The organism is Streptomyces sp. NPDC001220 (genome assembly GCF_053597895.1).
Window position 1 is genome coordinate 56,725 of the sequence record NZ_JBSFJE010000004.1, and the last position, 57,671, is coordinate 114,395.

Here is a 57,671-nt window from a genome sequence, read left to right on the forward strand (position 1 = left end):
GACGGCACCGCGCACCTCGCCGCGATGATCCACGGCATGGTGGCCGCCGGCGGCTGGCAGGACCGGCGCGGCGCCAACCTGCTGGACGGCGGCTGCCCGTACTACGGCACCTACGAGACCGCCGACGGCGGACACATGGCGGTCGGCGCCCTGGAGCCGCAGTTCTACGCCGAGTTCCTCCGGCTGCTGGGCGGCCTGGACGACCTGGCCGACGCCCGTAAGGACTGGACCCGCTGGGGCGAGCTGCGCGAGCGCGTCGCCGCCCGCTTCAAGGCCCGTACCCGTGACGAGTGGACGGCCGTCTTCGAGGGCTCCGACGCCTGTGTGGCCCCCGTGCTCTCCCTGCGCGAGGCCCCGCACCACCCCCACCTGGCGGCCCGCGGCACCTTCACCGACCACGGCGGCATCACCCAGCCGGCCCCCGCCCCCCGCTTCTCCGTGACCCCCACGGCCGTGCGCACCGCCCCCGCGCGGCCGGGCGGGGACACCACCGAGGTGGCCCGCGACTGGGCCGTGCCCGCCCTGCTCGACGACGACAAGGACACCACCTGATGGAGCTCTCGACCTTCCTCGACTACGCGGGCGACCCGCGCACCGCGGCGGACCGGGCGGCCGCGCTGGAGTCGGCGGGCCTCGACACGGTCTGGGTCGCGGAGGCCTACGGCTTCGACTCGCCCACCATCATGGGGTACCTGGCCGCCCGCACCGAGCGGATGAAGATCGGCTCCGCGATCCTCAACGTCTACTCCCGCACCCCCGCCCTCATCGCCCAGACGGCCGCCGGCCTCGACGCGATCTCCGGCGGACGGGCGGTCATCGGGCTCGGCGCCTCCGGCCCGCAGGTGGTCGAGGGCTGGCACGGCAAGGCCTACGACAAGCCCCTCGGGCGCACCCGCGAGACCATCGAACTGACCCGGCGGATCCTGCGCCGCGAGACCATCGACCACCACGGCATCACCGACATGCCCCGCCCCGGCGGTCTCGGCAAGCCCCTGAAGATCCTCACCAGGCCGGTCCGTGCCGAGGTCCCGCTCTACGTCGCCTCCCTGGGCCCCGCCAACGTCCGGATGACCGCCGAGATCGCCGACGGCTGGCTGCCCACCCTGTTCATCCCCGAGAAGGCACAGGACGTCTGGGGGACCCCGCTGGCGGAGGGCGCCGCCCGCCGCGACCCGGCCCTCGGACCGCTGGGGATCGTCGCCGGCGGCCTGCTCGCCATCGGCGAGGACGCCGCCGCCGCGCGCGACCTGGCCCGCCCCAGGATCGCCCTCTACGTGGGCGGCATGGGCGCACCGGGCAAGAACTTCTACAACGACCTCGCCGTCGCCTACGGCTACGAGAAGGAGGCCCGGCTCATCCAGGAGCTGTACCTGGCCGGCCGCCACCGGGACGCGGCGGCCGCCGTACCGGACGAGTTCTGCGAGCTCATATCCCTGTGCGGCCCGGAGGGCTACGTCCGTGACCGCGTCGCCGCCTTCCGCGAGGCGGGCGTGACCACCCTCGACATCACCCCTGTCGGCCCGGACCCGGCCCGCCTGGTCGAGACCGTCAAGAGCTGGCTCTGACCCCCACCGCCCCAAACCCTCGTTGAAAGGCTTGTCAGTGAGCACCGAAGCGTATGTGTACGACGCGATCCGCACCCCGCGCGGCCGCGGCAAGGCGAACGGCGCCCTGCACGGCACGAAGCCCATCGACCTGGTCGTCGGTCTGATCCACGAGATCCAGGACCGCTTCCCGGGCCTCGACCCGGCCGCGATCGACGACATCGTCCTCGGTGTCGTCGGCCCGGTCGGCGACCAGGGCTCCGACATCGCGCGGATCGCCGCGATCGCCGCCGGACTGCCCGACACGGTGGCCGGCGTGCAGGAGAACCGCTTCTGCGCTTCGGGCCTGGAAGCCGTGAACATGGCCGCCGCCAAGGTCCGTTCGGGCTTCGAGGACCTCGTCCTCGCGGGCGGCGTCGAGTCCATGTCCCGGGTGCCGATGGCCTCCGACGGCGGCGCCTGGTTCAACGACCCGATGACCAACCTGGCCACCAACTTCGTGCCGCAGGGCATCGGCGCCGACCTGATCGCCACCATCGAGGGCTTCTCCCGGCGGGACGTCGACGAGTACGCGGCGCTCTCCCAGGAGCGGGCGGCGACGGCCGTGAAGGAGGGCCGTTTCGAGCGTTCCGTGGTCCCCGTCAAGGACCGCGCGGGCCTGGTCGTCCTCGACCACGACGAGCACCTGCGCCCCGGCACCACCGCCGACTCCCTCGCCAAGCTCAAGCCCTCCTTCGCCGACATCGGCGAACTGGGCGGCTTCGACGCGGTCGCGCTGCAGAAGTACCACTGGGTCGAGCAGATCGACCACGTCCACCACGCAGGCAACTCCTCCGGCATCGTCGACGGCGCCTCCCTGGTCGCCATCGGCTCGAAGGAGATCGGTGAGCGCTACGGCCTCACCCCGCGCGCCCGGATCATCGCGGCCGCCGTCTCCGGCTCCGAGCCGACCATCATGCTCACCGGCCCGGCCCCCGCCACCCGCAAGGCGCTCGCCAAGGCCGGCCTCACCATCGACGACATCGACCTGGTCGAGATCAACGAGGCGTTCGCGGCGGTCGTGCTGCGCTTCGTGAAGGACATGGGCCTGTCCCTGGACAAGGTCAACGTCAACGGCGGCGCCATCGCGCTCGGCCACCCGCTCGGCGCCACCGGCGCGATGATCCTCGGCTCCCTCGTCGACGAACTGGAGCGCCAGGACAAGCGCTACGGCCTCGCCACCCTGTGTGTGGGCGGCGGCATGGGCATCGCCACGATCGTCGAGCGCGTCTGAAAACCCCGGCGGAACCAAGAGACCTCACGGAGACCCTCACATGACCGAGAGCACCACCATCCGCTGGGAACAGGACGACACCGGCGTCGTCACCCTGGTCCTGGACGACCCCAACCAGTCCGCCAACACCATGAACGCGGCCTTCGTCGAGTCCCTCGCCGCGGTCGCCGACCGCCTGGAGGCCGAGCAGGACTCGATCCGGGGCATCGTCTTCACCTCCGCCAAGAAGACCTTCTTCGCCGGCGGCGACCTGCGCGACCTCATCCGGGTCACCCCCGAGACCGCCCAGGACCTCTTCGACGGCGGCCTCGCCATCAAGCGCAACCTGCGGCGTATCGAGACCCTCGGCAAGCCGGTCGTCGCCGCGATCAACGGCGCGGCCCTGGGCGGCGGTTTCGAACTCGCCCTGGCCTGCCACCACCGCGTCGCCCTCGACACCCCCGGTACCAAGATCGGCTGCCCCGAGGTCACCCTCGGCCTGCTCCCGGGCGGCGGCGGAGTCGTCCGTACCGTGCGCCTGCTCGGCATCGCCGACGCGCTGCTGAAGGTCCTCCTCCAGGGCACCCAGTACAACGCCCGCCGGGCCCAGGAGAACGGCCTGATCCACGAGGTGGCAAAGACGCCGGAGGAGCTGCTGGCCAAGGCCCGCGCCTTCATCGACGCCAACCCCGAGTCCCGGCAGCCCTGGGACACGCCGGGCTACCGGATCCCCGGCGGCACGCCCGCCAACCCGAAGTTCGCGGCCAACCTGCCCGCCTTCCCGGCGAGCCTGCGCAAGCAGACCAGCAACGCCCCCTATCCGGCGCCGCGCCGCATCCTCGCAGCCGCCGTCGAGGGCAGCCAGGTCGACTTCGACAACGCCCAGGTCATCGAGGCCCGTTACTTCGTGGAGCTGGCCGCCGGGCAGATCTCGAAGAACATGATCCAGGCGTTCTTCTTCGACCTCCAGGCCGTCAACTCCGGTGCCAACCGGCCGAAGGGCGTGGAGCCCCGCAAGGTCACGAAGGTGGCCGTCCTCGGCGCGGGCATGATGGGCGCCGGCATCGCCTACTCCTGTGCCCGCGCGGGCATCGACGTCGTCCTCAAGGACGTCTCCGCCGAGGCCGCGCAGAAGGGCAAGGCCTACTCCGAGAAGCTGTGCGCCAAGGCCGTCGCCAAGGGCCGTACCAGCCAGGAGAAGGCGGACGCGCTGCTGGCCCGGATCACCCCCACCGCGGACCCGCAGGACCTCGCCGGCTGCGACGCGGTCATCGAGGCGGTCTTCGAGGACACCTCGCTCAAGCACAAGGTGTTCCAGGAGATCGAGGCGGTCGTCGCGCCCGACGCCCTGCTCTGCTCCAACACCTCCACGCTCCCCATCACCGCCCTCGCCGAGGGGGTGGAGCGCCAGGAGGACTTCATCGGCCTGCACTTCTTCTCGCCCGTCGACAAGATGCCGCTCGTCGAGATCATCAAGGGCGCGCGCACCGGCGACGAGGCCCTGGCGCGCGCCTTCGACCTGGTCCGGCAGATCAACAAGACGCCGATCGTCGTCAATGACTCGCGCGGCTTCTTCACCTCCCGGGTGATCGGCCACTTCATCAACGAGGGCGTCGCCATGGTCGGCGAGGGCATCGAGCCCGCCTCCGTCGAGCAGGCCGCGGCCCAGGCCGGCTACCCGGCCAAGGTGCTCTCCCTGATGGACGAGCTGACCCTCACCCTGCCGCAGAAGATCCGCCGCGAGTCGAAGCTGGCCGTCGAGGAGGCCGGCGGCACCTGGACCGCGCACCCCGCCGAGGCCGTCATCGACCGCATGGTCGACGAGTTCGGCCGCCCCGGCCGCAGCGGCGGCGCCGGCTTCTACGACTACGCCGAGGACGGCAAGCGCGCCGGGCTCTGGCCGGGCCTGCGCGAGCACTTCACCCGGCCGGACCGTGAGATCCCGTTCCGGGACATGCAGGAGCGGATGCTCTTCTCGGAGGCCCTCGACACCGTCCGCCTCCTGGAGGAGGGCGTCCTGACCTCGGTCGCGGACGCCAACATCGGATCGCTCTTCGGCATCGGCTTCCCGGGCTGGACCGGCGGTGTCCTCCAGTACATCAACGGTTACGACGGCGGCCTGCGGGGCTTCGTGGCCCGCGCGCGCGAACTCGCCGAGACCTACGGCGAGCGGTTCACGCCGCCCGCACTGCTCGTGGCGAAGGCGGACAAGGGGGAGACCTTCACCGACGCCCGCTGACCGGTCCGCCCCGCTCGACGGCACCAGGCCGGACGCCCCCCGGGCGTCCGGCCTGGTGCCGTCCTCAGGAGGGCGGGCCCTCCTCCGAGCCGGCGAGCCACTGGTGCACCTCTTGCCTGAGCGAGCGCTGGAACGTCGTCAGGAGCGCCTGCACCACCAGCGGCTGCATGTGGGCGGACAGGGACTTCACGTCCTGCTCGGTCCGCTCCGCCACCTCCTCCCGGAAGAGCTGCGACAGCGCGTGGGCGGCCGCGCGCGAGTGCTCGGTCAGCACCGTGCGCGCGGCCAGGATCGCCTTCTCGGACAGCGGTACGTCCAGGAGCTGCACGGCGAGCCGGAACAGGCCCGGGTCGATGCGGTAGGCGTCACCGTCGGGCCGTACGACATCCATCGCGACGAGCCGCTCGACGTCCCCCTCGTCCAGTCGGCGCCCGGCCCGCCGCCGTAGCTCCCCGGCGCTCACCGTCTCCTCGGCGTCCGGGGACCAGGAGGCCACCACGGCCCGGTGGACGGCCAGCTCGTGATGGCTCAGCCCGGGCGGCAACCGGTGCACATAGCGCTCGATCGCCGCGAGTGTCATGCCCTGGTGCTGAAGCTCCTCGATGAGCGCCAGCCGGGCCAGGTGCTCGGGCCCGTACCGGCCCACCCGGCGGGCACCGATCACCGGGGGCGGAAGCAGCCCCTTCGTGCCGTAGAACCGGACCGTGCGGACCGTGGTGCCGGCTCGGGCGGCCAGCTCGTCGATCGTGAGCGCCGGCTCGGACTCGCCGTCGGTGTCGGTCGTCATGCGTAGCAGTATCGCTGTCACAGCGGCACTGTGACACCGAAAGGTGCGCGGGCCGCGCGATCACCAGTTCGGCAGATATTCATCCGAATGTCATGATCGCAATCTTGTGAGAAGCACCGCTCTGTGATGTGCGCCATCGCATACGCCCAGGTGGCCGGGGGAAGGTGGCACCTTGGTCTGTGCCCACCACCGAGCGCGCGGACCGACTACGTCCGGACACCCGAGCGCGACCCGCTCGGGCGCACCAGAGAGTGGACCCACCTGTGAGCAAGAACGCCGTGGACACGGCACAGGCCGTAGCCACCCGGACCGACGCGGCCCAGACGCCCGCGGACGCGGGCGACGCCGGCTACAGCAAGGACCTCAAGGCCCGCCACGTCAACATGATCGCCATCGGCGGCGCGATCGGCACCGGCCTCTTCCTCGGCGCCGGCGGACGCCTCCACAACGCGGGTCCGGCGCTCGCCCTCGCCTACCTGGTCTGCGGAATCTTCGCCTTCTTCGTCGTCCGCGCCCTCGGCGAGCTGGTCCTGTACCGGCCGTCGTCCGGATCCTTCGTGTCGTACGCGCGTGAGTTCCTCGGCGAGAAGGGCGCCTACGTCGCCGGCTGGATGTACTTCCTGAACTGGTCGACGACCGGAATCGCCGACATCACCGCCATCGCGCTGTACACGCACTACTGGAGCATGTTCACCAGCATCCCGCAGTGGACGCTCGCGCTGATCGCCCTGGCCGTGGTCCTGGCGGTGAACCTCATCTCGGTGAAGATCTTCGGCGAGATGGAGTTCTGGTTCGCGATCATCAAGGTCGCGACCCTGGTCGGCTTCATGCTGATCGGCATCTTCCTGCTGGCCACCCAGCACAAGGTCGACGGCCGGACCCCGGGCCTGAGCGTCATCGGCGACCACGGCGGTGTCCTCCCGCACGGCCTGATGCCGGTCGTCCTGGTCATGCAGGGCGTGATCTTCGCGTACGCGGCCCTGGAGCTGGTCGGCGTCGCGGCGGGCGAGACCGCCGAGCCGGAGAAGGTCGTCCCGCGCGCCGTGAACTCGATCATGTGGCGCGTCGGCATCTTCTACGTCGGCTCGGTCGTCCTGCTGGCCCTGCTCCTGCCCGGCTCGGTGTACTCGGCCGACCAGAGCCCCTTCGTGACGGTCCTCTCCAAGATCGGCGTCTCGGGCGCCGGCGACGTCATGAACCTGGTGGTCCTGACCGCGGCGATGTCCTCCCTCAACTCCGGCCTGTACTCCACCGGCCGCATCCTGCGCTCCATGGCGGTGGCCGGCTCGGCCCCGAAGTTCACGGCCCGCATGAACCGCAGCCAGGTCCCCTACGGCGGCATCCTGCTGACCTGCGCGGTCTGCGTGCTCGGCGTCGGCCTGAACTACCTGGTGCCCAGCCAGGCCTTCGAGATCGTGCTGAACGTCGCCTCCCTCGGCATCATCAGCACCTGGGTGATCATCATGCTCTGCCACCTGATCTTCGTCCGCCGTGCGAAGGCCGGCCTGCTCGACCGCCCCTCGTTCCGCCTGCGCTTCAGCCCCGTCACCGAGATCGCCACGATCGCCTTCCTGCTGGTCTGCCTCGGCATGATGTGGAAGGACCCGGAGGTCGGCCGCAAGACCCTCCTGCTCATCCCGGTCATCGCCGCACTGCTGGTGGCGGGCTGGTTCGGGGTCCGTCGCAGGGTCTTCCAGACCGCCGACAAGGAATTGTCGCAGCTCACGAAGTAGCAGCTCAGCGCCATTGTCAGTGGCATCGCCTACGGTGGCGTCATGTCGGAGATCACTTACATCCGGGGTGACGCCACCGCGCCGTCGGGCAAGGGCGTCAAGGTGATCGCCCATGTCTGCAACGACCTGGGGGGTTGGGGGAAGGGCTTCGTCCTGGCGCTCTCACGCCGCTGGCCGGAGCCGGAGAAGGCGTACCGCACCTGGCACCGCGACCGGGCCGCCAACGACTTCGGCCTGGGCGCGGTGCAACTGGTCCGCGTCGAGCGGTACATCTGGGTCGCCAACATGATCGGCCAACGGGGGACGAAGACGGGCAGCAAGGGCGCACCGGTCCGGTACGAGGCGATAGACACGGCGCTGGCCAAGCTCGCCGACGAGGCGATCGAACTCGGCGCGTCCGTGCACATGCCCCGCATAGGCTGCGGCCTGGCGGGCGGCAAGTGGCCCCGCGTCGAGCCGCTGATAAACGAGCGGCTGGTGACCCGCCGAATCCCGGTCACCGTGTACGACTACGGCGAGGACACGGCCCCGTAAGGGGCGCGGGGAACTGCGCGACCAGCCACAAACGGCCCGCAGGCCCCCACTCACCGCACCCGGCACCCCCTCAGTGCACGTCGTTCGTCGCCGCGATCTTCTTCCAGGACCGTGGCTGAACGGGCACGCCCGCGGCCCTGAGCGCAGGCGCCGCCGGCTTCACCGGCTCGAACAGCCACGCGTCGAACAACCCCGACAGCGACTTCCCCGACACCTTCTCCGCGTACCCCTCGAAGTCGGCCACCGACGCGTTCCCGTACGCGTGCTCCTTCGGCCACCCCTTGAGAATCGCGAAGAACGCGTCGTCCCCGACCGCGTTCCGCAACGCCTGGACCGCCAGCGCCCCCCGGTCGTAGACGGCGATGTCGAACTGGTCGTCGGGACCCGGATCCCCCGGCTTCACCGTCCAGAACGCGTCGTCGGCCGGATGCGAGGCGTACACGTAGTCGGCGAGTTCCTGCGTCGTGCCCTCACCCTCGTGCTCGGACCACAGCCACTGCGCGTAGCGGGCGAAGCCCTCGTTGAGCCAGATGTCCTTCCAGCCCTTGAGGGAGACGTCGTCGCCGTACCACTGGTGCGCCAGCTCGTGCACGACCACGGAGGTGTTGGAGCCGTTCGCGAACTGCTTCGGGCTGTAGTAAACGCGGGTCTGCGTCTCCAGCGCGTACCCGGTCGTCGTGTTCGGCACGTACCCGCCGGCCGAACTGAAGGGGTAGGGCCCGAAGTAGCCGGAGAGCCAGTCGACGAGTTCCCCGGTGCGCTCCACGCTCGCCCGCGCCGCCCCGTCGTTGTCGCCGAGGTCCTTGCTGTAGGCGTTGACGACCGGCACCCCACCCTCGGAGGTGCTCGTCGTGATGTCGAACTTCCCGACAGCCAGCGTGGTCAGATAGGTCGCCTGCGGCTTGTTCTGCCGCCAGTTGTAGCGGGTCCAGCCGCGCTGTGAACTCGACGACTGGAGCAGGCCGTTGGAGATGACCTGGGTGCCGTCGGGGACGGCGACCGAGACGTCGTAGGTCGCCTTGTCCAGGGGGTGGTCGTTGCTCGGGTACCACCACCAGGCGGACTCGGGCTCATCCGCCGCGACCGCCCCGTCGGGCGTACGGTGCCAGGTGCTGAAGCCGTACGCGCTCTTCGTCGACGGCATCCCGCTGTAGCGGACCACGACGGTGACCTGCGTGCCCTTCGCCAACGGCGACTTCGGGGTGACGACCAGCTCGTGCTGACCGGAAGTGGCGAAGTCGGCTTTCGCGCCGTTGACCCGCACCTCGCTCACGTCCAGGAGGAAGTCCAGATCGAAGCTGGACAGGTCCTGCGTGGTCCGCGCCAGGATCGTCGCCGTACCGGCCAGCTCGTCGGTGGCCGGCTGGTACTGCAGACGCAGATCGTAGTGGGAGACGTCGTAACCGCCGTTGCCGTAGTACGGGTAGTAGGGGTCGCCGATGCCCGGCGCGCCGGGGCTGTAGCTCGCGGCCGATGCCGGGATCGCCAGCAGCAGGGAGGCCGCCGCGAGTGCGCCCGGCGCGATGATTCTGCGGTGCACGAGAACTCCAGGTCGGTAGGGGGCCGAGGCGCCCGCCACGCCCGGGCGGGAACGCCAGGTCGATGGAGCACGGAACTGTTCGGAGCCTATTGAGTCCCTGTGACCCCTGGGCTGTCCACGGCCCCTGCTGTCACACGATCGCCATTCGGCCGCAATCAGTCCTGCCGGTCCCTCAGGTGCCCTCTTCTGTGCAGGAGTTGACCGGGGTAGCGTCCGCCGCATGCCGAAACGCACGCGCTTCACGATCTGGAGACCGTTCGTCATCGCGGCCGTCGCAGCCCTGACGGCCGCCTTCCTCAGCCCGGTCGCGGCCCAGGCGGCCGGCGCGACCCCGCGCGAGAGCCAACCGGTCTACTCCTACGCCCACGCCATTCGCGAGGCCGTCTGGGTGGACACCGGCCTCGACTCCGACGGCGACGGGAAGACCGACCGGGTCGCCGCCGACATCGTCCGGCCCGCCGAACCCGCCGCGCAGGGCCGCAAGGTGCCGGTCATCATGGACGCCAGCCCGTACTACTCCTGCTGCGGACGCGGCAACGAGAGCCAGCTCAAGACGTACGACGCCAACGGGAACGTCGTCCAGATGCCGCTGTTCTACGACAACTTCTTCGTGCCCCGCGGCTACGCCGTCGTCGGCGTCGATCTGGCCGGTACCAACCGCTCCGACGGCTGCGTGGACGTCGGCGGCCGCTCGGACATCCAGTCCGCGAAGGCCGTCGTCGACTGGCTGAACGGCCGTGCCAAGGCCTACAGCAGCCGCACCGGCACCACCGCCGTCAAGGCCGGCTGGACCAACGGCAGGACGGGCATGATCGGCAAGAGCTGGGACGGCACCATCGCCAACGGCGTCGCCGCCACCGGCGTCAAGGGCCTCAAGACGATCGTCCCGATCAGCTCCATCTCCTCCTGGTACGACTACTACTTCGCCCAGGGCGCCCCGCTCTACGACTCCGGGCCCGACTGGCTGGCCGGCGCGGTGGAGAGCGACGCGGCCTACGCCAGGTGCGGTGCCGTACAGCAGAAGCTGGTCGACGGCGCACCGCGCACCGGCGACTGGACCGGCCTGTGGACCGAGCGGAACTACGTCAAGGACGCCGCCAAGGTGCGTGCCAGCGTGTTCCTCGTGCACGGCATGCAGGACCTCAACGTCCGCACCAAGAACTTCGGCCAGTGGTGGGACGCGCTCGCCAAGAACGGCGTCGAGCGCAAGATCTGGCTCTCCCAGACCGGGCACGTCGACCCCTTCGACTACCGGCGCGGCGCCTGGGTCGACACCCTGCACCGCTGGTTCGACCACGAACTCCTCGGCTACCGCAACGGCATCGACCGCGAGCCGATGGCGGACGTCGAACGCCACCCCGACCAGTGGGTGACCTCCGCCGTCTGGCCGCCGCGCGGCACCGCGGCCACCACCCTGCGCCCCGCCACCGGCACCCAGGAGGGGGTGGGCACCCTCGGCCTGGGCCGGAGCTCCGGCACCGAGACGTTCACGGACGACCCGCAGCGGAGCGAGACCGACTGGGCCGCACAGATCGCCACCCCGACCTCCGACAAGGCCGGCTTCCTCACCGCGCCGCTCACCCACGACCTGCGGCTGTCCGGCTCCTCCGAGGTCACGGTCACCGCCACCCCGACCACCTCGACGGCCCACCTGACCGCCGTCCTGGTCGACCTCGGCCCGGACACCATCCGGGACTACGCCGACGCCGCCGAGGGCATCACCACCCTCACCGACCGCACCTGCTGGGGGGAGAGCACGGCCGGCGACAGCGCCTGCTTCCTGAAGACCGCCGCCAGGACCAAGGCCGTCGACTACACGGTCTTCAGCCGCGGCTGGGCCGACCTCGGCACCTACGCCGACCCCGGCAAGGGCGTCCCGCTCACCCCGGGCAGGAAGTACACGATCACCCTCGACCTGGCGGCCACCGACCACGTCGTACCCAAGGGGCACCGGCTGGCGCTGATCGTCGCGGGTACGGACAAGGACCTCATCGATCCGCCGTCCAGCACCCCGACGCTCACCGTGGACCTGTCGCGCACCTCGGCCAGGGTCCCGCTCGTCGGGGGAGCGGCCGCGTTCGCCCGCGCGACCTCCGCGCGCTGGACCGCTCCGGAGGCGGGCGCCCTGACCGGCGTGCGCGTCCCGCGCACCGTGCAGCGCGTCCCCGCGGGCTGACCGCTCAGGCGGCCGGGCCCGGCTCCACCAGCCCGGCCGCCTCACGGGCACAACCCCAGGCCACCGTGACCCCGGCCCCGCCGTGCCCGTAGTTGTGCACCAGCACCCGCCCGTCCGGCAGGAGTTCACGTTCCAGCCGGACCGCGTCCCGGTACGGCCGCAGCCCCACCCGGTGCCCGAGCACCCGGGCCCCGGCGATCTCCGGCCGTACCGCCGCACACCGCGCCACGATCCCGGCCGCGGTGTCCGGATCCGGCTCCAGGGACCAGGCGTCCTCCTCCGCGGTGCCCCCGAGCAGCAGCCCGCCTGGCTGCGGGAAGAAGTAGACGGAGACACCCCCCTCGGAACCCCCCTCGGAACCCCCCTCGGACCCCCCCTCGGAACCCCCTCCGGCCCCTCCTCCAGGCCCCCCTGCGGTCTTGCCGACGGAGGTGTACCAGGTGCTGATCCCCGGGTTCTCCACCACGACCAGCTGCCCGCGCACCGGACGCACGGCCGGATCGGGAACAAGCGAACGAGCCCCGAGCCCCGAGCAGTTCACCACGACCGCCGCCGGCACCTCGCCCAGCCCGCGCACCCCCCGCTCCTCGACCGTCCCGCCCGCCTTTTCCAACCGCTCCCGCAGCCACGCGAGATGGACCGGCATGTCGATCAACGGCAGCAGCGCCGAAAGGCCTTCGGGCGTGGCGGCCAGCCCCGGCACCCGGGCCGCCCACGGACCCAGCTCGTCCAGCCGCAGCCCGTCGTGTACGCCCTCGACCAGGCGTACGCCCGTGTGCTCCGGCCGCGCCGCCAACTCCTCGTACACGGCGAGGGATTCGAGCGCCCAGTCGCCGACCAGCCGCTCCGGCTCGATCCGGTAAGGCCACCACAGCGCACCCGCGACCGCCGAGGTCGTACGCTCGCCGCTCTCCCGCGCCCAGACCCGCACCCGGCGCCCGCTCTCGGCCAGCACCACCGCCGTGGTCAGCCCGACGACCCCGCCGCCGACCACGATCACTCCGTCACCCAGCTCACGGTCCATGCCCGGACGTTAGCGGAATATGTCATGCCGCGCTCAGATCGTCCCACTCTGGGGATACTCACAGCATGTCTGCCGCATACGCGACCTTCGGCCTGGCCCCGGCGACGCGCGCCGGCGGCGTCCGCGCCGACGGCGGCTACCAGGTCCACCGGGACTTCGTGGACTTCGTCGTCGACGGGTCCCCGCTGCTGTTCCAGCTCTCCGACCTGGACGCCGTCTCCCCGCTCGCCTCCGACATCCCGCCCGCGATCTTCACCGCCCAGGTCCGCAGCCTGTTACTGGAGTCCGACGCACCGCTGCCCGGCGAGCGGTACGTCATCTACGGCTGCCCCGAGTGCGAGGACCTGGCCTGCGGCGCGGTCACCGCGGTCATCGAGCGGGACGGCGACGACTACGTCTGGCGGGACTTCGCCTGGCAGACCGACGAACGCGCCGACCTGGAGCTCAACGGCTACCACGGCATCGGCCCGTTCCGCTTCCCCGGCCCCGAGTACCGGGAGGCCCTCGGCGCCCTCCTCGATGACTCCGGCCCCCCGCCGGGCCGCCGGGTCCTGCTGATCGGCGCCCGCGTGGCCCTCCTCGCCAAGCTGGCCGCCGCCCTGCGCACCATCGGCATCGGCGCCGACATCACCCACGACGCCGAGGGCGTCCCCGCCGAGGAGCTCCGCGGCTACGGCGCCGTGGCCTTCGGCCCCACGGTCCCCGAGACCGAGCGGGCCGCCGTACGCAAGGCGTTCGACCGGGCCGCGGTGGAGGTCGCCTACGTCGACGGGCTCGCCCCGATCGTGCCCCTCCTCGTCGCCCAGATCGAGCACGCCCTCGACCGCAGCCCGCTTCCACAGCGCCGACTGACCCACCTGGTCGCCGCCGACGGCACGGCCGGCATCGAGGTCACCTCGCCCTGCCGGGTCCGGCTCACGGCGTACCGCCTGGACCGGCTCTCCCGCCTGCGCGCCCAGGATCTCTTCGACGGGGTCCTGGAACCCGGCAGCCACCGCATCCCCCTCGACGGCAAAGCGGCCAGGGACGGGGCCTATGTGGTGGCCCGGACCTCCGGGAGCGTCCTGGTGGCGGCGGCGCGCTGACCGGCGGAGGAACGGGGCCGAGGGTGTGCTCCCCGGCGCATTAGGATCGGCCTTCTGATGACTGCCACCCTCGTCGCCAAGAACCTCGCCGCCGGGCACGGCGACCGCTCCCTCTTCTCCGGGCTCGACCTCGTCGTCGCGCCCGGGGACGTGATCGGTCTGGTCGGTGCCAACGGCGCGGGCAAGTCCACCCTGCTCCGGCTGCTCGCCGGGCTCATCACCCCCGAGCAGGGTGAGCTGCGGCTCTCCCCGCCGACCGCGGCCGTCGGCCACCTGCCCCAGGAGCCGGAGCGCCGGCCGGGGGAGACCGTGCGCGCGTTCCTCGCCCGCCGCACCGGCGTCGCCGAGGCACAGCGGGTGATGGACGAGGCCACCCAGGCCCTGGTCGACGGGGCACCGGGGGCCGACGACGCGTACGCCACCTCCCTGGAGCGCTGGCTCGGCCTCGGCGGCGCGGACCTGGACGAGCGGGCCGAGGAGATCGCCGACACCCTGGGCCTGGCCGTCGACCTCGACCAGCCGATGACCTCCCTCTCCGGCGGCCAGGCGGCCCGCGCGGGTCTCGCCTCCCTGCTCCTCTCCCGGTACGACGTCTTCCTGCTCGACGAGCCGACCAACGACCTCGACCTGGACGGCCTGGAACGGCTCGAACGCTTCGTGACCGGCCTGCGCGCCGGCACGGTCGTCGTCAGCCATGACCGCGAGTTCCTCACCCGCACGGTCACCAAGGTCCTCGAACTCGATCTCGCCCAGGGGCGGATCAACCTCTTCGGCGGCGGCTACGACGCCTACCTGGAGGAACGCGAGGTGGCCCGCCGGCACGCCCGCGACGACTACGAGGAGTACGCCGACAAGAAGGCCGCGCTCCAGGACCGTGCGCAGATGCAGCGCTCCTGGATGGACAAGGGCGTCAAGAACGCCCGGCGCAAGGCGTCCAACGACAACGACAAGATCGGCCGCAAGTTCCGCAGCGAGGCCAGCGAGAAGCAGGCCGCCAAGGCCCGCCAGACCCAGCGCATGATCGAACGCCTGGATGTGGTCGAGGAGCCGCGCAAGGAGTGGGAGCTGCGCATGGAGATCGCGGCCGCACCGCGCTCCGGTGCCGTGGTGGCCACCCTGCGGGACGCGGAAGTGCGGCGCGGCGACTTCACGTTCGGACCGGTGTCCCTGCAGATCGACTGGGCCGACCGGGTCGCGGTGACCGGTGCGAACGGGGCCGGCAAGTCGACGCTGCTCGCCGCCCTGCTGGGCCGGGTGCCGCTGGACGCGGGTCACGCCGCGCTCGGCTCCGGAGTCGTGGTCGGCGAGGTCGACCAGGCACGCGGGCTCTTCCACGGCGGCGAGGCCCTGCTGGACGCCTTCTGCGCGGCCGTCCCGGACACCGCTCCGGCCGAAGTCCGCACCCTGCTGGCCAAGTTCGGCCTCAAGCAGGACCATGTCCTGCGCTCCGCGGCCACCTTGTCGCCGGGGGAGCGGACCCGTGCCGCGTTGGCGCTGCTCCAGGGCCGGGGCGTCAACCTCCTCGTCCTGGACGAGCCGACCAACCACCTCGACCTGCCCGCCATCGAACAACTGGAGTCGGCCCTCGACACCTACGAGGGCACCCTCCTCCTGGTCACCCACGACCGCCGCATGCTGGACGCGGTCCACGTGACCCGCCGCCTGGAGATCGAGGCGGGCAAGGTGACGGAAAGCGCCCCGTAAGGGGCCGGGGGGGCTGTGTCGATGTGCGGCTCCGCCGCGTGGGCGCGACCAGCCCCCCCGCAGACGCCGGACAGCCGACGCGGCACCCGCCACCGCGCCCCCGGCCCCCTCCCCGTACGCTGCGATCCGACGTGGATCACCAGGCAGGGAGAGCCCATGACCACATCGCCGAAACGGCCGCCCCTCCGCATCGCGCACGAACAGGACGTCGTCGCGCGGATGCGCGGGACCCAGGACCGGATCGCGGACGCCATCACCGCCTTCGCCGGAACCATGACGTTCGTCTATCTGCACGCGCTCTGGTTCGCGGTCTGGATCGTCTGCAACGAGGGCGTTTTCGGCGACGACGCGATCTGGGACCCGTTCCCCTTCGGACTGCTCACCATGATCGTCAGCCTGGAGGCGATCTTCCTCTCCACCTTCGTGATGGTGAGCCAGAACCGCCAGGCCGCCCGCGAGAACGTCCGCGCCGACCTGGACTTCGAGACCAACGTCCGCTCGGAGGTGTGGTCCATCCACATGGGCCGCGCGCTCGGCGTCGACCCCGCTGAGGTCGAACGGCGCGTCCAGGAACTGCTCGCGGAGAACCGTGCCCGGATGAACGGCACCGCCGGGCCGCCCGAGGCGACCTGATCGGTCGGATGACTGTGGCCGCGTACGGTCATCCGACCGAGGCGCGGGGTCTCTGCCAGCCCCTTCCTCAACCGGATCACTCCCGGCAATGTCGGCGCTGGGCGCCCTGGCCCTCGGTTTCGTCCAGCGGCGCCGCTACGTGTGACGGGAAGAGGAAACGCGCCCCTTCAGGGGCGCGAGGAACTGCGCGACCAGCCACAACGGACCCGCAGCTCCCCACGCCCCCCGGAAGGGACGGTCAGCGCTTCCCCTTCTTTCCGCCGTCCAGCAGACCCGCCCGGCGCAACGCGTCAGCCATCGCACTGTTGGCCGGCGCCGGCGCCGGCGCCTGCCGCGCACCGCCGCCCTGCCCCTGGCCGCCGCGCCCGCCGCCCTGGCCCTGGCCGCCGCGTCCGCCGCCCTGCTGCCGCTGCTGGGGCGGACGCCCGCCGCGCTGGCGCCGCTCGCCGCCCTCGCCCTGCCGACCGCCGCCGCCCTGCGGCGCCGCCTCGTCGTCCAGCCGCAGCGTCAGCGAGATCCGCTTGCGCGGGACGTCCACGTCGAGGACCTTCACCTTGACGATGTCGCCCGGCTTCACCACGTCCCGCGGGTCCTTGACGAAGGTCTTCGACAGGGCGGAGACGTGCGCCAGACCGTCCTGGTGGACGCCGACGTCGATGAACGCGCCGAACGCCGCCACGTTCGTGACGACCCCCTCCAGGACCATTCCGGAGGACAGGTCGGAGATCTTCTCGACGCCCTCCTTGAACGTGGCCGTCTTGAAGGCGGGACGCGGGTCGCGCCCCGGCTTCTCCAGCTCCTTGAGGATGTCGGTGACGGTCGGCAGACCGAACTTCTCGTCCACGAAGTCGCCCGGCCGCAGCGAGCGCAGCACGCCCGTGTTGCCGATGAGCGCGGCCACCTCCTGGTGCGACTCCTTCACCATGCGCCGGACCACGGGGTACGCCTCGGGGTGGACGCTCGACGCGTCCAGCGGGTCCTCGCCGCCTCGGATGCGCAGGAAGCCCGCGCACTGCTCGTACGCCTTCGGGCCGAGCCGTGCCACGTTCTTCAGCTGGCCGCGGGAGGTGAACGGGCCGTTGGTGTCCCGGTGGGCCACGATGTTCTCGGCGAGCCCGGAGGTGATGCCGGAGACCCGGGACAGCAGCGGGGCCGAAGCCGTGTTCACGTCGACGCCCACGCCGTTCACACAGTCCTCGACCACCGCGTCCAGCGAGCGCGACAGCTTCACCTCGGACAGGTCGTGCTGGTACTGGCCGACGCCGATCGACTTCGGGTCGATCTTCACCAGTTCGGCGAGCGGGTCCTGGAGCCGGCGGGCGATGGAGACGGCGCCGCGCAGCGACACGTCCATGTCGGGCAGCTCCTGGGAGGCGAACGCGGACGCCGAGTACACGGACGCGCCCGCCTCCGACACCATCACCTTGGTGAGCTTCAACTCCGGGTGCCTGGTGATGAGCTCACCGGCGAGCTTGTCGGTCTCGCGGGAGGCCGTGCCGTTGCCGATGGCGATCAGCTCGACCGTGTGCTCGGTGGCGAGACGGGCGAGCTTGGCGATCGCCTCGTCCCACTTGTTGGCCGGGACGTGCGGGTAGATGACGTCGGTGGCGACGACCTTGCCGGTCGCGTCGACGACGGCGACCTTCACACCGGTACGGAAACCGGGGTCCAGGCCAAGCGTCGCCCGGGTGCCGGCCGGGGCGGCGAGCAGCAGGTCGCGCAGGTTCGCCGCGAAGACGTCGACCGCCTCGTCCTCGGCGGCCGTACGCAGCCGCAGCCGCAGATCGATGCCGAGGTGGACCAGCAGGCGGGTGCGCCAGGCCCAGCGGACCGTGTCGGTCAGCCACTTGTCGGCCGACCGGCCCCGGTCGGCGATCCCGAACCGGTGGGCGACGATGCCCTCGTACGACGACGGCCCCTCGGTCGGCTCCTCCGGCTCCAGGACGAGGTCGAGGACCTCCTCCTTCTCACCGCGCAGCATCGCCAGGATGCGGTGCGAGGGCAGCTCGGTGAAGGGCTCGGCGAAGTCGAAGTAGTCGGCGAACTTCGCGCCCGCCTCCTCCTTGCCGTCCCGCACCTTCGCGGCGAGCCGGCCGCGCACCCACATGCGCTCGCGCAGCTCACCGATGAGGTCGGCGTCCTCCGAGAACCGCTCGGTGAGGATCGCGCGGGCGCCCTCCAGGGCCGCCTGCGGATCGGCGACGCCCTTGTCGGCGTCCACGAACGTGGCGGCCGCGGCCAGCGGTTCCACCGTCGGGTCGCCCAGCAGCCCCTCGGCCAGCGGCTCCAGGCCGGCCTCCCGCGCGATCTGCGCCTTGGTCCGCCGCTTCGGCTTGTACGGCAGGTAGATGTCCTCCAGCCGCGCCTTGGTCTCGGCGCTCCGGATCTGCGCCTCCAGCTCCTCGGTGAGCTTGCCCTGCTCGCGCACCGACTCGAGGATCGCCGTCCGGCGCTCCTCCAGTTCCCGCAGGTAGCGCAGCCGCTCCTCGAGCGTGCGCAGCTGCGCGTCGTCGAGCATCTCGGTCGCTTCCTTGCGGTAGCGGGCGATGAAGGGCACCGTCGAACCGCCGTCGAGCAGCTCCACGGCAGCCTTGACCTGCCGCTCCCGTACGCCGAGCTCCTCGGCGATCCTGCCTTCGATGGACCCTGGAACCAGGGACCCGGGTGTCGTCACGATCCCGTACCGCCTTCTCCACTGAGGTTGCGCGGCAATTGTGGCAGGTGACACCGACAACCGGGCCCCAGGGCACCGTTCCGCGACACGATGTCGCCGCGAGGGTGCTCGGCCGACCGCTGTCAGCCCTTGCCGACCAGATCCGCCGGAAAGGCGCCCGCGGCCAGCGCAGCCCCCGCGAATCCCTTGGCCAGCTCGGTCAGCCGGGCCACACCATCGGCCTCCAGATGCTCGTACGGTGCCCGGTCCAGCCGGTCCGTCTCCGTCTCGATCTCCGCCCGCAGAGCCGCTCCCGCCTCGGTCAGCTCGCCCGCCGTGTCGAGCAGTCCGCGGTCCCGCAGCCGCCGTACCGCCGCGTCCCAGTCGTCCTGGTTCCAGCCACGTGTGGCGAGCACCCACTTCGGGTTCATGCCCTTGCCGGTCGCGGTGTGGGTCACCACCGCCTCCAGCCCGTCGAGACCGGCCGCGAGCAGCACCGCGAGGTGACCGTCGCCCCGGTGTTCGCGCAGCAGTGTGGCCGCGTACCAGTAGGCGAGGTGGGGCTCCTCGGGCACCGGCAGATCCGCGTGCGCCGCGTACAGCGGGCGGCCGGAGCGGGAGCACGCCTCGGTGGCGCGCAGCGCGAGTCGCGCGGCCTCCGCCATCCCGGCCGAGGCGACCGCGTCGGCGCCGAGCAGCCGCCGCATCGACGTGTCGACGGCACGCGCGCGTGCGGCGAGGACGTCGCCGGGCGACGCGGTCTCCCAGACGGCCGGGACATGCCGGGCCACCAGTTCGTACTTGTAGTTGTAGAACGTGGCCGTCACCGTGCCGGGTCCGACCGGCCCCAAAGCGGCGGCCCGCACCGCGAAGTTGACGGCCCGCGGGTGGGTCACCCCGAGCGCGGCCAGCTCCTCGGCCAGCTCGGGGCTGAAGAAGTGGGTCGCGTGCAGGGAGTTCAGCAGGGTGTGGCAGCGGCGGCCGGCGCGCGGCTCCAGGACGGCAGTGGTCATGGCGAGCACGTTACCGACTGGTCGGTACGGACTCCAGTGTCCTGCCCGACCCGACGCCGAAGTGTTCGGTCCGCCATGGCAGGAAAGGTGGGAAGCTCGTCATTGCGGCCATCGCCGCGCCCGCGAAGAATCGATGACATGACGCAGCGAACCGTTCTCGTCGTCCTCTTCGACGGTGTCCAGAGCCTCGACGTCACCGGCCCCGTGGAGGTCTTCACGGGCGCCGAGGCCCAGGTCCCGGGCAGCTACCGCATCCGTACGGCCTCCCTGGACGGCGCGCCCGTGCGCACCTCCAGCGGGCTGACCGTCGTACCGGACACGGCCCTGGCCGAGGCGTCCGAGCCGCACACGCTCCTCGTGCCCGGCGGACAGGGCACCCGGCGCCACGACCCGGCCCTGGTCGACTGGCTGCACGAGTACGGGCCGCGCAGCGGACTGCTCGTCTCCGTCTGCACCGGCGCCATCCTGCTCGCCGCGGCAGGACTCCTGGACGGCCACCGGGTCACCACCCACTGGGCGTACTGCGACAAGCTGGCCCGCGACCATCCGGCCGTCGACGTCGACCCCGACCCCATCTACGTCCGGGACGGCCGGGTCGCCACCTCGGCCGGCGTCACCTCCGGCATCGACCTGGCGCTCGCCCTCGTCGAGGAGGACCTGGGCCGGGACGTGGCGCTCGCCGTCGCCCGGCACCTGGTGGTGTTCCTGCGCAGGCCCGGCAACCAGGCCCAGTTCAGCGTGCAGCTCGCCGCGCAGACCGCACGGCGTGAACCGCTGCGGGAGGTCCAGCGCTGGATCAGCGAGCACCCGGACGGCGAGCTCGGTGTCGAGGCGCTGGCCGCCCGCGCGGCCCTCTCGCCCCGCCACTTCGCCCGCACCTTCCAGGCCGAGACCGGCATGACGCCCGGCCGGTACGTCGACCGGGTACGGCTGGAACACGCCCGCCGGCTCCTGGAGGACACCGGCGACGGCGTCGAGGAGGTCTCCCGGGCCAGCGGCTACGGCACGCCCGAAGCGATGCGCCGTGCCTTCCTCAAGGCCCTCGGCACGACACCCGCCGAATATCGGCGCAGATTCCGGCCGGCACCCGTCGGTCGACCCGGATAGGAGAGCCATGCAGATCGCGATCGTCCTCTACGACCGTTTCACCGCCCTCGACGCGGTGGGACCGTACGAGACCCTGGGCCGGCTCCCGGGCTCCGAGGTCGTCTTCGTGGCCGAGCGAGCCGGTCCCGTCCGAACGGACAACGGGAACCTCGCCCTGGTCGCCGAGAAGACCTGCGCCGAGGTGCCCCACCCCGATGTCCTGGTCGTCCCCGGCGGCCCCGGCCAGACCCCGCAGATGGCGAACCGGGCGCTCCTCGACTGGATCCGCGCCGCCGACGCCACCAGCACCTGGACCACGTCCGTGTGCACCGGCTCCCTGCTGCTCGCCGCCGCCGGTCTCCTCGACGGGCGCCGCGCGACCTCGCACTGGCTGGCTCTCGACGAGCTGCGGGCGTTCGGCGCCGAGCCGACGGGGGAGCGGGTGGTCACCGACGGCAAGTACGTCACCGCGGCCGGTGTCTCCGCCGGCATCGACATGGGGCTCGCCCTGCTCGGCCGGATCGCCGGAGACGCCGTCGCCCAGGCCGTACAGCTCGGGATCGAGTACGACCCGCGGCCGCCCTACGACGCGGGTTCCCCGCAGAAGGCGCCCGCCGAGGTCGTCGAACAGCTCCGCTCGAGGAGCCGTTTCATCCTCGGTCAGGGACAGCCCAGCTGAACCGCGGCTGACGGCGCTCCAGGAACGCGGCGACGCCCTCCGCGGTGTCGGCGCTGCCGCGTGCCTGCTCCGTCCAGTGGTCGTCGCGGTCGGTACGGCCGTTCGTGAACTCCTTCGCAGCCGCCTGCGTCAGCTGGGAGCGCGCCACCAGGATCCGGGTGAACTCGGCCACCCGCTTGGCCAGTTCGCCCTCGGGCAGCACCTCGTCGACCAGACCGGTGCGCAGCGCCCGCTCCGTGTCGATCAACTCGCCGGAGTACAGCAGGTACTTGGTGGCGGCGGGGCCGACCAGGGACACCAGGCGACGGGTGGAGGAGGCCGGGTAGACGATCCCGAGCCTGGCCGGGGTCACGCCGAACGACGCGCCCTCCTCGGCGAACCGCAGATCGCAGGCGGCGGCGAGCTGTGAGCCGCCGCCGACGCAGTGGCCGCGGACCGCGGCGAGGGTCGGCTTGGGGAAGGCGGCGAGCGCCTCCTCGGCGGCGACGGCGAGGGACTGCGCCGCGGCCGGGGAGCCCTGGAGGGTGGAGATGTCGGCGCCGGCGCAGAAGGTTCCGCCCGCTCCGGTCAGCACGAGGGCCCGGACGCCGGGGTCGGCCGACAGCTTGTCCAGGAGGGGCGGCAGGGCTCGCCACATCGCCGCGGTCATCGCGTTGCGTTTGACCGGGTTGTGGATGACCACCGTGGCCACGGCGTCGGTGACCTGGTGGGAGAGGTGGGGCTCCATGGTGCGGGATGTTATCGGCGTGACGCAGCCGCAGGTCGACGCGGCCCCGCCCCAGGGGTTGCAGTACAACCCTAATAGTGCGCGAAGTCGGCTTTCGTGGAACAGGAGCAGTCCCTCAAACGACCTTGTCGTACGGCGACGGTCAGAACCGTTCGATAGTTGCTGACTTGTGTTCAGTCATCCGGAGCGGAGGGGGTCGTTACCAACACTCGTCGTGTGGTGACAATCGAGCGCGAGGGTGGCGACCGGACCATGGAGAACCACGGGCGTGGGCACGACCCGCGTCCAGAGGGAGGCGGTCCTCCGCCACCGGATCCGCTGCCGTACGAAGGAGTCTGGCGGTTCACCGCCGCCGCCGTGGACGCCTCGGTCCCGCAGGCCCGGCGCGCCGTACGGGACCTGCTCCAGCGCCAGGGTGTCCCGGTCTCGGAGGACCTGGTCCACGGGCTGTTGCTGATCGTCTCCGAACTGGTCACCAACGCGGTCAAGCACGCGGCGCTGCTGTCGCCGGTGCTCGCCGTCGAGGTCGCCGTCGGTGCCGAATGGGTGCGGGTGTCGGTGGAGGACAACCACCCCTACCGCCCGACCGCGCTGGAGGCCGACCACGGCCAGACCGGCGGCCGGGGGCTGCTGCTGGTGCGGGAGGTGGCCAGGGAGGCGGGCGGAGTAGTGGACGTGGAGCACACGTCGAGCGGCGGCAAGGTGATCTGGGCCGCCCTGCCGCTCAAACCCGCGGCGCTGCCATGAGGCCTCTCACCAACCCGCGGACGGGCCCGTCAGCTCCCTGATCGCCGGACGGGCCGCGTCCAGCACGGTCATGAACCACGAGGAGAAGGGGTCCCGGGCGTGCCGCTCGGTCAGCTCGGCGGCCGTCACGAAGGCGGTCTCCCCGACCTCCTCCGGGTCCGGCGCGAGCGGCGCCTGCACCATGCCGACGAACAGGTGGTTGAACTCCTGCTCGACCAGTCCCGAGGCCGGGTCCGGGTGGTTGTAGCGGACCGTGCCCGCCTCGCCGAGCAGGGAGGGGGACACCCCCAGCTCCTCGAAGGTGCGGCGGGCCGCCGCCGTGAAGGGGGCCTCGCCGGGGTAGGGGTGGCCGCAGCAGGTGTTGGACCACACGCCGGGGGAGTGGTACTTGCCCAGCGCACGCTGCTGGAGCAGGAGTCTGCCCTGTTCGTCGAAGAGGAAGACGGAGAACGCCCGGTGCAGCTGCCCGGGTGGCTGATGCGCGGCCAGCTTCTCCGCGGTCCCGATGGTCACACCCTTCTCGTCGACGAGTTCAAGCAAGATCGCGTCCGTTGTGCCGTCCGACGTGCTGTGCGTCGCGGTGGCAGGTGTGATCGGCATACCCATCCTTCGCCTCGGTCTTCGTACCAAGTCTGCCGTACGAATCCGACACTCCCGGCACTTCCCGGCACGGGCACGCCGGAAGAGGGACCCGGTAGTTGATCGTGCCCTACGGGTGCGAACGGGAACCGTCCGGGGGTGTCGAACACAAGGACGGCGGGGGAGCCCGGACCGACGGGTTCCGGTGGCCGGCCGGCCTGACGGACCGCGGCGCGGTCAGTGGCAGAGCCGGGCCTCGTGCTCCGCGTGCCCGCCCGGCTCCAGCTGGAAGGTGCAGTGCTCCACGTCGAAGTGGTGGCCGAGACAGCCCTGCAGCTCGTGCAGCATCTTCTCGTGGCCGATGGCGTTCAGCACCTCCGAGCGGACCACCACGTGCGCCGACAGCACAGGCAGCCCCGAGGTGATCGTCCAGGCGTGCAGATCGTGGACGTCCAGTACGCCGTCCAGCGCCAGGATGTGCGACCGCACCTCCGCCATGTCCACGTCCTTGGGCGCCGCCTCCAGCAGGACGTCCAGGGTCTCGCGCAGCAGCTTCACCGTCCTCGGCACGATCATCAGGCCGATGAGCAGCGAGGCGACCGGGTCGGCGGCCTGCCAGCCGGTGGTCAGGATCACCACCGCCGAGATCAGCACCGCCAGCGAGCCCAGCGCGTCGGCCGCCACCTCCAGGAAGGCGGCGCGTACGTTCAGGCTCTCCTGCTGGCCGCGCACCAGGAGCGTGAGCGAGATCATGTTGGCGACCAGGCCGATCAGCCCGAACACGATCATCTGCCCGCCGTGCGTGTCCGCGGGCGTCACGAACCGCTGGACCGCCTCGTACAGCACATAGCCGCCGACACCGAGCAGCAGCAGACAGTTGGCCAGGGCCGCCAGGATCTCGGCGCGGGCGTAGCCGAAGGTGCGGTTGGCGCTCGCCGGACGGTTGGCGAAGTGGATCGCCAGCAGCGCCATGCCGAGACCCAGCGCGTCGGTCGCCATGTGGGCGGCGTCCGCGATCAGCGCGAGCGAGTCGGCCAGCAGCCCGCCGGCGATCTCGACCACCATGACCCCGAGGGTGATGGCGAGCGCCACCCGCAGCCGCCCGCGAAAGGCCGCCGCGGCCGTGCCGGTGGCCGGCGCGTGGGTGTGCGTGTGGCCGTGGTCGTGCCCTGCCCCCATGAGATACGCCTCCTCTTTTCCGCCCGGGATCACAGTGAACTACGGGCGGGGGGTATCGGGCAACGCGGCAGTGAACACCGTTGTCATGTGCCCTGACCTGCGGAAACGAATCCCAGGTCAGGGCACCCTCAGTTACCCTTGGCGAGTTGACGGGCATCCTGGGTGACCGGTCGGAGCCTGTCCGTGCCGTAGGGGCCATGTCCTCAATGCCCGTTCTGTGAGCGCGGTTTGTGGGCCGGGGCCCGGATCACGGATGATGATCTCGGCAAAGGCCGGGGCAGAGTGGGTCGTCCGCGCCGTGAACGGCCGGTGAACAAGCAGTCCTGACCATCGGATAGCCTCTGCCGAATGCCGCCCGGGGGCCACCAGGCACATCGCGCCCCACCACGCAGTAGACCGGCGCCCGCGCGCCGGCACCCAGGGAGTGAGTTCGGTTGCCGACCGCCATCGTCACCGGCCAGCCGGTCCCCGGATCGTCGTTGGAGAGCGATCTGCGGGCGCTCGGCTTCGAGGTGCGCACGGCCTCGGACAGCGCCGACACCGCGGCGCTCCTCGCGGCCGTGCCCGCCGACCGGCGGGTCGCCGTCGTCGACGCCCGTTTTGTCGGCCATCTGCACGCCCTGCGCCTCGGCCTCACCGACCCGCGCTTCCCGCTCGCCGCGATCCCCGGCGCCGTCACCGCCCAGCCGGCCGGCCGTCAGGCGCTGAGCGGAGCGCTGGCCCGGGAGGCCGCCGCCGGCGGCACCGACCTGGCCGTGGACGGCCTCGTGACCGCCCTGGACGCCGACGTGCACCGCCCCGAGCTGGGCAGTCTGGTCGCCGCCGTCCCCGCCGACCCGCAGGCCCGCAACGAGGCACGGCAGGCCGTGGCCGCCGTCGACGACGAGGCGGTACGCCTGAAGTCGGCCGTGAAGTCCCGTGACGGCTTCTTCACCACCTTCTTCATCAGCCCGTACTCCCGCTATCTCGCCCGCTGGTGCGCCCGGCGCGGACTGACCCCCAACCAGGTCACCACCGCCTCGCTGCTCACCGCCCTGATCGCGGCGGGCTGCGCGGCCACCGGCACCCGCGCCGGGTTCGTCGCGGCGGGTGTGCTGCTGATCGCGTCCTTCGTCCTGGACTGCACCGACGGCCAGCTCGCCCGCTACTCCCTGCAGTACTCCACACTCGGCGCCTGGCTGGACGCCACCTTCGACCGGGCCAAGGAGTACGCCTACTACGCCGGACTCGCCCTCGGCGCGGCCCGGGGCGGCGACGACGTATGGGCCCTCGCCCTCGGCGCGATGATCCTGCAGACCTGCCGGCACGTGGTCGACTTCTCCTTCAACGAGGCGAACCACGACGCCACCGCCAACACCAGCCCCACCGCGGCCCTCTCCGACCGGCTCGACAGCGTCGGCTGGACGGTCTGGGTGCGCCGGATGATAGTCCTGCCCATCGGCGAACGATGGGCCCTGATAGCCGTCCTCACCGCGGCGACGACCCCGCGGATCACCTTCTACGTGCTGTTGGTCGGCTGCGCCCTCGCGGCGACCTACACCACGGCCGGGCGGGTGCTGCGCTCGCTCACCCGCAGGGCGCGGCGCACCGACCGGGCGGCGCAGGCGCTGGCCGACCTGGCCGACAACGGCCCGCTCGCCGGACTCGTGTCCCGCGCGACACCCGCACCGCTCGGCTCCCCGCTCCTGGTGGCGCTCGCCGGAGTGGCGGTTCTCACCGTGTCCCTCTTCTCAGGCGTGACCTGGGCGCCGGTCGCGGGCGCCGTCGTCTACGCGCTGGCCTCCGGCCAGGCCCTCGCCCGCCCGCTCAAGGGCGCCCTCGACTGGCTGGTCCCGCCCCTGTTCCGGGCCGCCGAGTACGGCACCGTCCTCGTCCTCGCAGGCAAATCCGGGGTGAACGGAACCCTTCCCGCGGCTTTCGGCCTGGTGGCCGCCGTCGCCTACCATCACTACGACACGGTGTACCGCATCCGCGGCAACGCCGGGGCGCCGCCGGCCTGGCTGGTCCGCGCCATCGGGGGACAGGAAGGGCGGACACTGCTGGTCACCGTCGTGGCCGCGGTGCTCACCGCCACGCAGTTCAAGGTCGCGCTCACGGTCCTGGCCGTGGCCGTGGCCGGGCTGGTGCTCGTCGAGAGCATCCGCTTCTGGGCGTCCGCAGGGGCGCCCGCCGTACACGATGAAGGAGAACCCGCATGATCGGCCTCGTGCTGGCGGCCGGCGCCGGACGGCGTCTTCGCCCCTACACCGACAGCCTGCCCAAGGCGCTGGTGCCGGTGGGGCCTGCCGGGATAGAGGACTCGATCACGGTGCTCGACCTGACCCTCGGCAACTTCGCCGAGATCGGCCTGACCGAGGTCGCCATCATCGTCGGCTACCGCAAGGAGGCCGTGTACGAGCGCAAGGCGGCCCTGGAGGCGAAGTACGGCCTCAAGCTCACCCTCATCGACAACGACAAGGCCGAGGAGTGGAACAACGCCTACTCCCTGTGGTGCGGCCGTGACGCCCTCAAGGACGGCGTGATCCTCGCCAACGGCGACACCGTGCACCCGGTCTCCGTCGAGAAGACGCTGCTCGCCGCCCGCGGCGACGGCAAGCGGATCATCCTCGCCCTGGACACCGTGAAGTCCCTCGCGGACGAGGAGATGAAGGTCGTCGTCGACGCCGGCAAGGGCATGACGAAGATCACCAAGCTGATGGACCCCGCCGAGGCCAGCGGCGAGTACATCGGCGTCACCCTCATCGAGGGCGACGCGGCCCCCGAGCTCGCCGACGCGCTGAAGACGGTCTGGGAGAGCGACCCGCAGCAGTTCTACGAGCACGGCTACCAGGAGCTGGTCAACCGCGGCTTCCGTATCGACGTGGCACCCATCGGCGACGTCCGGTGGGTCGAGATCGACAACCACGACGATCTCGCCAAGGGACGGGAGATCGCGTGCCAGTACTGACCAGGCTGATCCCCTCACCGGTCGTCGTCGACATCCGTCCGGGTGCCCTCGACGACCTGGCCGGTGTGCTCGCCGACGAGCGCATCTCGCACTCCGGCCGCCTTGCCGTGGCCGTCAGCGGCGGCTCCGGGGCCAAGCTGCGCGAGCGTGTCTCGCCGAGCCTGCCCGGAGCCACCTGGTACGAGGTCGGCGGCGGCACCCTCGACGACGCGATCCGGCTGGCCGGCGAGATCAAGGCCGGCCGCTACGACGCGGTAGTCGGACTCGGCGGCGGGAAGATCATCGACTGTGCGAAGTTCGCGGCGGCCCGGGTGGGCCTGCCGCTGGTCGCCGTGCCGACGAACCTCGCGCACGACGGTCTCTGCTCGCCGGTCGCGACCCTCGACAACGACGCGGGCCGCGGCTCCTACGGTGTGCCGAACCCGATCGCGGTCGTCATCGACCTCGACGTCATCCGCGAGGCCCCGGCACGCTTCGTGCGCTCCGGCATCGGGGACGCCGTCTCCAACATCTCGGCGATCGCGGACTGGGAGCTGTCCCACCGCGTCAACGGCGAGAAGATCGACGGTCTGGCGGCCGCCATGGCCCGCCAGGCCGGCCAGGCGGTGCTGCGCCACCCCGGCGGCATCGGCGAGAACGACTTCCTCCAGGTGCTCGCCGAGGCGCTGGTGCTCAGCGGCATCGCCATGTCGGTGTCTGGCGACTCCCGCCCGTCCTCCGGCGCCTGCCACGAGATCAACCACGCCTTCGACCTGCTGTTCCCGAGGCGTGCCGCCAGCCATGGCGAGCAGTGCGGGCTCGGCGCGGCCTTCGCGATGTACCTGCGCGGAGCCCACGAGGAGTCCGTGTACATGGCCGATGTGCTGCGCCGGCACGGACTGCCGGTGCTGCCGGAGGAGATCGGCTTCACCGTGGACGAGTTCGTCCGGGTCGTCGAGTTCGCCCCGGAGACCCGGCCCGGCCGCTACACCATCCTCGAACACCTCGACCTCAAGACCCACCAGATCAAGGACTTCTACGTCGACTATGTCAAGGCCATCGGTAGCTGAACTCCGTCCGGTCGTACACCCCGCTGGGGTCAAGGACCGGCGCAGCGGTGAGCACTGGATGGGGCGCCTCTACATGCGTGAGGTGTCCCTGCGGGTGGACCGCTACCTGGTGAACACCAGGGTCACGCCCAACCAGCTCACGTACCTGATGACCGTCTTCGGCGTGCTCGCGGCCCCGGCCCTGCTGGTGCCGGGGATCACGGGCGCCGTGCTCGGCGTCGTCTGCGTCCAGATGTACCTGCTGCTCGACTGCGTCGACGGCGAGGTCGCGCGCTGGAAGCAGCAGTACTCGCTGGGCGGGGTCTACCTGGACCGGGTCGGTGCCTACCTCACCGACGCCGCCGTCCTGGTCGGCCTCGGGCTGCGCGCCGCCGACCTGTTCGGCAGCGGCCGCATCGACTGGCTGTGGGCCTTCCTCGGCACCCTGGCCGCGCTCGGCGCCATCCTGATCAAGGCCGAGACCGACCTGGTCGGCGTCGCCCGCCACCAGGCCGGGCTGCCCGTGGTCAAGGAGGCCGCCGCCGAGATGCGGTCCTCCGGCATGGCGCTGGCCCGCCGGGCCGCCGCCCTGCTCCGGTTCCACCGGCTGATCCTCGGCATCGAGGCCTCGCTGCTGATCCTGGCCCTCGCGATCGTCGACCAGGTCCGCGGCGACCTCTTCTTCACCCGCCTGGGCACCGCCGTGCTCGCCGGTATCGCGCTGCTGCAGACCCTGCTGCACCTGGTCTCGGTCCTCGCGTCGAGCAGGCTGCGGTGAGCGCCGGGCTGAAGGTCGGCGCGGTCGTCATCACCATGGGCAACCGCCCCGACGAACTGCGCGCCCTCCTCGACTCGGTCGCCAAGCAGGACGGCGAGCGGGTCCAGGTGGTCGTCGTCGGCAACGGCTCGCCCGTCCCGGAGGTCCCGGACGGCGTCCGCACCATGGAGCTGCCCGAGAACCTCGGGATCCCCGGCGGCCGCAACGTCGGCATAGAAGCCTTCGGCCCCAGCGGTCGCGATGTCGACATACTGCTCTTCCTGGACGACGACGGACTGCTCCCGGAACACGACACCGCCGAGCTGTGCCGCCAGGCCTTCGCCGCCGACCCGAGGCTCGGCATCGTCAGCTTCCGCATCGCCGACCCGGACACCGGGCAGACCCAGCGCCGGCACGTGCCGAGGCTCCGCGCCTCCGACCCGATGCGCTCCTCCCGCGTCACCACCTTCCTCGGCGGCGCCAACGCCGTCCGCACCCAGGTCCTCGCCGAGGTCGGCGGCCTGCCGGACGAGTTCTTCTACGCCCACGAGGAGACCGACCTGGCCTGGCGGGCCCTGGACGCCGGCTGGATGATCGACTACCGCTCCGACATGGTGCTGTACCACCCCACGACCGCCCCCTCCCGGCACGCGGTGTACCACCGGATGGTCGCCCGCAACCGGGTGTGGCTGGCCCGCCGCAACCTGCCCGCCCCCCTGGTCCCCGTCTACCTCGGGGTGTGGATGCTGCTGACCCTGGTGCGCCGCCCCTCGCGCCCGGCCCTGCACGCCTGGTTCGCGGGCTTCCGGGAGGGCTGGACCACTCCGTGCGGACCCCGTCGGCCCATGCGGTGGCGGACCGTGTGGAAGCTCACGCGACTGGGCCGACCCCCGGTGATCTGAGAAGCTCGAAGGTGCGTGTCCGCGTTTCCGGGGTGTCCGGCGCGCGGACCTCCCCGGCAGCGTGTCCCATGGCGGATACGTGTCACCTCCAGTAGCACAATTCCGTAAGACGAACGTAAGACGAATCTGAGGACGAAGGCTTCCACCCTTGAGTGAGACAACGCATGACGTCGGAATCGCGGTGAGCGCGGTGCCGTCGCCCGACGAGGGCCTGACGGCGGCGCAGCTGGCCGCCAAGTACGGGCTCACGGTGAGCGGCGCACGTCCCTCGCTCGTCGAGTACGTACGCCAGCTCTGGGGACGCCGGCACTTCGTCCTCGCCTTCTCGCAGGCGAAGCTCACCGCCCAGTACAGCCAGGCCAAGCTCGGCCAGCTCTGGCAGGTGGCCACGCCGCTGCTGAACGCGGCCGTGTACTACTTCATCTTCGGCGTCATCCTGCACGCCAGCCGCGGGATGTCCCAGGACATCTACATCCCGTTCCTGGTCACCGGCGTCTTCACGTTCACGTTCACGCAGAGTTCGATCATGACGGGCGTCCGGGCCATCTCCGGCAACCTCGGCCTGGTGCGAGCGCTGCACTTCCCGCGCGCCTCGCTGCCGATCTCCTTCGCGCTCCAGCAGCTCCAGCAGCTGCTGTTCTCGATGATCGTCATGGTCGCCGTGGTGGTCGGGTTCGGCAGCCGCCCGGGCCTGTCCTGGGTGCTGGTCGTCCCGATCCTGGCCCTGCTGTTCCTCTTCAACACCGGCCTGGCCATGATCGTGGCCCGGCTGGGCGCCAAGACGCCGGACCTGGCCCAGCTGCTGCCGTTCGTCCTGCGCACCTGGATGTACATGTCCGGTGTGATGTTCTCGATCACCAAGATGATGGAGGGCAGGCCGGAGTGGGCGCGCACGCTCCTCCAGGTGAACCCCGCCACCGTCTACATGGACCTGATGCGCTTCGCCCTCATCGACGGCTATGGCGCCTCGAACCTCCCGCCGCACGTCTGGGCCGTCGCCCTGTCCTGGGCACTGGTCGTCTTCGGCGGCGGGTTCGTGTACTTCTGGAAGGCGGAGGAGCGGTACGGCCGTGGCTGAGCTGAACGACACGGATCAGAACCAGGGGGCGCGGATCCCCACCGTCATCGCGGAGGACGTGCACATCGTCTACCGCGTCAACGGCGCCAAGTCCGGCAAGGGCAGCGCGACGGCCGCCCTGAGCCGCATCGTCAAGCGCGGCTCCGACGACACGGCCCGCGGCGTCCGCAAGGTGCACGCGGTGCGCGGAGTGTCCTTCGTCGCCTACCGGGGCGAGGCGATCGGCCTGATCGGCTCCAACGGCTCCGGCAAGTCCACCCTGCTGCGTGCCATCGCCGGTCTGCTGCCCGCCGAGAAGGGCCGGGTCTACACCAACGGGCAGCCCTCGCTGCTCGGCGTCAACGCGGCCCTGATGAACGACCTCACCGGCGAGCGGAACGTCATCCTCGGCGGGCTCGCCATGGGCATGTCCCGCGAGGAGATCAGGGAGCGGTACCAGGAGATCGTCGACTTCTCCGGCATCAACGAGAAGGGCGACTTCATCACCCTGCCGATGCGGACCTACTCCTCCGGCATGGCGGCCCGGCTGCGGTTCTCCATCGCCGCCGCCAAGGACCACGACGTCCTCATGATCGACGAGGCGCTGGCCACCGGTGACGCGGCCTTCCGCAAGCGCTCCGAGGACCGGATCCGCGAACTGCGCGAGCACGCGGGCACCGTGTTTCTCGTCAGTCACAACAACAAGTCGATCCGGGACACCTGCGACCGGGTCCTGTGGCTGGAGCGCGGTGAGCTGCGGATGGACGGCCCGACCGAAGAGGTGCTCAAGGAGTACGAGAAGTTCACGGGCAAGTAGCCCAGCAGTCCCCGGGCCCCGCCGGAACCTTTCCGGCGGGGCCCGGCGTCTGCAAAGGAAACGTCAACTCCGCGCCGCCTTAGGAATCTTGACGCCAATCGGTGTGTTGTTGTGATCTGCGGGACACCCCGACGAACCTCGATGCGTTGTACAACGTAAGCTGTACCGGTCCCGGAAAGCGGCAAGTGGGGCGATAATGCGCGACACCCTCGGCCGGGCCGCCCCGCGGATTGCTGGGCGGCGTGTCCGAAATAGTGTGTATTGGGTCGGCAGTGTAGAACGGGAGATGTGACGGCAATGGCTACGGAAACTCCCCAGCTCAACGCAGGCCACGCCGTCCCGGCCCCGGGCAGCGAACGGTGACGGCGACCACCCCGGCGCGCACCGCAGACGCCGAGCGCGGCACCCTGGACAAGGCCGCGGACGAGAATTTCCCGGTGGCCCCGTTCTTCCTGCCGAGGGCCTGGCGTGACGACCTGATGGCGGTGTACGGCTTCGCCCGCCTCGTCGACGACATCGGGGACGGCGACCTGGCCCCCGGCGGCGCCGACGCCCGCCTGCTCGGAGTCTCCCCGGAGGAGGCCGAAAACCGCCTGGTCCTCCTGGACGCCTTCGAGGCAGACCTCGGCCGTGTCTTCGACGGCACCCCGCACCACCCTCTGCTGCGCCGCCTCCAGCTCACGGTCGGCCGCCGGGACCTGGCCCCCGAGCCGTTCCTCGGGCTGATCGCCGCCAACCGCCAGGACCAGCTCGTCAAGCGGTACGAGACCTACGACGACCTGCTCGCCTACTGCGAGCTGTCCGCCAACCCCGTCGGCCGCCTGGTCCTCGCCGTCACCGGCACCTCGACCCCCGAGCGGATCCGCCTCTCGGACGCGATCTGTACCGCACTCCAGATCGTCGAACACCTCCAGGACGTGGCCGAGGACCTCGGCCGCGACCGGATTTATCTGCCCGCCGCGGACATGAAGCGCTTTCATGTCCAGGAGGCGGATCTCGCCAGGAAAACCGCGGGCGCATCGGTGCGAGCACTGGTTGCATACGAAGCACAACGCGCCCGCGATCTCCTGAATGAAGGCGCCCCCCTGGTGGGTAGCGTCCACGGCAGGTTGAAGCTGCTGCTCGCGGGGTTCGTGGCGGGGGGAAGGGCGGCGATCGCAGCGATCGCCGCCGCCGAATACGACGTACTTCCCGGCCCGCCCAAGCCCGGCAAGGGCCGGTTGCTGCGTGAGGTGGGCGTGACTCTGCGAGGAGAGGGGTGATCCGGACCGTGGACTCTCCCACACATGTGTCCGCACCGGTACTCGCCGCCTACAGCTACTGCGAGACCGTCACCGGACAGCAGGCACGGAACTTCGCCTACGGCATCAGGCTGCTGCCTGCGCCCAAGCGGCGCGCCATGTCGGCGCTCTACGCCTTCTCCCGGCGCGTCGACGACATCGGCGACGGCGTGCTGGCCGACGACGTGAAGGCGGCCCGGCTGGAGGACACCCGGGCGCTGCTCGCCCGGGTCCAGGACGGCGCGGTCGACGAGGACGACACCGACCCGGTCGCGGTCGCCCTCGCACACGCCGCCCAGGCCTTCCCGATCCCGCTGGGCGGCCTGGACGAGCTGATCGACGGCGTGCTGATGGACGTGCGCGGCGAGACCTACGAGACCTGGGACGACCTCAAGGTCTACTGCCGCTGTGTGGCCGGCGCGATCGGCCGGCTCTCGCTCGGTGTGTTCGGCACCGAACCGGGGGCGCGCGGCGCCGAGCGCGCGCCGGAGTATGCCGACACGCTCGGGCTCGCGCTCCAGCTCACCAACATCCTCCGGGACATCCGCGAGGACGCCGGGAACGGCCGTACCTATCTGCCCGGCGACGACCTCGCCAAGTTCGGCTGCGCCGCCGGGCTCCACGGGCCGACCCCGCCGGAGGGCTCGGACTTCGCGGGGCTGGTGCACTTCGAAGTGCGGCGCGCCCGTGCCCTGTTCGCCGAGGGCTACCGGCTGCTGCCCATGCTCGACCGGCGCAGCGGCGCCTGTGTCGCCGCCATGGCCGGCATCTACCGCCGGCTGCTCGACCGCATCGAACGGGAACCGGAGGCGGTGCTGCGCGGCCGGGTCTCGCTGCCCGGACGCGAGAAGGCGTACGTCGCCGTGCGCGGCCTGTCCGGACTCGACACCCGGCGCCACACCTCCCGCCGGACCGTCAGGAGGCGCGCCTGATGGACGAAGTGGGCCACGCTGACGCCGCCGGAGAAAAACGGCAGGCAACCCTCCGGTGCGGCGCCGCGTCCCTGACTGCGACGGCCCGCCCTGCCCCGTTCCACCGGCACGGCGGGCGGGCAGGGGAGGCTGCACGATGACCGACGGCACGCGATCCGAACGGACGCACGACGACATCCCGTCCGGGCGCACCGCCGTCGTGATCGGCGGCGGCCTGGCCGGCGTCACGACCGCGCTGGCACTCGCCGACGCCGGGGTGCACGTGACGCTGCTCGAGGGCAGGCCGCGCCTCGGCGGGCTCGCCTTCTCCTTCCAGCGCGGCGACCTGACCGTCGACAACGGCCAGCATGTGTACCTGCGTTGCTGCACCGCCTACCGCTGGTTCCTCGACCGCATCGAGGGCGCGGCGCTGGCACCGCTCCAGGACCGGCTCGACGTGCCCGTGCTCGACCTCGCCAAACCCGAGGGGCGCCGGCTCGGCAGACTCCGCCGGGATCCCCTGCCGGTACCCCTGCATCTGGGACGCAGCCTCGCCGCCTACCCGCATCTCTCGCTCGCCGAGCGCGCCAGAGTGGGCCAGGCCGCTCTCGCCCTGCGAGCACTCGATCTCGGCGATCCCTCGCTCGACGCACAGGACTTCGGCAGCTGGCTGGCTGCCCGAGGCCAGTCGGCGCGGGCCATCGAGGCACTGTGGGACCTGGTGGGGGTCGCCACCCTCAACGCGGTGGCCCAGGACGCCTCCCTGGCGCTCGCCGCGATGGTGTTCAAGACCGGTCTGCTGTCCGACCCCGGCGCGGCCGACATCGGCTGGGCCCATGTGCCGCTGGGCGAACTGCACGACCGGCTGGCCCGCAAGGCGCTCGACTCCGCGGGCGTGCGCACCGAGGTCCGTACACGCGTCACCTCCGTCTCCACTAACGAGAACGGGACGTGGAGCGTTCAGGTTCCCGGCGAGACGCTCACCGCCGACACCGTGGTGCTCGCCGTGGCCCAGCGCGAGGCGTACGACCTGCTGCCCGAGGGTGCCCTCGACGCCCCGGAGAACCTGCTGGAGATCGGCACCGCGCCGATCCTCAACGTCCACGTGGTCTACGACCGCACGGTCCTCACCAAGCCGTTCTTCGCGGCCCTGGGCACCCCGGTCCAGTGGGTGTTCGACCGCACCCACGCCTCCGGGCTGCGCGAGGGCCAGTACCTCGCGCTGTCCCAGTCGGCCGCACAGGACGAGATCGACACACCCGTGGCCGTCCTGCGCGAGCGCTATCTGCCCGAGCTGGAACGGCTGTTGCCCGGCGCGCGCGGCGCCGCGGTCGAGGACTTCTTCGTGACCCGGGAGCGCACCGCGACCTTCGCCCCCACCCCCGGCGTCGGGCGGCTGCGGCCCGGCGCCCGCACCAAGGCACCCGGCCTCTACCTGGCCGGAGCGTGGACCGCCACAGGGTGGCCCGCGACCATGGAGAGTGCGGTCCGCAGCGGTGTGAACGCGGCCGACGCCGTGCTGCGCACCCTGGGCCGGCCCCGCCCCCGTCACCTCTTCGAGTTCGAGGAGGCGGCGTGATGCTCGATCAGCAGGCGGCAGGCCCCCGCACCCCCGGTACCGCAACAAGAGGAGAAACTGTGCCCACTGTGCCCCCGGCCGAGACGGCTGCCGACGCGGTGGACGTGACCGCGCTCCTGGAGCGCGGCCGGACCCTTGCCAACCCGGTACTGAAGGCGGCCGTCGACCGCCTGGCACCCCCCATGGACACCGTGGCCGCCTACCACTTCGGCTGGATCGACGCCGAGGGCAACCCCGCCGACGGCGACGGCGGCAAGGCCGTACGGCCCGCGCTCGCCGTGCTCTCCGCCGAGGTCACCGGCGCCGCCCCCGAGATCGGCATCCCCGGTGCCGTCGCCGTGGAACTCGTCCACAACTTCTCGCTGCTGCACGACGACCTGATGGACGGCGACGAACAGCGCCGCCACCGTGACACCGTCTGGAAGGTGCACGGCCCCGCCCAGGCCATCCTGGTCGGCGACGCCCTGTTCGCCCTCGCCAACGAGGTGCTGCTGGAGCTCGGCACCGTCGAGGCCGGCCGCGCCACCCGCCGGCTCACCACCGCCACCCGCGCCCTGATCGACGGCCAGGCACAGGACATCTCCTACGAGCACCGCGACCGGGTCAGCGTCGAGGAGTGCCTGGAGATGGAGGGCAACAAGACCGGCGCGCTGCTCGCCGCCTCCAGCTCCATCGGCGCGGTGCTCGGCGGCGCCGACGACCGCACCGCCGACACGCTGGAGAAGTACGGCTACCACCTCGGCCTCGCCTTCCAGGCCGTCGACGACCTCCTCGGCATCTGGGGCGACCCGGACTCCACGGGCAAGCAGACCTGGAGCGACCTGCGCCAGCGCAAGAAGTCCCTGCCGGTGGTCGCCGCGCTCGCAGCGGGCGGCCCCGCCTCCGAGCGGCTCGGCGAGATCCTCGCCGCAGACGCCAAGAGCAGCGACTTCGAGAACTTCTCCGAGGAGGAGTTCGCCGCCCGCGCCGCCCTCATCGAGGAAGCCGGCGGCCGTGAGTGGACCGCCGAAGAGGCGCGTCGTCAGCACACCATCGCCATCGAGGCCCTGCACGCCGTCGACATGCCCGACCCGGTCCGGGCGCAGTTCACGGCGCTCGCGGACTTCGTCGTCGTACGAAAGAGATGATCATTATCGGTCGAATAGTCCTCGCGTAGTCGCCGGCCGGTGCGAGCGCGCAACCAGCACCGGCCGACGGCGGACCCACAGCAGAACGATTTCGCACGACTGCACGAAGGGGAAGCCATGACAGCGACGACCGACGGAAGCACCGGGGCCACCCTGCCGCCCCGCGCTGCCTCGGCCAGCACCGACCTCACCACCCCCGCGGCGGCCGGGGTACAAGAAGCCGCCGAACGCGCCGCGAGGCGTGCCACCGACCATCTGCTCGCCCGGCAGGACGCGCAGGGCTGGTGGAAAGGTGACCTGGAGACCAACGTCACCATGGACGCCGAGGACCTGCTGCTCCGTCAGTTCCTGGGTATCCGGGACGAGTCCACGACGACCGGCGCCGCGCTCTTCATCCGCGGCGAGCAGCGCGAGGACGGCACCTGGGCCACCTTCTACGGCGGTCCGGGCGAACTCTCCACCACCATCGAGGCGTACGTCGCCCTGCGGCTGGCCGGGGACGCTCCCGACGCGCCCCACATGGCGAAGGCGTCGGCCTGGATCCGCGAGCGCGGCGGGATCGCCGCCGCCCGGGTCTTCACCCGGATCTGGCTGGCCCTGTTCGGTTGGTGGAAGTGGGAGGACCTGCCCGAACTCCCGCCGGAGCTCCTGTACTTCCCCAAGTGGTTCCCGCTCAGCATCTACAACTTCGGCCAGTGGGCCCGGCAGACCATCGTGCCGCTCACCGTCGTCTCGGCCAAACGCCCGGTGCGCCCCGCACCCTTCCCGCTGGACGAGCTCCACACCGACCCGGCCGCCCCCAACCCGCCGCAGCCCCTTGCCCCGGTGGCCAGTTGGGAGGGCGTCTTCCAGCGGCTCGACAAGGTTGTCCGCGGCTACCGCAAGGTCGCGCTGCGCCGGCTGCGCGGCTCCGCCCTGAACTCGGCCGGCCGCTGGATCGTCGAACGCCAGGAGAACGACGGCGCCTGGGGCGGCATCCAGCCGCCGGCCGTGTACTCGGTGATCGCCCTGCACCTGCTCGGCTACGACCTCGAACACCCCGTGATGCGTGCCGGCCTGGAGTCGCTGGATCGTTACGCCGTGTGGCGCGAGGACGGCGCCCGGATGATCGAGGCCTGCCAGTCCCCGGTGTGGGACACCTGTCTGGCCGCCATCGCCCTCGCCGACGCGGGCCTGCCCGCCGACCATCCGCAACTGGTCAAGGCCGCCGACTGGATGCTCGGCGAGCAGATCGTGCGGCCCGGCGACTGGGCCGTGAAGCGCCCCCAGCTCCCGCCGGGCGGCTGGGCGTTCGAGTTCCACAACGACAACTACCCCGACATCGACGACACCGCCGAGGTCGTCCTCGCGCTGCGCCGGGTCAAGCACCACGACCCGGAGCGGATGGAGAAGGCCATCGGCCGCGGGGTGCGCTGGAACCTCGGCATGCAGTCGAAGAACGGCGCCTGGGGCGCCTTCGACGTCGACAACACCAGCCCGTTCCCCAACCGGCTGCCGTTCTGCGACTTCGGCGAGGTCATCGACCCGCCCTCGGCCGACGTCACCGCGCACGTCGTGGAGATGCTCGCCTTCGAGGGCATGGCCCACGACCCGCGCACCCGGCGCGGCATCGAGTGGCTGCTGGCCGAACAGGAGCCGGACGGCTCGTGGTTCGGGCGCTGGGGTGTCAACTACGTGTACGGCACCGGCTCAGTGGTGCCCGCGCTGGCCGCGGCCGGGCTGCCCGCCTCGCATCCGGCGATCAGACGCGCGGTGACCTGGCTGGAGCAGGTCCAGAACGAGGACGGCGGCTGGGGCGAGGACCTGCGCTCCTACAAGTACGCCGGCGAATGGAGCGGGCGCGGCGCCTCCACCGCCTCCCAGACGGCCTGGGCCCTGATGGCGCTGCTCGCGGCGGGGGAGAAGGACTCCAAGGCCGTCGAGCGGGGCGTGCGGTGGCTCGCCGAGACCCAGCAGGAGGACGGCTCCTGGGACGAGCCCTACTTCACCGGCACCGGGTTCCCCTGGGACTTCTCCATCAACTACCACCTCTACCGGCAGGTCTTCCCGCTCACCGCGCTCGGCCGGTACCTCCACGGCGAGCCCGTGCCCGAGGCCGAGAGGAGCTGAATGAGTACCACGCCCGCTCCGGCTCCGCTGCTGATCGCCTGCGCGCTCGGCATCGAGCACTTGGCCCTGCGCGCCGGCGAACGCGGCGGCGCGGGCGGGCCGGTCACCGTGCTGCGCACCGGCATGGGCCCCAGGGCGGCGGAACGGTCCGTCACCCGGGTCCTGGCCGACCCGGCGCTCGCCGGTGCCGCCGTGCTGGCCACCGGCTTCTGCGCGGGACTGGCCCCCGGGATGCACCCCGGCGACCTGGTCGTCGCCGAGGAGACCCGGGATCCGCGCGGCAGTGTCCCCTGCGTCGGCACCGAACTCCTCGTGAAAGAACTCGTGCGGACCGTACCCGGCCGCACGGTCCACACCGGCCCCGTCACCGGCTCCGATCACGTCGTCCGCGGTCACGAACGGTCCGATCTGCTCGCGACCGGCGCAATCGCGGTCGACATGGAGTCGGCGGCCACGCTCCTGAGCGCCGTGCGCGCGGGCGAACGCCCGGTTGCGGCCGTCAGGGTGGTCGTGGACGCTCCTGAACATGAACTCGTCCGGATCGGCACGGTGCGCGGTGGAATATCGGCTTTCCGCGTTCTTCGATCCGTTCTTCCAGCTTTCTTCGAATGGCACCGTTCTTTGTTGCTCCCCCGGAGGTGAGCCAGATGGCCATGCCGCTGCGCCAGTCCATCAAGGTCGCGACTTACTTGGCTGAACAGAAGCTCCGCAAGCGGGACAAGTTCCCACTGATCGTGGAGCTGGAACCCCTCTTCGCATGCAACCTGAAGTGCGAGGGCTGCGGCAAGATCCAGCACCCGGCAGGCGTGCTCAAGCAGCGCATGCCGGTCGCCCAGGCCGTCGGGGCGGTGTTGGAGTCCGGTGCGCCGATGGTGTCCATCGCGGGCGGCGAGCCCCTGATGCACCCGCAGATCGACGAGATCGTGCGGCAGTTGGTGGCGAAGAAGAAGTACGTCTTCCTCTGCACCAACGCCATGCTGCTGCGCAAGAAGATGGACAAGTTCACCCCCTCTCCCTACTTCGCCTTCGCGGTGCACATCGACGGGCTGCGTGAGCGGCACGACGAGTCCGTGGCGAAGGAGGGCGTGTTCGACGAGGCGGTGGCGGCCATAAAGGAGGCCAAGCAGCGCGGCTTCCGGGTGACCACCAACTCGACCTTCTTCAACACCGACACCCCGCAGACCATCATCGAGGTGCTCAACTTCCTCAACGACGACCTCAAGGTCGACGAGATGATGATCTCGCCCGCCTACGCCTACGAGAAGGCCCCCGACCAGGAGCACTTCCTCGGTGTGGCACAGACCCGCGAGCTGTTCAAGAAGGCCTTCGCGGGCGGCAACCGGCGCAAGTGGCGGCTCAACCACTCCCCGCTCTTCCTGGACTTCCTGGAGGGCAAGGTCGACTTCCCGTGCACGGCCTGGGCGATCCCGAACTACTCGCTCTTCGGCTGGCAGCGCCCCTGCTACCTGATGAGCGACGGGTACGTGCCGACGTACCGCGAGCTCATCGAGGAGACCGACTGGGACAAGTACGGCCGCGGCAAGGACCCGCGCTGCGCCAACTGCATGGCGCACTGCGGCTACGAGCCCACCGCCGTCCTCGCCACCATGGGGTCCCTGAAGGAGTCGCTGCGCGCCATGCGCGAGACGGTCACCGGAAACCGGGAGTGACCGCATGACCGCCATCTCCCTGGGCCTCCCCGAGGTCCCGGCCCGGCCGGTCGCCGAGCGGCGTGTGTCGCGGCAGATCAACGTCGGACCGGTGGCCGTCGGGGGCGGTGCCCCGGTGTCGGTGCAGTCGATGACCACGACCCGTACGTCGGACATCGGCGCCACCCTCCAGCAGATCGCCGAGCTGACCGCGTCCGGCTGCCAGATCGTCCGCGTCGCCTGCCCCACGCAGGACGACGCGGACGCCCTGGCGACCATCGCGAGGAAGTCCCAGATCCCGGTGATCGCGGACATCCACTTCCAGCCCAAGTACGTGTTCGCGGCGATCGAGGCCGGCTGCGCGGCCGTCCGCGTCAATCCCGGCAACATCAAGCAGTTCGACGACAAGGTCAAGGAGATCGCGGCGGCCGCGAAGGACCACGGCACGCCGATCCGGATCGGGGTCAACGCCGGCTCGCTGGACCGCCGGCTCCTTGAGAAGTACGGGAAGGCGACCCCGGAGGCGCTGGTGGAGAGCGCTCTCTGGGAGGCCTCGCTCTTCGAGGAGCACGACTTCCGGGACATCAAGATCTCCGTCAAGCACAACGACCCGGTCGTGATGATCGAGGCCTACCGGCAGCTGGCCGCCCAGTGCGACTACCCGCTGCACCTCGGCGTCACGGAGGCCGGGCCGGCCTTCCAGGGCACGATCAAGTCGGCGGTCGCCTTCGGCGCGCTGCTCTCCCAGGGCATCGGCGACACCATCCGGGTGTCGCTGTCCGCCCCGCCGGCCGAGGAGGTCAAGGTCGGCATCCAGATCCTGGAGTCCCTGAACCTCAAGCAGCGGCGCCTGGAGATCGTCTCCTGCCCGTCCTGCGGCCGCGCCCAGGTCGACGTCTACAAGCTGGCGGACGAGGTGACGGCAGGGCTGGACGGGATGGAAGTTCCCTTGCGTGTCGCCGTCATGGGATGCGTGGTCAACGGCCCCGGCGAGGCACGGGAGGCCGACCTCGGCGTCGCCTCCGGCAACGGCAAGGGCCAGATCTTCGTCAAGGGCGAGGTCATCAAGACCGTCCCCGAGTCGAAGATCGTGGAGACCCTCATCGAGGAAGCGATGAAGATCGCCGAACAGATGGAGCAGGACGGCGCCGGGTCCGGAACACCCGCCGTCACCGTGAGCTGAACAGCACGGACCGAGAGGGGGCCGAGCGTGACGATTCTGGAGACCATCCGGGGACCACGCGACCTGAAGGCGCTGTCCGAGGCGGAGCTTGGTGAACTGTCCGAAGAAATACGTGAGTTCCTGGTGCATGCGGTCGCCAGGACCGGCGGTCACCTCGGCCCCAACCTGGGCGTCGTGGAACTGACCGTCGCACTGCACCGGGTCTTCGAGTCCCCGGTCGACCGCATCCTCTGGGACACCGGTCACCAGAGTTATGTGCACAAGCTGCTGACGGGCCGTCAGGACTTCTCCAAGCTGCGCGGCAAGGGCGGCCTGTCCGGGTACCCCTCGCGCGAGGAGTCCGAGCACGACATCATCGAGAACAGCCACGCCTCCACCGCGCTCGGCTGGGCCGACGGCCTGGCCAAGGCCCGCCAGGTACAGGGGGAGAAGGGCCATGTCGTCGCGGTGATCGGCGACGGCGCGCTGACCGGCGGGATGGCCTGGGAGGCGCTCAACAACATCGCGGCCGCCAAGGACCGGCCGCTGATCATCGTCGTCAACGACAACGAGCGGTCGTACGCGCCCACCATCGGCGGCCTCGCCAACCATCTCGCCACCCTGCGCACGACCGACGGCTACGAGAAGATGCTGGCCTGGGGCAAGGACGTACTCCTGCGCACCCCGATCGTCGGCAACACCGTCTACGAGTCCCTGCACGGCGCCAAGAAGGGCTTCAAGGACGCCTTCGCCCCGCAGGGCATGTTCGAGGACCTGGGCCTCAAGTACGTCGGCCCGATCGACGGCCACGACATCAGGGCGGTCGAGTCGGCGCTCAGGCGCGCGAAGCGCTTCCACGGGCCGGTGCTGGTGCACTGCCTCACGGAGAAGGGGCGCGGGTACGAACCCGCCCTCGCCCACGAGGAGGACCACTTCCACACCGTCGGCGTGATGGACCCGCTCACCTGCGAGCCGCTCGCGCCGTCCAACGGGCCCTCCTGGACGTCGGTGTTCGGCGACGAGATCGTCCGGATCGGCGAGGAGCGCGACGACGTCGTGGCGATCACCGCGGCCATGCTGCACCCGGTCGGCCTCGGCAAGTTCGCCGCGCGCTTCCCCGACCGGGTCTGGGACGTGGGCATCGCCGAGCAGCACGCGGCGGTCTCGGCGGCGGGTCTCGCCACCGGCGGACTGCACCCGGTCGTCGCCGTCTACGCCACATTCCTGAATCGTGCCTTCGACCAGTTGCTGATGGACGTGGCGCTGCACCGCTGCGGGGTGACGTTCGTCCTGGACCGGGCGGGTGTCACCGGGGTCGACGGTGCCTCCCACAACGGGATGTGGGACATGTCCGTGCTCCAGGTGGTCCCGGGCCTGCGGATCGCCGCCCCGCGCGACGCCGAGCAGCTGCGCCTTCAGCTGCGGGAGGCGGTCGCCGTGGACGACGCGCCCACGCTGGTGCGGTTCCCGAAGGAGTCGGTGGGTCCGGAGATCCCCGCGGTCGACCGGATCGGCGGACTGGACGTGCTGCATCGTGGTGCGGACGCCCAGGTGCTGCTGGTCGCGGTCGGTGTGATGGCACCGGTCTGCCTCCAGGCCGCGGAGCTGCTGGCCGCCCGGGGCATCGGCTGCACGGTCGTGGACCCCCGTTGGGTCAAGCCCGTGGACCCCGCGCTGCCGGTCCTGGCGGCCCAGCACGAGCTGGTGGCCGTCGTCGAGGACAACAGCCGGGCGGCCGGCGTCGGCGCGGCGGTCGCGCTCGCGCTGGGTGACGCGGAAGTCGACGTGCCGGTACGGCGGTTCGGGATTCCGGAGCAGTTCCTGGCGCACGCCAAGCGGGGGGAGGTGCTGGCAGACATCGGGCTGACGCCGGTGGAGATCGCGGGGCGGATCGGAGCGAGTCTCGCGGGGCGGGGGGCCGAGCGCGCCTACGGAGGTGCCGCGGGGGGCCGTGCGGCGGGTACGGCTCCGTCCGGACTGGTCGCGCAGTTCCCCGCGCCCCTTCGGGGCGCCTCAGCCGAGGGCGCCGTCATGGACGGCGCTTACAAGGAGAAGGAATGAGTACGGAGTTCGACCTCGGTGCGCTGCTGGCCGAGCGTGGTGGTGAGCGGTATGAGCTGCATGCCAAGTACCTGAACCATCAGTTGCCGCGCATGCTGCACACCATCGGCTTCGACAAGGTCTACGAGCGGGCCGAGGGCGCCCATTTCTGGGACGAGGACGGCAACGACTACCTGGACATGCTCGCCGGGTTCGGGGTGATGGGCCTGGGCCGCCACCACCCCGTCGTCCGCAAGGCCCTGCACGACGTCCTGGACGCGCAGCTGGCCGACCTCACCCGCTTCGACTGCCAGCCGCTGCCCGGACTGCTCGCCGAGCGGCTCCTTGCCCACAGCCCGCACCTGGACCGGGTGTTCTTCGGCAACAGCGGCACCGAGGCGGTCGAGACGGCGCTGAAGTTCGCCCGCTTCGCCACCGGCAGACCCCGCGTCCTCTACTGCGACCACGCCTTCCACGGCCTGACCACCGGCTCGCTGTCGGTCAACGGCGAGGACGGCTTCCGGGACGGCTTCGCGCCGCTGCTGCCCGACACGGCCGTACCCCTCGGCGATCTCGACGCCCTGGCACGCGAGCTGAAGAAGGGCGACGTCGCCGCCCTGATCGTCGAGCCGATCCAGGGCAAGGGCGTGCACGAGGCACCGCCCGGCTACCTGCGCGGCGCCCAGGAGCTGCTGCACAGGCACAAGGCGCTGCTGATCGCCGACGAGGTGCAGACCGGCCTCGGCCGTACCGGCGACTTCTACGCCTACCAGCACGAGGACGGTGTCGAGCCGGACCTGGTGTGCGTCGCCAAGGCGCTGTCCGGCGGTTATGTCCCGGTGGGGGCGACCCTCGGCAAGGACTGGATCTTCAAGAAGGTCTACTCGTCCATGGACCGGGTGCTGGTCCACTCGGCGAGCTTCGGCGCCAACGCCCAGGCGATGGCGGCCGGACTCGCCGTCCTCTCCGTCATGGAGAACGACCAGGTCGTCGCGGGCGCGCGGGTCGTGGGGGAGCGGCTCAGGTCACGGCTCACCGAGCTGATCGACAAGTACGAGCTGCTCGCCGACGTACGCGGCCGGGGTCTGATGATCGGCATCGAGTTCGGCAGGCCCAGCTCGCTCAGGCTCCGCAGCCGCTGGACCATGCTCCAGGCCGCCCGCAAGGGCCTCTTCGCGCAGATGGTCGTCGTACCGCTGCTGCAACGGCACCGGATCCTCACCCAGGTCTCCGGCGACCATCTGGAGGTCATCAAGCTCATCCCGCCGCTGATCGTCGACGAGACGGACGTGGACCGCTTCGTGGCCGCCTTCACGGACGTGATGGACGACGCGCACAGCGGCGGCGGCCTGATGTGGGACTTCAGCAAGACCCTCATCAAGCAGGCGGTGGCCAACCGCTGACATCCGGCGGGGGTCTCCTGTGGGGGCCTCCGCCTTTTTGTCTCTGAGGCAAGAAAATTGCCGCTGAGGCAATAGCCGGGCTCAATGGAGACATGAACGCCTCAGACCCGGCGCCTCCCGCCGGTCCCGGCGACGACCTGCCCGCCGTCGCCCCGCAGCTGCGCTCCCTGCGTCGCCGTGCCGGCCTGACCCTGGAGGCCGCGGCCCGGGACGCCGGGCTGTCGCCGGCCCACCTCTCCCGGCTGGAGACCGGGCAGCGTCAGCCCTCGCTGCCGATGCTGCTCACACTCGCACGTGTCTACGGTACGACGGTTTCCGAGCTGCTCGGCGAGACGGTCGCCGACAAGGACGCGATCGTACGGGCCGCGGACATGGAGCCGACCCGGGCGGGCGGCTGGACGTACTGGCAGGCCGGGGCGTCCGGCCGCGGCATGCAGTCACTGCGCGTCCGGGTGCCGTACGGCACCCAGGGCGACATCGTGCGGGTGCACCCCGGCGAGGAGTGGCTGTACGTCCTGCACGGGCGGCTCCGGCTGCGCCTCGGTGACACCACCCACGTCCTCGCCCCCGGCGACAGTGCCCACTTCGACTCGCTCACCCCGCACCGGCTCGCCGCCGAGGACCACGACGGGGTCGAGCTGCTGTTCGTCCACACCCTGCTGCAGAGTCCCCTGGCCGCGTTGTGCCTGGGGCCGATCACTGGAGAGCTGCCGTGAGCAACATCGAGGAGAAGTTCCCCCGGGCCCTGTGGGTCCGGCTGATCATCTACATCGCCGTCGGGCACGTCTTCGCCGCGTTCCTCTACCTGCTGTTCGCCGTCGGCGGCAAGGGCTGAGCGCTCCCGTCCTGGCCCGGCCTCAGTCGAGCAGGCGCCCGCGCAGCCGCTCGCGGGTCTCCGGGGTGAGCTTCAGGCCCTGCTCCAAGTACGTGTCGACGTCACCCCACGTCTCCTCGATGCTCTCGAAGGCCGCCGTCAGATACTCCGTGCGGGCCTCGAAGAGCGGGCTCAGCAGTTCCATCACCTCGGGGCTGTACGCGCTCTCCCCGCCGCCGCTGCGCCGCACCCTGTAGCGGCGGTGCTTGGCGTTGGACTCCAGGTAGTCGGCGAGGATCGCGTCCCGCTCCACGCCCACCGCCAGGAGCGTCACGGCTATGGAGACGCCCGCCCGGTCCTTGCCGGCCGCGCAGTGCATCAGCGCCGGGACGCTGTCCTCGGCGAGCCCGTGCAGGACGCGCGAGTGCTCCTCGGTGCGGTCCCTGACGATCGTGCGGTACGACCTGACCATCCGGTTCGCCGCCTTGCCGTCGCCCAGGAGGCCGCGCAGCTGCTCGATGTCGCCCTCGCGGACCATCGTCCAGAACTCGGCGCCGTGTGCCGGGTCGGTCAGCGGCAGGTTCACGTTCCGCACGCCGGGCAGCTCGACGTCCGGGCCCTCGAGCTTCTGGTCGGCCGCGTTGCGGAAGTCGAAGATCGTGTGCAGGCCGAGGGAGGCGAGGAACTCCGCGTCCTGCTCCGTCGCGTGCGCCAGATGCCCGCTGCGGAACAGCACACCGTGCCGGACCCGGCGCCCGTCCACGGTCGGCAGGCCGCCCACGTCACGGAAGTTGCGCACACCGGCCAGCTCGGGCTCGGTCGACGGGACCTGCTGCGTCACGGGGGCTCCTCCCGGTCGGACCCGTCGGCGCTGTTCGTCGACGGGCACTGGATCGACCATACGACATCGGTTTCCACAGGCAATGAGTTGTCCACAGGCGTTGCCTCCGACGGCCCGCGCCCTTGATGATGTTGGTGCTTGAGCGGATCTGTTGGCACCTGTGTGAGGTTTCTCGTGGTGGACATCGCCGAAAACGGTCGTACGTGGCTCCTGTCGGGCCCGGGCAGCAGCTACGCGCTGCACCTCACGGAGGGCGACGAACTGCTCCACCTCCACTGGGGCCCGAAGATCGGGCTCGCCGACGCCGAGGAGCTCAGCACCCGGGCGCTGCCCGGCTACTGGGCCTTCGAGTCCCCGCTGGACGGCCGTGAGGAGTACCCCGTCGAGGGCGGCCCCCGTTTCGTCCGCCCCGCGCTCTCCGTGCGCACCGAGGAGCGCCGCGGCACCGAGTGGACCTTCGAGTCGTACGAGACGGAGGGCGACGCGGCCGACGAGGAGTTGCGTCTGCGCTTCCGGGACGACGGGATCCTCATCACCCTGCACTACCGGATGCGCGGCGACGTCGTCGAGCGCTGGGTGACCGTCGACAACCAGGGGGACGCGCCTCTGGAGCTGCTGCGCGCCGACCCGGCCGCCTGGACGCTCCCCGACCGCGAGGGCTGGCGCCTCTCCCAGCTGCACGGCCGCTGGGCCGCCGAGTCCCGCCTGACCAGCGCGCCCCTCACCTACGGCGAGAAGGTCATCGGCAGCCGCCGCGGCCACACCAGTCACCAGCACCTGCCCTGGGTCGCCCTCGACACCGACGCCACCGAGGAGCGCGGCGAGGTCTGGGGCTGCGCCCTCGGCTGGTCCGGCTCCTGGCGGATCGCCGTCGCCCAACTCCCGGACGCGCGCGTGCAGATCACCGGCGGCGCCGGCTACGACGACTCGGGCCTGCTGATGCTGGCCGAGGGGGAGTCGTACACCAGCCCTCTCTTCGCGGGCCTGTGGACCGACGGCGGCTTCGGCGGGGCCAGCCGGGCCTGGCACGCCTACCAGCGGGCGTACGTCATCCCGGACGCCGACCGGGACCGGCCGGTGCTGTTCAACTCCTGGGAGGCCACCACCTTCGACATCTCCGAGGAGCAGCAGGCCACCCTCGCCCGCCGGGCCGCCGCGATCGGCGTCGAGCTGTTCGTGGTCGACGACGGCTGGTTCGGCAAGCGCACCAGCGACCGCGCGGGCCTCGGTGACTGGACGCCCAACCCGGACCGCTTCCCCAAGGGTCTCAAGCCCCTCGCCGACCACGTGCACGCCCTCGGCATGCAGTTCGGCATCTGGGTCGAGCCCGAGATGGTCAACGCGGACAGCGACCTGTACCGCGCACACCCCGACTGGGTGCAGTACCAGCAGGGACGAAAGCGGACGGAACTACGCAATCAACTCGTCCTCAACCTCGCCCGCGAGGACGTCCAGGAGTACCTCTGGGGGCAGCTCGACACCCTGCTGTCCAGCGCCCCGATCGACTACGTCAAGTGGGACTTCAACCGCTGCTTCACCGACGCGGGCTGGCCCGGTGAGCCCTACCCGCAGCGGCTGTGGGTCGACCACGTGCGCGGGCTGTACGCCCTGCTCGACCGGATCCGGGCGGCCCACCCGAACGTGGCCATCGAGTCCTGCTCCGGCGGTGGCGGCCGGATCGACCTCGGCATCATGAGCCGCACCGACGAGGTGTGGACCTCCGACAACACCGACCCGCTGGACCGGCTCGCCATCCAGCACGGCTTCAGCCAGATCCACCCGGCCCGGGTGATGTCCGCCTGGGTCACCGACAGTCCGAACCACCAGCTCAACGGCCGGGTCAGCAGCCTGCGGTTCCGCTTCGTCAGCTCCATGGCAGGGGCGCTCGGTGTCGGCGGGGACCTCTCGCGGTGGACCGAGGACGAGCTGGCCGAGGCCGGCCGCTGGGTGGAGCTCTACAAGGACATCCGGCCCCTGGTGCAGCGCGGCGACCAGTTCCGGCTGCGGCCGCCGACCGGCGGACTCAGCGCGGTGCAGTACACGCTCGGTGACGAGACCGTGGTCCTCGCCTGGCTCCAGGCGCAGAGCTACGGCGAGCCGATGCCGGCGCTGCGGCTGCGGGGGCTCGACCCGGCCGCGTCGTACGAATGCCGCGAAACGGGCGAAGTGCACCGCGGTGCCGTCCTGCTGCACCACGGGCTGCGTACGGAGTTGCGCGGCGACCTGGATGCGACGGTTCTCCGGCTGCGTCGCATCTGAGCCTTCTGTCCGAATTGGTGCCTTCATTGCAACTCGGTCCGGAATAAGGGGACGTGGCGTGACGTGCGTGAGGAGCGTCATATTCGTGACCGTCCGTCGCGCGTCATGTTCACGTAATTCCCGTGCTTTTCGGGGAGATTGGAAAAGCGCGTAAGATCGGAATCCACGGAGGGTGACCGGGAATTCCCGTAACGGATCAAGCGAAACTCGGACAGACGGAACCAGCCGCTTGTTCACGTGCGTCCTACTCGCTTACGTTCGCCACGCATCCGGACGGAATGCCTAATCCTGCCGCCGCCCGGAGTCCCCACACACACACTCACCCGTGCCCGGCAGGAGCGGGGGACCCACCAGGTATACCGCCTGTTCCGGTTCCCGGGACGGCTAGGGGTGTAGCCACGTCTTCCCGCGTGGCCGGGCAGCTCCAGCCCGAACCCGACAGCTCACCTCGCAGGCGCCGGAGAGGAATGCGTCATGCCCGCGAAGGGTAAGCACCGCCGCCCCAAGTCCCAGCGTTTCACCCGCTCGATGGCCGTCGCCGGAACCGGTGGCGCCGCGCTGGCTCTGCCGCTCATGGGGGCCACCGGCGCCCACGCGGCCACCTCGCAGTCCGTTTCCGAAAAGACCACGCAGTCGCTTCCGACCGTCGAGAAGACCGTCGTCCAGGATTCCGGCACCGGGAATTCCACGCGCCGCGTCTACACGGTGGTGCCCGGCGACTACCTTTCGAAGATCGCCCGGGATCACCACCTCGACGGCGGCTGGCACCGGCTCTACGCCGACAACCGGCAGGCGGTCGGCGACAACCCCTCGCTGATCCACCCCGGTCTCCGGCTCACGTTCGGCGGCCGCCACGCCGCGACGACGGACACCCCGAGCCCGGACTCCTCCCCGTCGCGGACGTGGTCCCACGCGCAGTCCTCCGCCCCCTCCTCGTCGTCCTCGAACGCGGCCTCGTCCTCGAACGCGGCCTCGTCCTCGAACGCGGCCTCGTCCGCGGACGCGCCGACGACGACCGCCTCCGGTTTCGCCCTCCCGGTGACCGGTGGCACCGTCGGTACCGGCTACCACGTGGCCGGCAGCATGTGGTCCAGCGGCTACCACACCGGCGTCGACTTCGTCGTCCCGACCGGTACCCCGGTCAAGGCCGTCGGCGCGGGCACGGTCGTCACGGCCGGCTGGGGCGGCGCCTACGGCAACCAGGTCGTCATCAGGCTCGCCGACGGCTACTACGCGCAGTACGGCCACCTGTCCGCGCTCTCCGTCTCGGTCGGCCAGACCGTGACCGCGGGCCAGCAGGTCGGCCTCTCCGGTGCCACCGGCAACGTCACCGGCCCGCACCTCCACTTCGAGATCCGGACCTCCCCCGACTACGGCTCCGACATCGACCCGGTCGGCTACCTCCGCGCCAAGGGCCTCGCCGTCGGCTGACCCGGAACCCCCACTGATCTGACACGCACTCCGAAGGCCGGACCCCCGATCCCCGGGTCCGGCCTTCGGGCGATCGACGCTTCAACGCCGTTGTTCGGAGGCTTATTCCTGGCTTGGTCGAGTATTTAGGCGTGTCTTATCTCACCGTTCGTCAACCCCTTATTACGGTCGCGTAGGTCACAGTCGAAGGTGAATCATGGTCCGACGTGGCAGACGATTCGAAGAGTGACAATGCATCAGTGATCGGGTCGTACGTGGCGGTGGGGGACAGCTTCACCGAGGGCGTGGGCGACCCCGGCCCCGACGGGGCGTTCGTCGGCTGGGCGGACCGGTTCGCGGTACTGCTGTCGGACCGGCAGCCCGAGGGCGACTTCGAGTACACCAACCTCGCGGTGCGCGGGAAACTGCTCGACCAGATCGTGGCGGACCAGGTGCCGCAGGCCCTGGAACTCGCTCCGGACCTGGTCTCCTTCTCCGCGGGCGGCAACGACATCATCCGCCCCGGCACCGACCCCGACGAGGTGGCCGAGCGGTTCGAGCGGGCCGTGGCCCAACTGACCGAGGCCGTCGGCACGGTTCTGGTGACCACCGGGTTCGACACCCGGGGCGTGCCCGTCCTCAAGCATCTGCGCGGCAAGATCGCCACCTACAACGGCCACGTCCGGGCCGTCGCCGACCGGTACGGCTGCCCGGTTCTCGACCTGTGGTCCCTGAAGACCGTGCAGGACCGGCGGGCCTGGGACGGCGACCGGCTGCACCTGTCTCCCGAAGGGCACACGCGGGTGGCGCTGCGGGCCGGTCAGGCGCTCGGCGTCGAGGTGCCGGCCGACCCGGACCAGCCGTGGCCGCCGCTGCCGCCCCGCGGCACCCTGGAGGTCCGCCGCGACGACGTGCACTGGGCCCGTGAGTACCTGGTGCCGTGGATCGGACGGCGGCTGCGCGGCGAGTCGTCGGGCGACCACGTCACGGCCAAGGGGACGCTCTCCCCGGACGACATCAAGATGCGGATCGCGTCCGTGGCCTGAGGTCACGGGGGCGGGTGAGGGGCGGCATCCTCGCGGGCCGCCCCTCACTGTTCCCCGGGCAGCCCCAGTTCGCGCGCCAGCGCCTCGTCGACCCACTCCTGCGCCCGGGAGCGCGACAGGGCGCCCGGGTACGAGGTGAGCTGGACGGCGAGCCCGTCGAGGAGGGCGGTCAGCCGCAGTGCCGAGGCCGTGGGGTCGGGGCACCGGAACTCACCGGCGGCCACCCCTTCGGCGATGACCTCGGCGAGCGCCGCCTTCCACTGCTGGTCCAGCTCCTTGGTGACCTCCCGCAGGGCGGGTTCGCGCAACGCCACCGCCCAGCCCTCGATCCACAGCCGCCAGCCCTTGGCCTGCCCGGTCGGGGCGTACCAGCGCACCGCCGTCCGCAGCCGGCGCGACGCCGACGTGCGGCGGCCCAGCAGTTTGCGCAGATGCGCCAGGTCGTCCTCGGCGGCGTAGGCGAAGGCGGCGGCGACCAGCTTCTCCTTCGTCGAGAAGTGGTACAGCACCAGCGCGTTGCTCACGCCGAGGGACGAGGCGACGTCGGCGATCCGTACCGCCGCCACGCCCCGCGCCTCGATCTGCTCGATGGCGGCCCGCAGCAGTTCCTCCCGCCGCTCGGCCACGCTCAACCGCACTCTCGCCACGCGGTCACCCTAATCGGTCGCACTCCCGCGCGTGTCGCCGTCCCGGTCCAGCGGCAGCCGCATGAGCGTGAGGTCCAGCCGGCGGCCGAACTTGACGCCCACCTCCCGGATCGTGCCGGCGTGCTCGAAGCCGAACCGCCGGTGCAGCCGGACCGACGCACTGTTCTCCGCCTCGATGCCGGCGATCATGACGTGGTGGCCGGCCTCCCGCGCCGCGGCGACGAGAGCGCCCAGCAGTGCCGAGCCGATGCCGAGCCCGTGCCGGTCCTCCCGCACATAGACGGAGTCCTCCACCGTGTGCCGGTAGCCGTCCAGCTCGCGCCACGGGCCGTACACCGCGAATCCGGCCACCTCGCCCGCCACTTCGGCCACGAACGCCGAGCCGCGCCCCAGATGGGCGGCGAGCCAGGCCGCACCCTCGGCGGGGGTCTGTGTGGTCTCGGTCCACAATGCCGTCGAATGCTCGACCGCGTGGTTGCGGATCGCGCGGACGGCCTCCGCGTCAGCGGGGCGGGCCGGGCGGATCCGCACCTCCCCATCTCTCTCGTATATTGGATTCATGTCCAACATAGTAGATCCGTCGACGGACTCCCTGGCGGCGGGGATCGCCGCCCGTGTCCGCACCGAGCGGGAGCGCCGCCGCTGGACCCTGGCGCAGCTCGCGGACGCCTCCGGTGTCTCCCCCGCGATGATCAGCCGGATCGAACGCGGCGAGAGCAGCCCCACCGCCGTCGTCCTCGGTAAGCTGTCCGCCGCGTTCCAGCTGAGCGTCGCCTCCCTGCTGGCCCTCGCCGAAGGCGCGCAGGGCACCACGGCCGACTCCGCGGGAGTGCGGCGCGGCGCCGACGCGCCCGAGTGGCGCGACCCCGGCACCGGCTACCGGCGCCGCCAGATCACCGGACCGCGGTTCCCGGCGGACATCGCCGAGATCCGCCTGCCCGCCGGGGCCCGGGTGCCCTATCCGGCTGCCGCCTTCGCCTTCGTACGACAACTCGTCTGGGTCCTCGACGGCCGACTGACCTTCCACGACGGCGACACGGTCCACGAACTCGACGCCGGCGACACCGTCGAACTCGGCCCGCCGGCCGAGCGCGTCTTCGCCAACACCGGCGACGCCGAGTGCCGCTACGCCGTCGTCCTCACCCGCGACACACAGCCGTGAACCCGCCCCTGTCCCGAGGGAGCACCTTCCTGCTGGCCGCCCCAGCCGGCACGGCGACCGCGAACAACTACGCCGTCCAGCCCGCGCTCACCGCGGTCGCCGCCGACCTGGACGTGCCGCTCGCCACGATCGGCCTGGTGCCGACCGCCGCGCTCACCGGCTGCATGACCGGCTTCGCCCTGCTGCTCGACGCCTCCGGCCGGCAGGGCGCCACCCTCACCGCCCTCTTCGCGCTGCTCCTCGCCCTGCTGCTCGGGCGCCGCTGAGCACCCGCCCCCTCACCGGTACCAGCCGAACCGTTCCGCGATCACCGGCAGCCGGTCGCTCACCAGGGCGTGAGCCGCGGCGCGCGGGGTCGTGCCGTCGGACTCCGCGCGATCCAGCATCAGCTCCACCAGGGCCCGCATCGAGCGGCGGGTGTGGGCGAACGCCTCGTCCGCGTCCGGGCCGATGTCGCCGAACAGGGTCCACCACCACCAGGCGTTGGTACCCGAGTTGACCACCACGTCCGGCAGCACGGTCACCCCGCGCGCCGCGAGCCGCTCCTCCGCCTCGGGCAGCACGGGCATGTTGGCCGCCTCCACGATCCAGCGGGCGGTGACCAGGTGCTCGTTGGCAGCGTCGACGGCGTACGACACCGCCGCCGGCACCAGCACCTCCGCGTCGGCGGACAGCCAGGCGTCGCCCGGCAGTTCGAGATCGCCCGGGCGCAGCACCGCGCGGTCGACGGTGCCGTACGCGTCCCGCGCGCGCAGCAGCGCCTCGACGTCCAGCCCCGCCGGGTTGGCGATCGTGCCCTTGACGTCGGCGACGGCCACCACCGTGAGCCCCGCGCGGGCCAGGAAACGCGCCGTGGCCCCGCCCATCGTGCCCAGTCCCTGCACCGCGACCCGGGTCCCGGGATGCGGCACCCCGGCCCGGTCCAGGGCCGTCAGCGCCGACTCGGCGACCCCGCAGCCGCCGACCAGTTCGTCGAGGCCGATCCCGTCCACCTCGATGGCGAAGGCGTCCGCCAGCCGCCGCCGGGCCGCCGTCTCGTCGTCCAGCAGCGGATACACGGCCTGGATCGAGGAGACCAGCCCCGCCTCGGCGGCCGCCCGGTCCACCAGGTCCTGGGTCAGCCCGAGGTCCTCGCCGGTGGTCCAGAAGCTCTCGACGTACGGCCGCATGGCGCTCAGGTAGCGGACCAGCAGGGGGTACGCCCCCGGGTCCTGCGGATCGCAGTCGATGCCCCCCTTGGCGCCGCCCAGGGGAATGTAGCGGCCCTCGGGGTTGTAGTGCAGGGCCTCCTTCATCGTCATGCCGCGCGCCAGCCCGGTGACCTCCTCCAGGGTGCAGCCCGGCCGCATCCGCAGACCGCCGCTGGCCACGCCCCGCACCAGCCGGTCGACGACCAGGAAGCCCTGCCGGCCGGTGATGTGGTCGGTCCAGACGAGAGACATCAGTGGAGCGGCCATAGTGGCTCCCGAGAGGTTCGTGAAAGAGGGTGCTACTGAACAGTGGGTCAGTATCCGGAGCTGGGCCGCAGGGTGTCAACGCCGACCACCCGAGGGGCCGACCATAATGGAGGACCCCGCCACACCACTGGAGGTACCGTGACCCGTTTGCGTTCCCTGAGCTCCGGGCTCCGCGAGCTGCGGCCCGCTGCCTTCGGCGTGGACCCCAGCGGCGAGCGCATGGCCCGCATCCAGGGCTCACCGCACTTCAAGGACGGTGTCTTCCAGAACCCCGGCGGTACCACCCGGATGCGCCCCTCGGGCTCGATGCTCGACTTCGCGAAGACCTACTTCGAGAAGGAGCAGCGCGCCCGCCGCGCTCCCCGGGGCACCGTACCGGTGCACGCCACCACCGTCGCCGACCTCGCCCGGCCCGCCGCGAGCGGGCTGCGGGTGACCTGGATGGGGCACTCCAGCGTGCTCGCGGAGATCGACGGGCACCGCGTCCTGTTCGACCCCGTCTGGGGCGAGCGCTGCTCCCCGTTCCCGTTCGCCGGGCCCAAGCGGCTGCACCCGGCGCCGCTGCCGCTGGCCGCACTCGGCCCGGTCGACGTGGTGGTCATCTCGCACGACCACTACGACCACCTCGACCTGCCCACCATCAAGGCGCTGGCCGGCACGGACACCCTCTTCGCGGTGCCGCTCGGGGTCGGCGCCCACCTCGAACACTGGGGCGTCGCCTCCGACCGGCTGCGCGAGCTGGACTGGCACGAGGAGACCAAGGTCGGCGGGCTCACCCTGACGGCGACCCCGGCCCGCCACTTCTGCGGCCGTGGGCTGCGCAACACCCAGCACACCCTCTGGGCGTCCTGGGTCGTCGCGGGCGAGCGGCACCGGATCTACCACAGTGGTGACACCGGTTACTTCGAGGGCTTCAAGGACATCGGTGCCGACCACGGGCCCTTCGACGTGACGATGATCCAGATCGGTGCGTACAGCGAGTTCTGGCCCGACATACACATGACGCCCGAAGAGGGCATGCGGGCCCACCTCGACCTGCAGGGCGGCGGCCCGCACGGCGTGCTGCTGCCGATCCACTGGGGCACCTTCAACCTCGCCCCGCACGCCTGGGCCGAGCCGGGGGAGTGGACGAAGGACGCCGGCGACGTGGCGGCCCAGTCGGTGGCGCTGCCGCGTCCCGGCGAGCCCTTCGAGCCGTCCGTGAAGGTGCCCGCCGAACCGTGGTGGCGCTCGGTGTCGGCGCCGGTCACCGGGCCGTGGCGCGGCGCCGTCCCGCCGCGGAGCGAGGCCGGGCAACGAGACCTCGACCTGGCCGGCGAAGCGGTGGCGCCGGACGCGGACGATCTTGTGAAGTGAGGGCGCCGCCGGTGTGGCGGTGACGTGAAAGCGGCGTGCATGCCCCTGCACAACCTGGGCAGGGGCATGGGCATGAGTCATGCACATATGCCAACCCCCGCTTTTTTACCGGGACTTGAGCTGTCCCGGCGCTTTTACACGGAGGCCGTGCGCTCGCTGCTGGAAGAGGCCGCCCCCGGCGTTCCGCACTCGGCGGCCCGGGTCGGCCCGGGCTCCGAAGTGCTCGGCTACGACACCGAACGCTCCGCCGACCACGAGTGGGGCCCGCGCCTCCAGCTCTTCCTGCACCCCCACGATGTGTCCCGCCATGGCGGGCGGATCAGACATGTGCTCGCCGAACACCTTCCCAAGACCTTTCACGGCTGGCCCACCCACTTCGCCGCCACGGGGGACCGCGACATCCGGGTCATGCGGGTCACCGACGGCCGGGTGCACCACCGGGTCGAGGTGACCGGTGTCTCCTCCTGGTTCCGTGCCGTCCTCGGCTTCGACCCGGCCTCCGGTGTCACCCCGGCGGACTGGCTCGCCACCCCCACCCAACTCCTCGCCGAGGCCACCGCCGGCGCCGTGTTCCACGACGGCCTCCACACCCTCTCCCCGGCCCGGGCCGCCCTGGGCTGGTATCCCCATGACCTCTGGCTCCATGTCCTCGCCTCCCAGTGGCAGCGCATCGCCCAGGAGGAGGCCTTCGTCGGACGCTGCGGCGAGGTCGGCGACGAGCTCGGTTCCGCCGTCGAGGCCGCCCGTCTGGTCCGCGACCTCATGCGGCTCTGCCTGCTGATGGACCGGCGCTACCCGCCCTACGGCAAGTGGCTCGGCAGCGCCTTCGCCCGGACCCCCGCGGCCCCTCGGCTCACCCCCGTGCTGACCGCCGCCGTCGCCGCCACGGACTGGCACGCCCGGGAGCGGCACCTGGCGCACGCGTACGAGATCGTCGCCCATCTGCACAACGAGCTGGAGCTCACCGACCGGGTCGACCCGGCCACCCGCCCGTACC

Annotated in this window: 51 protein-coding genes, 1 pseudogene and 1 riboswitch (2 of these 53 only partly in view); of the genes and pseudogenes, 40 read left to right on the top strand and 12 right to left on the bottom strand. The window is 71.3% G+C overall.

Translation table 11 applies throughout. The features are described from left to right. The 4 genes in view from ACWDGI_RS10930 to ACWDGI_RS10945 are tightly spaced (at most 40 nt apart) and all read left to right on the top strand, a layout consistent with a single transcriptional unit that may run on beyond the window. Positions 1-552, top strand: the end of a protein-coding gene (locus ACWDGI_RS10930) for a CaiB/BaiF CoA transferase family protein (RefSeq protein ID WP_450757592.1). 597 nt of this gene lie to the left of the window's left edge; the window shows 552 of its 1,149 coding nt (coding positions 598-1,149); the start codon falls outside the window, past its left edge; it ends in the stop codon at positions 550-552. Continuing rightward, positions 552-1,565, top strand: a complete 1,014-nt coding sequence (locus ACWDGI_RS10935) for an LLM class F420-dependent oxidoreductase (protein ID WP_450757594.1) — start codon at positions 552-554, stop codon at positions 1,563-1,565. The genes ACWDGI_RS10930 and ACWDGI_RS10935 overlap by 1 nt, the downstream gene beginning before the upstream one ends. Positions 1,566-1,602: 37 nt before the next feature. After that, positions 1,603-2,817 carry an acetyl-CoA C-acetyltransferase gene (locus tag ACWDGI_RS10940; protein WP_450757596.1) on the top strand — a complete coding sequence of 405 codons (1,215 nt, stop codon included), beginning with the start codon at positions 1,603-1,605 and terminating at the stop codon, positions 2,815-2,817. A 40-nt stretch (positions 2,818-2,857) separates the two neighbouring features. Continuing rightward, positions 2,858-5,035 carry a 3-hydroxyacyl-CoA dehydrogenase NAD-binding domain-containing protein gene (locus ACWDGI_RS10945; RefSeq protein ID WP_450757598.1) on the top strand — a complete coding sequence of 726 codons (2,178 nt, stop codon included), beginning with the start codon at positions 2,858-2,860 and terminating at the stop codon, positions 5,033-5,035. A 64-nt stretch (positions 5,036-5,099) separates the two neighbouring features. Here ACWDGI_RS10945 and ACWDGI_RS10950 read toward each other — a convergent pair whose 3' ends face one another. Then, positions 5,100-5,822 (bottom strand): MerR family transcriptional regulator, encoded by a 723-nt coding sequence (locus tag ACWDGI_RS10950; protein ID WP_450757600.1) that lies wholly within the window; start codon positions 5,820-5,822, stop codon positions 5,100-5,102. Positions 5,823-6,085: 263 nt separating this feature from the next. Here ACWDGI_RS10950 and ACWDGI_RS10955 point away from each other — a divergent pair, with 263 nt between their 5' ends. Both ACWDGI_RS10955 and ACWDGI_RS10960 read left to right on the top strand, forming a co-directional pair. Continuing rightward, positions 6,086-7,555, top strand: coding sequence for an amino acid permease (locus ACWDGI_RS10955; RefSeq protein ID WP_450757602.1), 1,470 nt, complete (start codon positions 6,086-6,088; stop codon positions 7,553-7,555). 42 nt (positions 7,556-7,597) lie between these two features. After that, a complete protein-coding gene (locus ACWDGI_RS10960) occupies positions 7,598-8,089 on the top strand; it encodes a macro domain-containing protein (protein ID WP_450757604.1) in 492 nt (163 codons plus the stop codon). A gap of 70 nt (positions 8,090-8,159) precedes the next feature. On the opposite strand, the gene ACWDGI_RS10965 is transcribed toward ACWDGI_RS10960, so the two are convergent. After that, the gene (locus ACWDGI_RS10965) at positions 8,160-9,629 is read right to left on the bottom strand and encodes a M1 family metallopeptidase (RefSeq protein ID WP_450757606.1); all 1,470 of its coding nucleotides are present in this window, start codon (positions 9,627-9,629) and stop codon (positions 8,160-8,162) included. 220 nt (positions 9,630-9,849) lie between these two features. Between ACWDGI_RS10965 and ACWDGI_RS10970 the strand changes: the two genes are divergently transcribed. Continuing rightward, the gene (locus tag ACWDGI_RS10970) at positions 9,850-11,805 is read left to right on the top strand and encodes a Xaa-Pro dipeptidyl-peptidase (RefSeq protein ID WP_450757608.1); all 1,956 of its coding nucleotides are present in this window, start codon (positions 9,850-9,852) and stop codon (positions 11,803-11,805) included. 4 nt (positions 11,806-11,809) lie between these two features. Here the strand turns inward: ACWDGI_RS10970 and ACWDGI_RS10975 are convergent, their stop codons facing one another. Further along, positions 11,810-12,829: an FAD-dependent oxidoreductase gene (locus tag ACWDGI_RS10975; protein WP_450757610.1), complete on the bottom strand. Its 1,020-nt coding sequence runs from the start codon at positions 12,827-12,829 to the stop codon at positions 11,810-11,812. Between the two features lie 65 nt (positions 12,830-12,894). Between ACWDGI_RS10975 and ACWDGI_RS10980 the strand changes: the two genes are divergently transcribed. From ACWDGI_RS10980 to ACWDGI_RS10990, 3 genes are all read left to right on the top strand, one after another. Then, entirely contained in the window at positions 12,895-13,914 is a 1,020-nt protein-coding gene (locus tag ACWDGI_RS10980; RefSeq protein WP_450757612.1) for an oxidoreductase, read from the top strand. 57 nt (positions 13,915-13,971) lie between these two features. Continuing rightward, positions 13,972-15,618, top strand: coding sequence for an ABC-F family ATP-binding cassette domain-containing protein (locus tag ACWDGI_RS10985; RefSeq protein ID WP_450757614.1), 1,647 nt, complete (start codon positions 13,972-13,974; stop codon positions 15,616-15,618). Positions 15,619-15,774: 156 nt separating this feature from the next. Then, positions 15,775-16,251: a DUF1003 domain-containing protein gene (locus ACWDGI_RS10990; protein WP_450757616.1), complete on the top strand. Its 477-nt coding sequence runs from the start codon at positions 15,775-15,777 to the stop codon at positions 16,249-16,251. A 238-nt stretch (positions 16,252-16,489) separates the two neighbouring features. Here ACWDGI_RS10990 and ACWDGI_RS10995 read toward each other — a convergent pair whose 3' ends face one another. Further along, positions 16,490-18,925 carry a Tex family protein gene (locus tag ACWDGI_RS10995; protein ID WP_450757618.1) on the bottom strand — a complete coding sequence of 812 codons (2,436 nt, stop codon included), beginning with the start codon at positions 18,923-18,925 and terminating at the stop codon, positions 16,490-16,492. 122 nt (positions 18,926-19,047) lie between these two features. Further along, the gene (locus tag ACWDGI_RS11000; protein WP_450757620.1) at positions 19,048-19,917 is read right to left on the bottom strand and encodes an SCO6745 family protein; all 870 of its coding nucleotides are present in this window, start codon (positions 19,915-19,917) and stop codon (positions 19,048-19,050) included. Between the two features lie 138 nt (positions 19,918-20,055). On the opposite strand from ACWDGI_RS11000, the gene ACWDGI_RS11005 reads away from it, so the two are divergent. Beyond that, positions 20,056-21,024: a GlxA family transcriptional regulator gene (locus ACWDGI_RS11005; protein ID WP_450757622.1), complete on the top strand. Its 969-nt coding sequence runs from the start codon at positions 20,056-20,058 to the stop codon at positions 21,022-21,024. A gap of 7 nt (positions 21,025-21,031) precedes the next feature. Next, complete coding sequence (locus ACWDGI_RS11010) at positions 21,032-21,682, top strand: DJ-1/PfpI family protein (RefSeq protein ID WP_450757624.1); 651 nt, start codon at positions 21,032-21,034, stop codon at positions 21,680-21,682. On the opposite strand, the gene ACWDGI_RS11015 is transcribed toward ACWDGI_RS11010, so the two are convergent. After that, entirely contained in the window at positions 21,654-22,409 is a 756-nt protein-coding gene (locus ACWDGI_RS11015; protein WP_450757625.1) for an enoyl-CoA hydratase/isomerase family protein, read from the bottom strand. The genes ACWDGI_RS11010 and ACWDGI_RS11015 overlap by 29 nt on opposite strands. 252 nt (positions 22,410-22,661) lie before the next feature. Between ACWDGI_RS11015 and ACWDGI_RS11020 the strand changes: the two genes are divergently transcribed. Further along, positions 22,662-23,156, top strand: a complete 495-nt coding sequence (locus ACWDGI_RS11020; protein WP_450758457.1) for an ATP-binding protein — start codon at positions 22,662-22,664, stop codon at positions 23,154-23,156. 6 nt (positions 23,157-23,162) lie between these two features. Here the strand turns inward: ACWDGI_RS11020 and idi are convergent, their stop codons facing one another. Further along, the gene (gene idi, locus ACWDGI_RS11025) at positions 23,163-23,756 is read right to left on the bottom strand and encodes an isopentenyl-diphosphate Delta-isomerase (protein WP_450757627.1); all 594 of its coding nucleotides are present in this window, start codon (positions 23,754-23,756) and stop codon (positions 23,163-23,165) included. A gap of 216 nt (positions 23,757-23,972) precedes the next feature. Continuing rightward, positions 23,973-24,914 (bottom strand): cation diffusion facilitator family transporter, encoded by a 942-nt coding sequence (locus ACWDGI_RS11030; RefSeq protein ID WP_450757629.1) that lies wholly within the window; start codon positions 24,912-24,914, stop codon positions 23,973-23,975. Positions 24,915-25,348: 434 nt separating this feature from the next. Between ACWDGI_RS11030 and ACWDGI_RS11035 the strand changes: the two genes are divergently transcribed. The 20 genes and pseudogenes from ACWDGI_RS11035 (at position 25,349) to ACWDGI_RS11130 (ending at position 46,517) form a co-directional block, all read left to right on the top strand. Further along, on the top strand, positions 25,349-27,112 hold the full coding sequence (locus ACWDGI_RS11035) for a DUF5941 domain-containing protein (protein WP_450757631.1): 1,764 nt from the start codon (positions 25,349-25,351) through the stop codon (positions 27,110-27,112). Then, positions 27,109-27,861, top strand: coding sequence for a phosphocholine cytidylyltransferase family protein (locus ACWDGI_RS11040; protein WP_450757633.1), 753 nt, complete (start codon positions 27,109-27,111; stop codon positions 27,859-27,861). The genes ACWDGI_RS11035 and ACWDGI_RS11040 overlap by 4 nt, the downstream gene beginning before the upstream one ends. After that, on the top strand, positions 27,849-28,910 hold the full coding sequence (locus ACWDGI_RS11045; RefSeq protein WP_450757635.1) for an iron-containing alcohol dehydrogenase family protein: 1,062 nt from the start codon (positions 27,849-27,851) through the stop codon (positions 28,908-28,910). Before ACWDGI_RS11040 ends, ACWDGI_RS11045 begins: the two co-directional genes overlap by 13 nt. Beyond that, positions 28,888-29,667 (top strand): CDP-alcohol phosphatidyltransferase family protein, encoded by a 780-nt coding sequence (locus ACWDGI_RS11050; protein ID WP_450757637.1) that lies wholly within the window; start codon positions 28,888-28,890, stop codon positions 29,665-29,667. The genes ACWDGI_RS11045 and ACWDGI_RS11050 overlap by 23 nt, the downstream gene beginning before the upstream one ends. After that, a complete protein-coding gene (locus ACWDGI_RS11055) occupies positions 29,664-30,548 on the top strand; it encodes a glycosyltransferase family 2 protein (RefSeq protein WP_450757639.1) in 885 nt (294 codons plus the stop codon). Before ACWDGI_RS11050 ends, ACWDGI_RS11055 begins: the two co-directional genes overlap by 4 nt. Before the next feature lie 148 nt (positions 30,549-30,696). Next, positions 30,697-31,626 carry an ABC transporter permease gene (locus ACWDGI_RS11060; protein ID WP_450757641.1) on the top strand — a complete coding sequence of 310 codons (930 nt, stop codon included), beginning with the start codon at positions 30,697-30,699 and terminating at the stop codon, positions 31,624-31,626. Next, positions 31,619-32,422, top strand: a complete 804-nt coding sequence (locus ACWDGI_RS11065) for an ABC transporter ATP-binding protein (protein ID WP_450757643.1) — start codon at positions 31,619-31,621, stop codon at positions 32,420-32,422. The genes ACWDGI_RS11060 and ACWDGI_RS11065 overlap by 8 nt, the downstream gene beginning before the upstream one ends. A gap of 359 nt (positions 32,423-32,781) precedes the next feature. Next, positions 32,782-33,684 carry a squalene synthase HpnC gene (gene hpnC / locus ACWDGI_RS11070; protein ID WP_450757645.1) on the top strand — a complete coding sequence of 301 codons (903 nt, stop codon included), beginning with the start codon at positions 32,782-32,784 and terminating at the stop codon, positions 33,682-33,684. Next, complete coding sequence (gene hpnD, locus ACWDGI_RS11075) at positions 33,681-34,634, top strand: presqualene diphosphate synthase HpnD (protein ID WP_450757647.1); 954 nt, start codon at positions 33,681-33,683, stop codon at positions 34,632-34,634. The genes hpnC and hpnD overlap by 4 nt, the downstream gene beginning before the upstream one ends. Beyond that, positions 34,634-34,711 (top strand): annotated as a pseudogene (locus tag ACWDGI_RS11080) (DUF6380 family protein); the annotation flags it as partial. The gene hpnD and the pseudogene ACWDGI_RS11080, both read left to right, overlap by 1 nt. Then, entirely contained in the window at positions 34,690-36,192 is a 1,503-nt protein-coding gene (hpnE, locus tag ACWDGI_RS11085) for a hydroxysqualene dehydroxylase HpnE (protein WP_450757649.1), read from the top strand. The pseudogene ACWDGI_RS11080 and the gene hpnE, both read left to right, overlap by 22 nt. Then, the gene (locus ACWDGI_RS11090) at positions 36,192-37,319 is read left to right on the top strand and encodes a polyprenyl synthetase family protein (RefSeq protein WP_450757651.1); all 1,128 of its coding nucleotides are present in this window, start codon (positions 36,192-36,194) and stop codon (positions 37,317-37,319) included. Before hpnE ends, ACWDGI_RS11090 begins: the two co-directional genes overlap by 1 nt. A gap of 117 nt (positions 37,320-37,436) precedes the next feature. Next, a complete protein-coding gene (gene shc / locus ACWDGI_RS11095) occupies positions 37,437-39,428 on the top strand; it encodes a squalene--hopene cyclase (RefSeq protein ID WP_450757653.1) in 1,992 nt (663 codons plus the stop codon). After that, a complete protein-coding gene (locus tag ACWDGI_RS11100; RefSeq protein ID WP_450757655.1) occupies positions 39,429-40,070 on the top strand; it encodes a 5'-methylthioadenosine/S-adenosylhomocysteine nucleosidase family protein in 642 nt (213 codons plus the stop codon). A gap of 5 nt (positions 40,071-40,075) precedes the next feature. Next, the gene (hpnH, locus tag ACWDGI_RS11105) at positions 40,076-41,098 is read left to right on the top strand and encodes an adenosyl-hopene transferase HpnH (RefSeq protein WP_450757657.1); all 1,023 of its coding nucleotides are present in this window, start codon (positions 40,076-40,078) and stop codon (positions 41,096-41,098) included. Positions 41,099-41,102: 4 nt separating this feature from the next. After that, entirely contained in the window at positions 41,103-42,260 is a 1,158-nt protein-coding gene (gene ispG / locus ACWDGI_RS11110) for a flavodoxin-dependent (E)-4-hydroxy-3-methylbut-2-enyl-diphosphate synthase (protein WP_450757659.1), read from the top strand. Positions 42,261-42,287: 27 nt separating this feature from the next. Then, positions 42,288-44,300: a 1-deoxy-D-xylulose-5-phosphate synthase gene (gene dxs / locus ACWDGI_RS11115; protein WP_450757661.1), complete on the top strand. Its 2,013-nt coding sequence runs from the start codon at positions 42,288-42,290 to the stop codon at positions 44,298-44,300. After that, complete coding sequence (locus ACWDGI_RS11120; protein WP_450757663.1) at positions 44,297-45,682, top strand: aspartate aminotransferase family protein; 1,386 nt, start codon at positions 44,297-44,299, stop codon at positions 45,680-45,682. Before dxs ends, ACWDGI_RS11120 begins: the two co-directional genes overlap by 4 nt. A gap of 92 nt (positions 45,683-45,774) precedes the next feature. Then, a complete protein-coding gene (locus ACWDGI_RS11125) occupies positions 45,775-46,398 on the top strand; it encodes a helix-turn-helix domain-containing protein (protein WP_450757665.1) in 624 nt (207 codons plus the stop codon). Further along, positions 46,395-46,517 carry a DUF6126 family protein gene (locus ACWDGI_RS11130; protein ID WP_123972047.1) on the top strand — a complete coding sequence of 41 codons (123 nt, stop codon included), beginning with the start codon at positions 46,395-46,397 and terminating at the stop codon, positions 46,515-46,517. The genes ACWDGI_RS11125 and ACWDGI_RS11130 overlap by 4 nt, the downstream gene beginning before the upstream one ends. Positions 46,518-46,539: 22 nt before the next feature. On the opposite strand, the gene ACWDGI_RS11135 is transcribed toward ACWDGI_RS11130, so the two are convergent. Next, positions 46,540-47,337 (bottom strand): tyrosine-protein phosphatase, encoded by a 798-nt coding sequence (locus ACWDGI_RS11135; protein ID WP_450757667.1) that lies wholly within the window; start codon positions 47,335-47,337, stop codon positions 46,540-46,542. Positions 47,338-47,511: 174 nt separating this feature from the next. Between ACWDGI_RS11135 and ACWDGI_RS11140 the strand changes: the two genes are divergently transcribed. The 3 genes from ACWDGI_RS11140 (at position 47,512) to ACWDGI_RS11150 (ending at position 52,052) form a co-directional block, all read left to right on the top strand. Beyond that, positions 47,512-49,596, top strand: a complete 2,085-nt coding sequence (locus ACWDGI_RS11140) for an alpha-galactosidase (RefSeq protein ID WP_450758459.1) — start codon at positions 47,512-47,514, stop codon at positions 49,594-49,596. A gap of 310 nt (positions 49,597-49,906) precedes the next feature. Continuing rightward, positions 49,907-50,066, top strand: a riboswitch (cyclic di-AMP (ydaO/yuaA leader). A 4-nt stretch (positions 50,067-50,070) separates the two neighbouring features. Continuing rightward, on the top strand, positions 50,071-51,027 hold the full coding sequence (locus tag ACWDGI_RS11145; protein ID WP_450757669.1) for a M23 family metallopeptidase: 957 nt from the start codon (positions 50,071-50,073) through the stop codon (positions 51,025-51,027). A gap of 239 nt (positions 51,028-51,266) precedes the next feature. After that, positions 51,267-52,052, top strand: coding sequence for an SGNH/GDSL hydrolase family protein (locus tag ACWDGI_RS11150; RefSeq protein ID WP_450757671.1), 786 nt, complete (start codon positions 51,267-51,269; stop codon positions 52,050-52,052). A 44-nt stretch (positions 52,053-52,096) separates the two neighbouring features. Here the strand turns inward: ACWDGI_RS11150 and ACWDGI_RS11155 are convergent, their stop codons facing one another. Beyond that, on the bottom strand, positions 52,097-52,699 hold the full coding sequence (locus ACWDGI_RS11155; protein WP_450757673.1) for a TetR/AcrR family transcriptional regulator: 603 nt from the start codon (positions 52,697-52,699) through the stop codon (positions 52,097-52,099). A 9-nt stretch (positions 52,700-52,708) separates the two neighbouring features. After that, the gene (locus ACWDGI_RS11160) at positions 52,709-53,260 is read right to left on the bottom strand and encodes an N-acetyltransferase family protein (RefSeq protein WP_450757675.1); all 552 of its coding nucleotides are present in this window, start codon (positions 53,258-53,260) and stop codon (positions 52,709-52,711) included. Between ACWDGI_RS11160 and ACWDGI_RS11165 the strand changes: the two genes are divergently transcribed. After that, complete coding sequence (locus ACWDGI_RS11165) at positions 53,259-53,861, top strand: helix-turn-helix domain-containing protein (protein ID WP_450757677.1); 603 nt, start codon at positions 53,259-53,261, stop codon at positions 53,859-53,861. The two genes, ACWDGI_RS11160 and ACWDGI_RS11165, sit on opposite strands and share 2 nt — an antisense overlap. Continuing rightward, positions 53,858-54,127 carry a hypothetical protein gene (locus tag ACWDGI_RS11170; RefSeq protein ID WP_450757679.1) on the top strand — a complete coding sequence of 90 codons (270 nt, stop codon included), beginning with the start codon at positions 53,858-53,860 and terminating at the stop codon, positions 54,125-54,127. Before ACWDGI_RS11165 ends, ACWDGI_RS11170 begins: the two co-directional genes overlap by 4 nt. Positions 54,128-54,139: 12 nt before the next feature. Here the strand turns inward: ACWDGI_RS11170 and ACWDGI_RS11175 are convergent, their stop codons facing one another. Further along, on the bottom strand, positions 54,140-55,318 hold the full coding sequence (locus ACWDGI_RS11175) for a Glu/Leu/Phe/Val dehydrogenase dimerization domain-containing protein (protein ID WP_450757681.1): 1,179 nt from the start codon (positions 55,316-55,318) through the stop codon (positions 54,140-54,142). 138 nt (positions 55,319-55,456) lie between these two features. Here ACWDGI_RS11175 and ACWDGI_RS11180 point away from each other — a divergent pair, with 138 nt between their 5' ends. Together ACWDGI_RS11180 and ACWDGI_RS11185 are read left to right on the top strand one after the other, a co-directional pair. Then, the gene (locus tag ACWDGI_RS11180; protein ID WP_450757683.1) at positions 55,457-56,674 is read left to right on the top strand and encodes an MBL fold metallo-hydrolase; all 1,218 of its coding nucleotides are present in this window, start codon (positions 55,457-55,459) and stop codon (positions 56,672-56,674) included. Positions 56,675-56,761: 87 nt separating this feature from the next. Further along, on the top strand, positions 56,762-57,671 hold the 5' portion of the coding sequence (locus ACWDGI_RS11185; RefSeq protein ID WP_450758461.1) for a DUF4037 domain-containing protein. The gene runs 251 nt beyond the window's last position; only the first 910 of its 1,161 coding nucleotides appear in the window; the start codon lies at positions 56,762-56,764; its stop codon lies beyond the right edge, outside the window.

Coding starts and splice junctions, on each gene's coding strand:
- ACWDGI_RS11020 (WP_450758457.1), top strand. CDS start 22,662: ATGGAGAACCACGGGCGTGGGCACGACCCGCGTCCAGAGGGAGGCGGT.
- ispG (WP_450757659.1), top strand. CDS start 41,103: ATGACCGCCATCTCCCTGGGCCTCCCCGAGGTCCCGGCCCGGCCGGTC.
- ACWDGI_RS11165 (WP_450757677.1), top strand. CDS start 53,259: ATGTCCAACATAGTAGATCCGTCGACGGACTCCCTGGCGGCGGGGATC.
- ACWDGI_RS11100 (WP_450757655.1), top strand. CDS start 39,429: ATGAGTACCACGCCCGCTCCGGCTCCGCTGCTGATCGCCTGCGCGCTC.
- ACWDGI_RS10960 (WP_450757604.1), top strand. CDS start 7,598: ATGTCGGAGATCACTTACATCCGGGGTGACGCCACCGCGCCGTCGGGC.
- ACWDGI_RS10945 (WP_450757598.1), top strand. CDS start 2,858: ATGACCGAGAGCACCACCATCCGCTGGGAACAGGACGACACCGGCGTC.
- ACWDGI_RS11030 (WP_450757629.1), bottom strand. CDS start 24,914: ATGGGGGCAGGGCACGACCACGGCCACACGCACACCCACGCGCCGGCC.
- ACWDGI_RS10980 (WP_450757612.1), top strand. CDS start 12,895: ATGTCTGCCGCATACGCGACCTTCGGCCTGGCCCCGGCGACGCGCGCC.
- ACWDGI_RS11010 (WP_450757624.1), top strand. CDS start 21,032: ATGCAGATCGCGATCGTCCTCTACGACCGTTTCACCGCCCTCGACGCG.
- ACWDGI_RS10985 (WP_450757614.1), top strand. CDS start 13,972: ATGACTGCCACCCTCGTCGCCAAGAACCTCGCCGCCGGGCACGGCGAC.
- ACWDGI_RS11160 (WP_450757675.1), bottom strand. CDS start 53,260: ATGAATCCAATATACGAGAGAGATGGGGAGGTGCGGATCCGCCCGGCC.
- ACWDGI_RS11090 (WP_450757651.1), top strand. CDS start 36,192: ATGCTCGATCAGCAGGCGGCAGGCCCCCGCACCCCCGGTACCGCAACA.
- ACWDGI_RS10935 (WP_450757594.1), top strand. CDS start 552: ATGGAGCTCTCGACCTTCCTCGACTACGCGGGCGACCCGCGCACCGCG.
- ACWDGI_RS10990 (WP_450757616.1), top strand. CDS start 15,775: ATGACCACATCGCCGAAACGGCCGCCCCTCCGCATCGCGCACGAACAG.
- ACWDGI_RS10970 (WP_450757608.1), top strand. CDS start 9,850: ATGCCGAAACGCACGCGCTTCACGATCTGGAGACCGTTCGTCATCGCG.
- ACWDGI_RS11015 (WP_450757625.1), bottom strand. CDS start 22,409: ATGGAGCCCCACCTCTCCCACCAGGTCACCGACGCCGTGGCCACGGTG.
- ACWDGI_RS11040 (WP_450757633.1), top strand. CDS start 27,109: ATGATCGGCCTCGTGCTGGCGGCCGGCGCCGGACGGCGTCTTCGCCCC.
- ACWDGI_RS10950 (WP_450757600.1), bottom strand. CDS start 5,822: ATGACGACCGACACCGACGGCGAGTCCGAGCCGGCGCTCACGATCGAC.
- ACWDGI_RS11125 (WP_450757665.1), top strand. CDS start 45,775: ATGAACGCCTCAGACCCGGCGCCTCCCGCCGGTCCCGGCGACGACCTG.
- idi (WP_450757627.1), bottom strand. CDS start 23,756: ATGCCGATCACACCTGCCACCGCGACGCACAGCACGTCGGACGGCACA.
- ACWDGI_RS11000 (WP_450757620.1), bottom strand. CDS start 19,917: ATGACCACTGCCGTCCTGGAGCCGCGCGCCGGCCGCCGCTGCCACACC.
- ACWDGI_RS11050 (WP_450757637.1), top strand. CDS start 28,888: ATGTCAAGGCCATCGGTAGCTGAACTCCGTCCGGTCGTACACCCCGCT.
- ACWDGI_RS10975 (WP_450757610.1), bottom strand. CDS start 12,829: ATGGACCGTGAGCTGGGTGACGGAGTGATCGTGGTCGGCGGCGGGGTC.
- shc (WP_450757653.1), top strand. CDS start 37,437: ATGACAGCGACGACCGACGGAAGCACCGGGGCCACCCTGCCGCCCCGC.
- hpnH (WP_450757657.1), top strand. CDS start 40,076: ATGGCCATGCCGCTGCGCCAGTCCATCAAGGTCGCGACTTACTTGGCT.
- ACWDGI_RS11005 (WP_450757622.1), top strand. CDS start 20,056: ATGACGCAGCGAACCGTTCTCGTCGTCCTCTTCGACGGTGTCCAGAGC.
- ACWDGI_RS11145 (WP_450757669.1), top strand. CDS start 50,071: ATGCCCGCGAAGGGTAAGCACCGCCGCCCCAAGTCCCAGCGTTTCACC.
- ACWDGI_RS11120 (WP_450757663.1), top strand. CDS start 44,297: ATGAGTACGGAGTTCGACCTCGGTGCGCTGCTGGCCGAGCGTGGTGGT.
- ACWDGI_RS11175 (WP_450757681.1), bottom strand. CDS start 55,318: ATGGCCGCTCCACTGATGTCTCTCGTCTGGACCGACCACATCACCGGC.